Below are 57,671 nucleotides of genomic sequence, written 5' to 3' on the forward strand. Positions count from 1 at the left end.
GTTGTAAATTGTTTTTGCAAAAAAAATAATTTAATAATTCAAATTTTAGGTTTTTTTATGAATGATCCCAATCCATTTCCTAAGCCTATTAGTTCTTCTCAAAGCTTTGTTTCTGAAAATAATTTTGAGTCAAAAGAATTAAATAAAGAACATCCAGTTGGAGGGCGGTCATACCAGACATTAACAGCCACTCATACTAATGAAACTAATCCAGTCGAGTTAACGGCTACTAAAACAATCAATGCAGCTGAAGATTTAAGTAAAATATCTTTTTGTTCGCAAGTGACTTCAAGCATTCGTGTTGGAAACCCAGATACTTGTCCACCTATTGAAAGCTTAGATAGACGGATTGAACAAATAGAAATAAATACTTTTGGCATTCAGGAATCTCAATCTAATCAATTTTCACATTTTATTGACCTACCGCTAGCAAATAAACGAACAAGAAAATCAAATGAAGATAAGTCTGAATTTGAACAACAAAAAAAATCAGTAAAAACGAGTTCAGATGCGGAAGAGGATCAGCAAGTTAAACTATCGTTAAAACAAATCGTTTCAAATTCAACAACTTTAGAAATTTTAGAAAATTTGTGTGAAAGAGCAGCTAAACATTTTAATATCTCAAATGAAAAGTTACAAATGTTTATTTCAGCCAAAGGAGATTTAAATGCAGTTCATTTACTGGCTGTTTGTAATGAGCGTTTAAATGCAAAATTTAGGGAAGCCGTTCCAATTACAAAACAGGAAATTAATGATGCACATTCCCTATTATTTTCTCCCTTACTTTCTCATTTAAGTGAACAAGAATTAACCCGGCCTATAAATGTTATTAATCCAGCTCCTGCTTTTATATGTAAAAGTTTATTGAATTGTTTGGAATCTATTGAAAATAGAGGGGGATATGCTTCCTCAATAGAGGAAGTAAAAAAGTTTGGTTTGAGTGAACCAAAACCTGAAGGAGCTGTGAAAGCCATTATAGCTAATAACACAGAAGAAGCAATACCAGCTTTTTTAGAAATGCTAAGGGGTATGGGAGAAAATGGGGTTAGTGCTGCCGCTGCTTATGAAAAATATGTAGATGATAAGGTTCAGTATCGAACGCAGCTGCAAAAATTTCCTATCATTGAGTCATCTCAGCTTTTTGGAGGTGGCAATGTAAATGAGGTTTATACTTTAACGGATGAAGGAAAACCTCAATGGATATTTAAACCACTAAATAATTTTAAAAATAATTCTACAATATGCAAGAATGAACAAATGGCATCATGTATAAATTATCACAACCAATTTCAAGTCCCCTTAACAGTATTAATCGATTTGGGAGAAGGCAATGTAGGATCAGCACAATTGTTTGTCCCTGATTGTGTAAAATATGGAAACGTACAAGAAAACGAAAACTTTGGGTTAGATCGTATTGATTTACTAGATTTACAAAAAATGGTTATTTTAGACCTTTTAATTGGAAATACAGATCGCAACGAAGGTAATTTGCTTTTTCAGCGGGAAAATGATCTTTACCATCTTTTTGCAATTGACCATGATCAATGCTTTGCATCCTCACTTAGTCGACCTTTACAACTTTGTTATGACAATCTACCTCAATTAGAAAGAAATTTTTTACCTGAAATAAAAAATTTAATATCTCCAGAAGCAGAAAAAATATATAAGCAGAAAATGGAATCTTTAAATGCATATGAAGAGGACTCATACTTTGAAGAGCAAGAGGAAATAGGAGATGAAAACGAGCAGGAAATGGCTCCTTGTCATGCAATAGAATGGATGGAGTTTGTAATAAAAAAATCCCGTTTGGCTTTCAAAGAAGGCAAGACTCCTATCCAACTTATTCGAACTATTAAGAGTGAATGGGAAAATAGGCTTAGCTTTTATTAAAATATCGAATAAAATAAAATTTGAATAATTAAAGGAGAGAATTTTATGTTTGTTTTAGTAAATCCTAGTTACAGACCGGTAGCCAAGTTAATTCCTGATCAAGAGATTGAAATCTTAGATCCAAAAATGAAAGAGCGGCTAGAATTATCAGGTATTACAGTGGATAAATCTTTTAAAAATAAATATCAAACTAATTGGCAGGTTTATCCAAAAGATGGCAAAGCTGTTTTTGCAAAAGCGTTTAAATTATTTTATTTCGTGCATGGCCTGCAGCAACAAAACTATCGGTGGGAAGGGCCTGAGGCTCTCGAAAGACTAGCATTAGAAAAACTCGATTCAAAAGAATTGGCTCTACATATCATCGATATTCATATGAAAACTCAAAGATCAAAAGATAAAATTTATGATTTAAGGGAAGCCCATCTTAAAAATTGCGAGCTGACCTATGACTAAGTAAATAAAAATTAATTGAATCTAGCCTCAATTTTTTTAATTATTTATAAAAATGAAAAAAGTAGAGCTTTTCAGGGCTCTACTTGAATCAGAGTTGAATCAGAGTTACAAGAATGCGGCAAAACTCTCTAAATAAACTTTAATTTTGACCTCATCAAGTAGATTAATGATGATATTTTTATGTTTTCCTATTACCATTTTTTCTATTCAATCATTTATGCCTTGTTTAAAGCCTATGTCAATATGGATTTTCTTTATTTCTTTTTTGAACTCTGGGGTAGTGCTAAATAGGTAAGGCTCCCAATTGTCTATTGAATAGTCCTAAACATGTCATGTCAACTAAAAAATTTTATTTTTCTAATGTAAATGGCTTTCTTATAAGGTTTTCATCATACGAAGATCTAAAAAAACATTAACATGCCCAAGTTGCAGCTCGACGACAATCAAAAAAAGTGGCCATATTCATAACGGAAAGTAGAATCATCCATCTCTTGACTTTCGACGCTAGTTTGTCATAGTTTCTCAAAATAAAATGATTAATGAAGAGAGTCGCTAAGTAACATGTAAATTTTAATTTAAAATACTATATTTCATCGTAAATGAAATGATGCGGTCAACAAATGAAGTGTGTGTTAGTGTTTAAATTAATTTTTTAAATGAATAACTATTTTAACAAAACTCTATGACATCTGAATGTTTACTTTGTCAAAGCCCTATTAATCTTGTCTTCTATAAAGATGGAGAAAAAACATTTTGCTGCGCGGGGTGTCAAACTGTGCATCAAATTCTTGCCACTCAACAAGCGTTAAATAATGTTAGTGAACACCCTTTGTTTAAGCAAGCTTTGAAATCAGGTTTGATCGCCAATCCACGCCTTTTGGAAGAAATTAATAGTCAGAAAATAGGAGAGAAAGAGACGCTTGAAAAGCTACATTTAGAAATTCACGATATGTGGTGTCCATCTTGTGCAGAAGTTATCAAGCTGACTCTTTTGAAAGAATGGGGGATTACTTATTGCTACGTTGATTATACAACAGATTTAGCTACGATCGAATATGCTCCTGTTCATACCACAAAAGAAAGAATTTTAAAACTCATCTCAAATTTGGGATATCGTCCAAATTTTTTGCAGGATCCTCGCCAACAAGTGTTGAGTCGAACTTTATCCCTTCGTTTTGTTATCGCAGCATTTTTCTCAATGAATATTATGATGTTTGCTTATCCAATTTATGTCAGTTTTTTTAATGAACAAGCAGAAGGATATGCCCAATTATTTGCTTGGCTTTCTTTGATAGGGGCACTACCCGTTTTAACCTATAGTGCTTGGCCAATATGGAAGAGATTTTATACTGGTGCGAAAGTAGGGTTATGGGGAATGGAGGCTTTAGTTATTTTGGGTGTAGCTGCAGCGACAGGACTATCTATTTATGAAATGTGGAGGGGGAGTTCGTATGTTTATTTTGATTCGATGACAGTTATCATTGTTTTCGTCTTGTTAGGAAAAATGATTGAGTCAAAAGCTAAATTTTCTGCTAAAGATTCACTTGTTCAATTGACAAGAGCGCTACCAAGACGCGGAAGAAAAAAAATCTCTGCAACAAAAAATGAGTTTGTCTCTTTAAAAGAGATCCACATAGGAGATTTTCTGGTTGTTTTGAGTGGTGAGAAAATTGTACTGGACGGAATTGTTGAAGAAGGAGAGGGGATTTGCAATGAATCTATAATGACAGGAGAGGCTTTACCCGTTCCTAAAAATGTTGGGGTGAATGTTTTAGCTGGAACGATTTTGCAACAGGGATTTTTGGTTATTAAAGTGACTGCTACTTCTGAACAAACTGCCCTCTTTCAAATTGTTGAAATGGTAGAGCAAGATATTGGTCATAAAGCTCAGTATGTACGAACCATTGACTCGATTGTCAAATGGTTTGTTCCGTTTGTTTTATGTTTAGCGATTGGGGTTTTTGTTTACTGCTTACTATTTAACCAACAAGATTTTGATCAAACCTCTTTACAATCCGGAATTATTCGTGCTGTATCTGTTTTACTGATTTCATGTCCATGTGCTATTGGAATTGCTGTTCCTTTAGTAGAATCTCAATTACTAAATGCATTTGCTAAGCTCGGAGTGATTATTCGCAATCGAGCTTGTTTAGCTTTACTCGGTAAAGAAACAACCTTAGTTTGTGATAAAACAGGAACTGTTACAGAAGGAAAATATACTATTTTAAGTGGCTATGAAAAGCTTTCTTTAGAAGAAAAAAGTGTTTTAAAAGCGTTAGTTTCTCATTCGAATCATCCCATCGCTCGATCAGTTGATCAAGCTATTATTAATTTTGAAGAGAGCCACATTGAAAAAATCGAAGAGATTATCGGAAGAGGAATTAGGGGGTATCAAGGAACAACCCCCTATTATTTTGGGTCAGCCATTTTTTTACAACAACAGGGGATATCAACTCCTTTAGTTCATTTGAGAAAAAATATGGAGGCTCAAACGACAGTCTTTTTTGCTAAGCAAAATATTTGTTTAGCTGCTATTCATTTGGGAGATCGTATTCAGCCAGAAGTACAAACGTTGATTCAATCTTTAAAAGGGATAAAAACATTGCTATTGTCAGGAGACTCTTCACTAGCTGTTGAAGCCGTTGCTCGATTGTGCGGATTTCAAGAATGGTTTGCAGAGTATCACCCACTTCAAAAAAGAGAATTGATAGAAAAGCTAAAAAAACAGGGAGAAATTGTGATGATGATTGGGGATGGAATCAATGACGCTCCGGCTTTGACAGCTTCTCATGTAGGCGTTGCCGTTATGTCGGCGACTGATATTTCGATTCAGGTTTCTGATATTCTTTTAACAACCAATCGTTTACAAATATTACAAAAAATGCATCACTTGGCTAAAAAAGGACATAAAATTATTAAGCAAAATTTATTTTGGGCTTTTTTTTACAATTGCATTGGTTTAGGATTAGCTGTTTACGGATCCTTAACTCCACTATTTGCGGCTTTTGCCATGGTGATGAGTAGCTTACTTGTTTTAATTAATTCTAAAAGAGTCTATTTAAATAGATAGATATTCATTAAATTCTTCCATTAAAATGATTGATTCTTATCAATTAAAATTACAAAAGAATTAAATTTAATTGTTTAGGGGGAAATCATGCTCATTTCGTCTTTTTCAGTAAATACGCTCGAAGATTTGCCTAATACAAGAGATGTAGAAAGTCAAAAGCAATGTCCTGAAATTGTCACGAATTTATTTCTTTCATCTGTCGTTGAAGCTGAAAATTTATCTCTTCTACAAAAAAAGAAAATTACCCATATCTTAAATTTGACTGGTACTATAAAAGGGCAAAACGAAGCGCGCTATCCTAATAAATTCATTCAAAGTTTTACTTACAAGCACCTTATGATACCCGATGAAATGGATACAAATATTTCTCAACATTTTGTGGAGCTTCATCAATTTATTAAAGAGGGAACCATTGGTAAACATAAGGTTTTAGTTCATTGTGAGGCTGGTATTTCCCGATCTAGTGCGGTGGTAATTTCTTATTTGATGAAAGAACATAGTTTAAATTTAAAAGATGCTTATATACACGTGAGGAGCAAAAAAGAAAATATAGGGCCTAATCAAAGTTTTTTTCAACAATTAATAAACTACGAAGAGTTTTTATTTAATACGCACTCTTATTCGATGATGGAGTATTTAACCGATCAACTATTGACGGGAGCTGCTGCTGGTTTTTCAAAAAATGCAATTCAGAATGCCCTTAAAAAAGCAAATATGGATATAAACTTAGCTATTGCCAATTTATTTAGTTTTTAATTAACAAAATTAAATTATTGTTAAGCTTGTTAAAAAAATATTATTTTATTTATGAATTAGATAAAAAATTTGTTGGAATTGCTTTGATACAGACAAGTTTTTTAAAAAATTCGCTGTTTTTTCATCCTCTTTTGGACACAATAATTTTTTAATTATTAATAATTATTTTGTAAACTGCATCAAAATTTTATGCAGGGGAAAGGTTAAACCCAATCAAGAATCACTTTGCCTGATTGGCCTGATATCATCACATCAAATCCTTTTTCAAAATTATCAACTGAAAAATGATGGGTAATAATGGGAGCTAAATTTAAGCCAATTTCCAGAAGGTGAACCATCTGATACCAGGTTGAGAAAATTTCTCTTCCATAAATCCCTTTTAAAGTTAACATTTTAAAAATAACTAAATTCCAGTCAATAGAAGTAGCTGGTGGAAGAATACCAAGTAACGCGATGTTTCCTCCATGTCGAATTTTTTCTGTTAAAGTTTTTAGTCCGTCAGGATGGCCAGACATCTCAAGCCCAACTGTAAAGCCATACTTGATTCCTAGAGATTGCATAAAATTATCTAAAGATTCTTGGTTAACATTAATAGCATGCGAGACACCCATAGTTCTTGCAAGGTCTAGACGATAATCGTTCACATCTGTGATAACAATATGTCTTGCACCAGCTTGTTTAGCAATGGCGGCTGCCATGATTCCAATTGGGCCAGCACCTGTAATAAGAACATCTTCACCAATAAGATTAAAGGCGAGCGTAGTATGGACAGCATTTCCGTAAGGATCGAAGATGGCGCCTAAATCATCAGAAATGGAAGGGGGTAGAGAAAAAACATTTTCTGCAGGAAGAACAAAATATTCAGCAAAACAGCCAGAAATATGATAACCTAGCCCTTTCGTGTGCATGCAGACATGCTTACGACCCATGCGGCAATTTGGGCATTGATTACAAACGATATGTCCTTCCCCGCATACTCGTTCTCCAATTTTAAATCCTTTAACATTTTTTCCAAATTCCGCTATTTCACCGATAAATTCATGGCCAATCACCAAAGGCACAGGAACATTTTTCTGCGCCCAAGCATCCCATTTATAAATATGAACATCGGTGCCACAGATGGATGTTTTAATTGTTTTAATCAGAACTTCATCATCTTTCACATGCGACGGTATTGGCAAATTTTCCATCCAAAGACCGGGAGCTGATATTTTCTTGACTAAACCTTTCATAAAAAGACCTTCAATGTGATTTTTTGAGGAGAGACAATTATAGTCAGCATACGAAATGATTACAAATTCATTTCACTTTGCAATCAGAAATTAAAATAATTTACTTGCAAAACGAGGAGGTCAAAAGGAGGATGATAGGATTGGAGTGAAGCAAAAGATATCACTGCTAGAATTGGGATAAAATTCCAAACTCTAGGTTAATGAAATATAGTTTGATTTAGGCTATAGCTTCGGTTATTAAGAAATGATCTTAAGTTCTTTTCCTACTTTTTCAAAAGCTTGAATGGCTTGATCTAAATTTTCTCGCGTATGATTGGCACACATTTGTGTGCGAATACGAGCTTTACCTTGGGGAACAACTGGATAAGCAAACCCAATCACGTAAACTTCTTGTTCTAACATTTTGGCCGCAAAATTTTGGGCAAGTTTAGCATCTCCTAGCATAATAGGAATAATAGGATGAGAGCCAGGAATAAGGTTAAAGCCAAGAGCAGTCATTTTTTCTCGAAAGTAGAGCGCATTAGCCTTTAGTTTTTCTCGTCGATCATCAGACTTTTCAATCAAATCTAATACAGTTAAAGAAGCAGCAGCAATGCTAGGAGCTAGGGTGTTAGAAAATAGGTAAGGTCTCGAGCGCTGTCTTAACCAATCGATTAAAGGTTTGCGGCCCGAAGTATATCCACCAAGTGCTCCTCCAAGAGCTTTTCCAAGGGTTCCTGTGATCAAATCGACGCGACCCATGACATCGCAAAACTCAGGAGTTCCCTTTCCTTTTGCTCCCATGAAGCCAACTGCATGACAGTCATCCACCATGACAAGGGCTTGATATTCATCCGCTAAATCGCAGATGACTCTTAAATTCGCAATTGTTCCATCCATTGAAAAGACACCATCTGTTGCAATCAAACGGAAGCGCGAGTCTTTAGCTACTTTCAGTTGTTGCTCTAAGCTAGTCATGTCATTCGTGTCGTAACGCAAACGTTTTGCTTTGGATAATCGAATTCCATCAATAATACTAGCATGATTTAGAGCATCACTAATGACGGCATCTTCAGCACTAAGGAGTGTTTCGAAAAGACCCCCATTAGCATCAAAACAAGAGCAATAAAGGATTGTATCATCTGTTTCTAAAAATTGAGAAAGACGCCTTTCTAGCTGTTTGTGTACAGTTTGGGTTCCACAGATAAATCTCACAGAGGAGAGCCCAAAGCCATAGTCTGAATAGCTGTTTTCAGCTGCTTGAATAATTTCGGGGTGATTTGCAAGACCTAAATAATTATTAGAACAAAAATTTAAAACCTCTTTTCCGCCAGCAATAGTAATTTTAGCATCTTGAGGTGAAGTAATTTCTTGCTCTTGTTTATATAAACCTTGTGTTTTTAAATCTTCAAGTTGGGTTTCAATATGTGATAAAAAATTTTCATCCATAGCTGTTTTATTTCAGTAGTTTTTTTTTATTAAATTATTAATCATATTTATTTACTAGTTCCTTCATGACTTTGGCTTAAAGTCTGAATAGCATTTAACACGTTCTGATCACTAATTTCATCAGTTCCTTCGAATTTGATGACTTGATTCGTTTTTGTGTTAGTAACAATAATCGTTGGTGTAGCGGAAAGATCATATTTTTTAACAACCTTATCAAAAAATTCCATTCCAGCTTTAACATCTAAGAAACTCAATTCTTTAAAGGGAATGTGATAAGCTTTAACAGCCTTAACAACATCATTGTCATGAGGAGTTTCTGTTTTTTCAGTTAGCTGAGAGAGAACTTCTCTGGCTTTTAAATAATTGGATTTAGCATTTACTAAAAAAGCTAAGTTATAGGGAGTATAATTCATACTTTTATTATGAATTGGGTAATCCACGAAAAATAAGGCAGCTTGATTTTGGATGTCTGGCAAAATTTTTTCTATTTGCGTTTCGATTTTTTTGCATGAGGGGCAAAACCAATCGGTGACAAAATAAACTTCGACAGGGCTTGTTTTAGAGCCAAACATTAAGCGATTTTTCATATCCGCAATAGCATCTTCTGCCGCATCAACTTTTGAGATCCCTACAAATGCCATGAGAAATCCTAAAATGATAAATGATAAAGAGAGTAAACCTTGTTTGATTTTAGTCATAAATTCCCTTTGCTGAATAGCAGAGTAAAAAGTTTTAAAGTAAGGGAGGGCTCTTGCGATGCAAGCGATAGTTACCGTAAGTGCAATGCTCAGGCAAACTGGGCACCAATGTCCTATCTCATATTTTTGAATCAAAATAAACATGATTTCAGCGCCAAATGCAGCAGCTAGAGACCAACTTGTTAATTTTGAAAGACTAGGAAATTTTTTAGAAAAAAAATGAATTGCTAGCATAGCAGGAAAAAAAGCCATTCCTGCTAACGCGAATGGCATTCCAAAAAGTCGATATTCCTGATTAGCAGAACAATGTTCAACGCATAGCTCAAGCCAAGATAAAATAGATAAAATAAGACCGGAAATTAAAGACAAGCTTACAATCCAAAAATTTCGCTGGCTAAATGAATTTGAAGTCGACGTTAATTGTGTATGCATTGCATTAACCTACTAAAAATTAGATTGGTATTTGTATTTCGTATACAGTGATTTTATAATTCTAAACTTAAACTTTATCATTATTAGTAATCACGCAACATCTGTCAAGAATTTTTTTGGAAACAAGTTAATTAGTTTTTTATATAAAATTTAAAAAAAAAACAAATTTTGTTTAATATTGATATCGTAAAAAGGCTTGTTAAACAATTATTTTAATGCTATAATTACTTATTAATTTTTAAAAAGGGGAGTTAACATGTCAATTCCTGCCAATTTAAGCATCGTTCCTACTGGAAATGGCACACGACTATTAGAAAATAGTGAAATACATACAGAAGCACAGCAAACATCTGATGTGCAAGTTCCTTATGTATTAAGGATTCCTTTAAATTTAGCTAAGGGTGGTGTAGCTGGCTTTTTGGCGTACGGAATGGAGCGCATTCTCGTCTGGATTAAATTTGTTGAATATAGTCAACCTGTGACTTGTTTTCCTTATGTGTTATCTGGAATAGCAAGCGCTGCCATTATTGAATCTGCATACTTAACACATCTCGTTGCTTTAAAATTAATTGGAGAGCGTTCAATTTATGAAAATTTGCCTGAAAGGAAATCTAACCTTGTAGATAAATTAAGAAAGGGTTCGTGGTCAGTTGTTCGTTTTGGAGAAGACATAGAAAAAAAAGTAGACGCAGTTTTTTCTTATACGTTAAAAATTCGGACGAAGCAACAAATTTTGGATTGCCACATAAAAGATAACGATTTAGTTTTTTTAGAAATTTTTCGCCGCGTATTGATTGAACAAGTTAAAGAATCTTTCGTTACCTCAATTCCTCAAGAGTTGGGAATAGGATTAGTAAAAAAATGTGGCTATATTTTTGTCGGTGGCGAACTCATTTTAAGTATGCACATTTTACAATTTATCAATGGCTTAGTAGATAAATTTACGGCTGTTCATAACAAAATACGAGCAGAGGAAGAAGAACTGGCTAAACAAGCATCTCAGACTAATGGGCAATCCGACTCTACAAAAGAACAAGCCATAGTAGCGAACATTCAGCACATAGAACTAGAGCAAGCTGTTTAGCTTATTGTTTAAAATTTTATATCAATCGCTAGATTCATAGATTAAACTTTTTAGCTAATTTATAGTGCTCAAAAATCTTATTGTAAAATTTTTCTTGAATAAAAAATTCTAAGATTGCAAAAAAAAATATTCTCAAGTAAGTTAACAGCACAAAAAATTTTAGTAAAAAAATCATTTATGATTGATTCTATTAATCGTGTTATTACAACTCCTAGTTATTTATATAACCAAGTCGAATCTGTCGGGTTAGCCGCCGTGGCTGGAGGGACGTATGGTTTAGTTGGTCGGAAGATTTTCCCTAAAACTGGAATTAATCCTATTAATTACGCTGTCTGGTTTATTGTTGCTTTTCAGATAAAAAAAGTCTTTGAACAATGGGAATTACAAGCATTTCAAACTTTAAATGCTAAATTTTCGCCAGAGATACTTGAAAGCAATTTTATTAAACAAACCCGTTATTATTATCAAATTGGAAATTACCTTAAAGATATTGTGTTGAGCAAAATCGATTTATGCTTTTCCTATGTTTTTGCTATTCGATGTTGTCATTTAGTAACACAAGAAAATGTACAGGATGCTTCCTTTCTTGAGATGTGTCGTTTTCGTATCTGGAATGTATTTAAATCTACGATAATTGATAATGCAAGTTTTGCTATTGCAAGAATTGTGACGCATCATTTAGGATTCGCTTTGCCAATGCATACATCGATTCCTATTTTTTTAGCTATTGAAACGATTATTCAGAATATTATTCTCGTTCCTTTAATCTATAAATATATGGATTTTTGTAACCATCTTGATTTAGATGTAAATTTATTTTCCACGGCTTCTGAAAGAGCCATCATTTTCAAACGCCAATTACCGGCGATATAAGCGACCGTTAATAAGCTCATATTGAGACGAACAAAGTTTGGCTAATTCTAGATCATGAGTAACTAAAACAAGAGCTTTTTGTTGCCCGTGAATAAATTTTAGTAAAATATCATGCATGAGATGAGCAGTTTGTCTGTCGAGATTACCTGAAGGTTCATCTGCAAAGATTAATTTAGGATCATTGCACATAGCTCTAGCTAATGCAATTCGTTGTTTTTCACCGCCAGACAAAAGTTTTGTATGAAAATGAGCACGTTCTTGAAGTCCAACTTGATGAAGAAGTTCCATCCCTCGTTGTTCTGTCAAACTTCCTTTTGCGACAGATTTTCTTCCAATGCGTGCAGGCATCAAAACATTTTCTAAGGCTGTATAATCTTCAAGTAAGTGAAACGATTGAAAAACAAATCCAATTAATTCGTTTCTTATTTGAGATTTATTTGAAGAGGAAATTACCTGATTATCGATTGTTAAAGTTCCTGAACAAGGTTGTTCGAGTGTACCTAAAATTTGTAATAATGTACTTTTTCCTTCTCCCGATCTTCCTACAATCGCCACCGATTCTCCCATTCGAACTTGAAGAGAAACGCTTTGTAGAATTTTTACTCGCACAGGATGATAGAAGTTCTTTTGAATATCATGAGCTTCAAGAATTAAGGTTGAATGAGAATCCATTTAACTCCCAGATCTTAGAATTTGAGAGGGTTTTAAAAGACAAGCCTTGGCAGCAGGTACAATACCTGCTAGTAAAGAAATCATACAAGTCGCCCCTAAAACAAAAAATAATGCTTCATAACTAATTTCATATGTTAACATTTGTCCATAAAAAGAAGCGTTAAGCATATCATGTCCTTGCAAACGACTTAAAAAGGCAATGAGAGTGCTTAAATAACTTAAAGTCAGTATAGCAGCTCCAATTCCAATTAAACTTCCTAGGATACCAATTACTCCACCTGCAAATCCAAATATAAGGGCAATACTTTTTGAAGAAGCTCCCATTGAACGAAGAATTCCGATCTCAACTTTTTTATCATTTACTAAAATAACGAGCATAGAAATGATATTAGAACAGGCCACGAGAATAATAACCACGGCAATCAACATAAAAATATTTTTTTGACTCTGAAGCTCTTGAATAATTTCTTTTGTAAATTCGTATTCTTTATAAGTTTGTATATCCCAGTAACGATTGATCCCATTCTTTTGAAAAGCCTTTAATAAAGCGCCTTTCACTTCATCTGCTTGGCTTAAATGATCGAAACGAACGTTAATTCCATTCGTTAAACTAGATTTATCATCTTGATTATGAGATGCTCGAATAATGGAGGTGATTTCTGGGTTGGCTAAAACAAATTTATTACCAATTGGAATAATCCCTGGATCATAAAATCCTGCAACATAAATTGGAAGACGCTGTTCTTGCAAAAGGCTTGCAGTCGCAGCAAAATAGCTTAAGTGTCCTCGATCGCCAATCAAAACTCCAGCTTCTCTGAAACTTTTAGGTAAAATCACCCCTCCGCCTATATCCGAATCCGAGGGAAGAATAAAATTTGAATTTGCGGATGATTGATAAATCCAGAAGGGGTTGCCAAAGTTTTTATTGGTAGGTTTTAACTCCGCAGAGGCAATTTCTAGTCCTCGATAAGGGGCATTTCCTTTTAAAATATCACCTTGAATAGGCACGGTTATCTCAAAAGTAAGATCATCTAATCGTTTGGCTCGTTCGATTGAAGAGGAGATTAAATGAGCTTCAAAAGAATTCCCACTAGCGTAAGTGATAGGAATTTTTGTTAGATCATTAAAAACAGTTTGATTTTTTCCATAAAATATTGCTTTTCCTTCATTGAGATGCAATTGTCCCAGAATCGTTTCTAAACCTTGGTCTTCAAGAGACTTTTGAATTTGCATGCATTTTTCAGATTGGGCAGGAACAACAATTCGTAAAATATGATTCTCTTTAGTAACAGCACATCCTTGCCAATGGGCTTTTAAAGGAAACAAAGATTTCGGAATTGTCCAACCAAATGATTTAGCTTGTAGTTGATTGATCACGACATGATCAAAAAAATTTCTTAATCTTTTTTGCAGTATCGTTTGAGGAAAAGGAGTTTTTTCATCTGGATTATCTTCATGATTCTCTGCAAAAGGAATCAATTGTAAATAATTATTAAGGTCTTTTGATTCGATAGGTAAAAAAGTTTGGCCAATTTTGGAGTTATTTGCTTCAAAGTTACCTAAGTAGGTTGGATAAGCTAAATACGATTGCGTTGCACCTCCATAAAAGTTGTGTGCATGCAAAACGGACATGTCTCTTTGAAGGCGAAGTTTAATATGGCTAGCTGTTAATTCAAAGTCTTGAGCATATAAGCCAGGTATTTTCTTCAGATCCTGAATCGAATTGAAAGCTAATTTAACAAGGTCTTTTAGGGAGCCATCAGATTGGCGATCTGGAGTCTGCCAGTGAGAAGGAATTTCTTCATCATAATCTTTATCGTAAGGATCTGTGAACTGTGATTCGTTCTTTTCCCGTATTGTTTTGTGACTATAACCGGAATTTTCGCTTAAACTATCAATTTGATAATAGTAAGAGTGGTAATAAGCATCGGTAGGAGTAATTCGAACAGGTGCGGTTAAAGTAGTGAGTTTATAAATCCAATTTTTTTCTAGGCCATTGGTAACGGAGAAAAAAACAATGATTAACCAGACTACTAGGCTAATGACTAAAATAGAGATGATACTTATAATGGAAACAGAGAGCTGTCGCCGGCGGGGAATAAGATATTTGCAGGCGACAGAAAGCTCAAACATGTTTTATGTACCAAAAGTAAAAAAATTACTTTGTTTCTTTAAATTCTACTCTCTCTCGTACGACTGGATCATATTTAACTAATGTTAGACGTCCTGGAGTTGAAGTTTTATTTTTTGATGTGTAGTAATGATAGTGACTTTTCGAACTTTTCATTTTAATGTTTTCACGTTTGCTGGCCATTGATTAGCTCCATCCATGGGGTTTTTCTTAAGATTGTTAATCTTAACTTAATAAATGTTTAAATTCAATAGTCGAAATAAGAATATTTGTAACTTTTCAGTTTGTTTATGCGCAAAATTTATTCTTTTACGGATTGTAAAGGGGTTCGTGTTAATGGTTCTAAATCCATAGAATCACTTTTGTTTTGTAATTGATAACGGTAGTATCCAAGACCTGCGATCATGGCAGCATTATCTAAACTTAAACCGGCAGAAGGCCATATGTAGTTTAAGTTTGAATTGGCCACGGAAAATGATTTTCTTAAGTAACAATTATTCGTTACACCCCCCCCAAATAAGAGAGTATTGACACCATATTGTTTTGCAGCCAATAGAGATTTTTTCACAATATCACTGCAAGCGGCTTCTTGAAAACTTGCTGCGATATCTTGAGTCATTTCGGAGGATAAAAGAACTGTCTCTTTAAGCGCTTTAGGATCTTTGATAGCATAAAGGACTGCTGTTTTTAGTCCGCTGAAAGAAAAATCCAAAGGGCGGTCTTTCACTTGTCCAGCTTTAAAATTAAATTTAACAGAACGACCATGCCTTGCTAAATTCTCTATTTCTGGTCCACCGGGATAGGGTAGATTAAGCATCTTAGCGACTTTATCAAAAGCTTCTCCAACAGCATCATCTACAGTTTGTCCGATAAGTTCGTATTGGCCGATTTGTTTAATTAAAACAAGAGCAGTATGACCGCCAGACAGAACGACGCCTAAACAAGGAAATTGAACATCTTGAGGGTGTGACATAATTGCTGCATATAAATGAGCTTCCACGTGATTAATGCCAATAAAAGGTTTTCGAAGGGCTAAAGCGAGTGCTTTAGCAGTATTTAAACCAATCAGTAAAGCTCCAATTAACCCTGGGCCATTTGCAACCGCAATTAAATCAATTTGTTCAAGTGTTAATTTTGCTTGATTAAGAGCTTGATCAATGACTGGAATGATTAGATCAATATGCCTTCGACAAGCCAGTTCAGGGACAACGCCTCCGTATTCTTTGTGTAAATCAATTTGAGAAGCAACAACGTTTGACAAAATATCTTTTCCATGACGAACGATGGCACACGCTGTTTCATCACAAGTACTTTCTATTCCCAAAACTAACATAAGGTCTAAACTATTTCATTTTTGTGGGTTTTTGTCTTAAGTGTTTACCGTCTTTGAAAAATTTGCAAGAGTTTTTCACCAGCCTCATGATCTAAAATCCATAGAGCTTTATGATGTGTTGTACCAATACGTTGGATGGGAAGATTATCTGGATCATAGCTTTTTGTTAATGCTTGAGCAACCATATTGGTTTTTTTCTTTCCCATGGCGTAAATACAAATCGTTTTAGCCAAATGAATACATTCATAGGTCAAAGACATGCGCCAAGTATGTTTTTGGGGAACGTAATTAGCAATGACTAGACGATCTTTTGCATGTAAGCCTTGCGTATGAGGAAAAAGTGACGCTGTATGACCATCATCTCCCATTCCTAGCATTAATAAATCAAAACTATTAGAAGAGACTTTTTCACGTATGATGGCTTCGTACTTGAGAGCGTTCTCTTCAATGTCACTTTCTGCTTTCATGCGAAAAATATGTTCTCTTTTTAAAGGAAGTTTAGCGAGGCCAGATTCCATAGCCATGGCATAATTGCTTTCTGTGTCTGTCGGAGGAACGTTCCTTTCATCACTCCAAAAACAGAACACTTTAGTCCAGTCCAATTGTTTTAAATAGTCTTGTTGACTCAATTTTTTAAAAATAGCATTAGGGGTTTGTCCTCCTGATAAAGCCACTGTAAACAACCCTCGCTTTTCAATTGCCTCTTGCGCGATTTCTATGAATTGTTTTACGCAAAATTGAATTGTTTCTTCTGCATTTCCGACAACGATAAAATCACGCCTTTCATCGAACGATCGAATAGATGTTTTCCAATGAGCTGTTTGCATATCATAAACTCCAATTAGCTTGACTGATCAAATGTAGCATATCTAAATAGTGATGACTAACTTTCTGGTAAAAAATTTCTTGCATAAAACTACGGCCTGTACGGATGGTTGGTAGCCATAATGTAAAAGGAAGTTCGCATTGATATTGATTGCAGGCTTGAACAGATACTTGGTTATTTCCTTGTCTTTTTAGGTGACACACATAATCAATGTCATCGGATACATCAATAGCAATAATATCTTCTGGAGATAATTCTTTATCTGTAACGCCAATCAGTTGGATTTTAACAGTTTCTTTATTCCCTTTATAATAAAGGATGTGAACGGCTTGTTCGATCTTTCGTTTAATAAATTTCCATCCAAGTCTTGAAGCTAACCAGGCTTGTAAATAAATGGCTTGTGTATCAGGATGGGTAAAAAACGGAGAAGGTAAATTATTGTAAGTGATTTTAACCGATTTGGCAGTGGCTAATTGTCCAAATCTTTCTTTACTATCAAAAGTTTGTGCTACAATTTCTCTCCAGCCTCCAATACGAGCCCAATTCATGTCCACAATTTGAATAGAGGACGATTGAATTTTTTGCTGCATGGTTTGACTAAAATGTTGAAGATCCTTTGTGCATTCAGAATCAAAAATCAACCTTGTGGCAAATTTTTGTAGATGAGGAAGAATCGTATTTTCTGTTGTTGGGTCTTCCCCCCAAACTAGGTAAATGGGCAAACTTGGAACGAATACAGGTAAAATCAAAAAAGGAACTTTAGAAAGTTCTTTACCTGCCGCTTCGATAAGAATTTGATCACAGGTAAACCCTTTAATCTCTTTTCCGATCTCAGTCGAAACATTTACTCGCAGATAAGAATCTTTTGTTGTTCGATCACCTTGAACAAAAATAATTCGACATGGAAATTGCTTGGCAATCATTTTTACCATACTGGTAAAGTAATCTGAACGGGATTTTTCTTGAGTATAAATAATAAGATTAAATAAACAGGCTTTTGTTTTTGATTGTTGGGTATTAGCTAATTTATTAAATTCTGTTTGTAGATCAGGAACAATTTCTTTTTTTTCTACTTCCATATCAAATAATCCATTTTATATTTTTACCTGAATTTGAAGGATTTTTATTTAAGTTTCAGATACTTGGTAGATAAATTTTTTCTAATTATCAATTAAAGCCTCTGATTATCAGAAAGAAAAGTTCAGAATTCAGGCTATACCAAATATCAAAAATAAACACATAAATTTAAGTCAATTCACAAAATTATGCTTTATCGATGGTTTATAAATTACCTTTTGTTATTTGATATGGTTAAATAAGTCTCCAATGACGTCCTTGGCGTTTTAGCATTTCTTCGGCTCGGTCTGGCCCCCAAGTTCCTGCGGCATAATTTGGAAAATCTGTCGGGGATGTTTCTTGCCAATGTTCTAAAATAGGTGTGAGCAACTTCCAAGACATAATGACTTCGTCATCTCTTGCAAATAAAGTATTATCCCCGGCCATGCAATCACAAATTAACCTTTCATAAGCTTCGGGAGGAATGGCACCAAAGTAAGATCCGTAACGAAAATCCATTTTCACCGGTTGAATGACTGTGTTTAATGCAGGGACTTTGCAATTAATTCTCAATGAAATTCCTTCATCCGGTTGAATACGAATCACTAAAACGTTTGAGTCAATCAAAGCTGAAGTTCCTTCAAATAGATACCCGGGGGCTTTTTTGAAAGTAATCGCAATTTCAGTAGCCCGTTTGGGTAGGCGTTTACCAGCACGTAAATAGAAGGGAACTCCAGCCCAACGCCAGTTATCGATAGAAAGTTGCAAGGCAACGTAGGTTTCAACAAAAGATTTAGAGTCTACATTTTCCTCGTCTCGATATCCTTTAACGGGTTCCCCGTTAATGAATCCAGATCCATATTGGCCCCGGATGACGCATTGTTCCATTGAATCGAAGGGGATAGGTCTAATAGCTTCAATGACTTTAACTTTTTCGCCGCGGACTGAGTTGGCTTGGAGACTCGTCGGGGGTTCCATCGCAACAAGAGAAAGAAGTTGCATCACATGGTTTTGGACAATATCTCGCAACATTCCGGCTTCTTCCCAAAATCGACCGCGAGAACCAATCCCAATTTCTTCACCAACAGTAATTTGAATATTATCAATATGATGGTTATTCCAAACTGATTCAAAGATGGGATTACCAAATCTAAAAACTAATAAATTTTGTACAGTTTCTTTTCCCAAATAATGATCAATTCGATAAATTTGACTTTCATCTAGGTGTTGTACAAGATCTTGTTGAAGTTGTTTTGCTGATTCAATATCTCTTCCAAAAGGCTTTTCTATAATGACACGACTCCATTTGTCTTTGACTTGTTTAACTGGATATGTCAATTGGTGTTGGCTAAGCTTTTCAACAACGAGAGGAAAATAGCTAGGCTGGATAGATAAATAAAAAACTCGGTTACCTTTAGTTCCCATTTGTGTATCGAGTTTTTCTAAAAATTGATTTAAGCTTTTATACCCTTCATCATCATCAAATTCGGATTGATGATAAAACAATTGTTCACGAAAGCGTTTCCAGAGTTCTTGTTCAACTGGTTTCGATCTTGAAAATTTGTTAACTGCTTCTAACATTTCTTCCCGAAACTCATCATGTGTTTTTGCCCTTCTAGCAAAGCCTACACAGGCAAAATGACCAGGAAGTTGGCCGTCTCTCGCCAAGTTATATAAAGCTGGAATTAGTTTACGAGCTGTTAAATCACCGGTCGCTCCAAAAATGACTAAAATACAAGATTCTGGAATTTTTATGGGCCGATTCGGTTCGTTCAAAGGATTAACAAAATAATGCGAGTTATGCATAGTTAAAACCACCTAATAATTTAATCGCGCAGCATAGCGAATTAGCATTTCCGTCGCTACGTGATTTGTAAATTGATTAGGCTTATTTAAGAAATTTTCGTCAACATTCAGATAAATTTTTTTTGAATTTGACTTTTTCATTAAATTTATATTTATTTTATTTTTAGTGCATTAATTGTTCTGTTTGTTAAGTTTTTATTTGTTTTATTTGAGAAAAATTTATAAATAATTTCATTCCTTTTTAAAAAATGTAAAATGAAAAAAGCTCTTTAAAGCTTTATTCTAGACGATTGCGTTAATGCAATCATCATCCACAATTTTTATTTTCCGCTTAACGTATATGATGTAAACAAAGGAAATTATTTTGACTTTTCGTAAGGTATGAATCATAGGAATTTATTTCCTAATCTCAACTTTCTATCAGAGAATTTGCATTTTCGTGATAGATGTAAGTAAAATTACATGAATAATAAGAAAAGCTTTGAAATTATTTTAAATCCTTTTCTTTTGGAGGGTAACTGCTGCAAAAAACAAATGTAGGAGTGAGAGAAAATGATTAATGATCCACATTTAAATTATTTGTGAAGTTTATAATTATAGCGAAAAATTTATATAACATTATTGCTAAAGCGAAAACGCATGACGTTAACAGGACGCACCATTTTTGCGGAAACTTTTATTCCTCTAAAAAAAATTTAGCTGGCAATCTTAACTTTTATAGAATGAAAAATCAATCAGCTATATAAAATTTTTTTATTGCTTTTAATAAATTTATATCTCAATTAAAATAAAAATGTTATTTTAAATCTAAATAATTTTTAAGAGTAGGAATGAACTTTTAAAAATTGCCCACTATCCAGACGCACTATTTAGTATCTTTAAAAACTGATATCATATTTCTTTTTAGGCATTTTTTATAACCCTTTACTTTTTGCAGTTCATTCTTTTTTATAAATAGCCCTGTGTTCTTGATTAAAAATTTAGATTAAACTAGTATTGATTGGATGAGAATAAATTTTATCACGTTAAATTAATAACTCATAATTGATTGATTTACCGATTTTTAATTTGAAAAAGAAATTATTGAAATACAAGTGAGTAGAAGAATAAAAACCCAAAAATTCGGGTAAAAGAATTAAAGGTAAGTTTTTAATAAAAATTTTCTCCATTTGTAATGTTTCAAAAATGAAAGAAAATTTTTTCAAAAATCACCTCTATTCGATTAAAAAAGGAAGGCGCTTATGAGTTATACAGTGGGTCAAACAACATCTTTTCAACCCTCACTGGCTGATCAAGTAACAATTGAGCAAAGGCCTAAATTTGGAACATTTTTTGGAATTTATGTTCCCAGCATTCTGATGATGTTTGGAGTCATCATTTTTCTTCGATTGGGATGGATTGTAGGAAGCGCTGGACTTTATTCAACTCTTTTTATTATCACTTTAGCGAGTGTTATCACCCTAATTACAATTCTTTCCATGTCTGCCGCCGCTACCAATATTAAAGTCGGAAAAGGGGGAGCTTACTATATTATCTCGCGAGCGCTTGGCTTAGAAGTTGGTAGTTCAATCGGCATCCCTTTATTCCTTAAGCAAAGCATTAGCGTATCATTTTGCATTGTAGGCTTTACAGAATCTTTTCAGTCTCTTTTTCCGCAATTTTCTGGGGTAGCCATTGGAATTGCAACTCTTTGTGTTTTAACTTTATTAGCTTATGTATCCACGAATTTTGCTTTAAAAATTCAGCTGGTTATTTTTGTCATTATTATAGCTTCCCTATACTCTCTTTTTACAGGGAATCCAGCAAATTTAGATTTATATTCCTATACTCCTTTAAATGATTCTTCTCCCTCCTCTTTTTGGGCTATTTTTGCTATCTTCTTTCCTGCCTTAACAGGAATTGAATCCAGTGCTTCTTTATCGGGAGATTTAAAAGATCCCAGCCGTTCTTTACCTTTAGGAACAATTACAGCAGTATTAACAGCATATGTTATTTATATTGGAATTTCTCTTTTTCTTTTTGAAATGGTTCCTTTAGACAGGCTTGTTATGGATCCTTTAGTAATTCAACATGTTGCCAAGTTTGAGTCTCTGATCATTTTAGGTATTTGGGGGGCAACTCTTTCTAGTGCCATTGGTGGTCTATTAGGTGCGCCACGTACATTGCAAGCTTTAGCGGAAGATGGAATTGTTCCACGCATATTTGCTAGGGAATATGGACCTTACTGCGAACCTCGTATAGCCACCGCATTGACCGTTGCGATTGCTCTAATTGGAATTTGTTTTGGAAGTATTAACGTAATTGCTCCTCTCTTAACGATGATTTGCTTAATTTGCTATGCAGTTTTGAATTTAGCGACAGGTTTAGAAGATTTAATGTCTAATCCAAGTTGGCGCCCTACTTTTCCCTTACCATGGATTATTTCCTTAACAGGGACACTACTTTGCGTTATAGCGATGTTAATGATCAACTCAGGAGCAGCAATTTTAGCTTTAGGGCTAGTATTTGTTATCTATCTGGCTTTAAAAAGGCAAAGAATTAACACTGCTTGGGACGATATCCGTTATGGAATTTTTATGTTTTTTTCCCGAGCCGTTATTTATCGCTTAGCAAACGAAATGCCATCCTCTCGTTCTTGGAGACCAAATTTTTTAGTGTTTACCGGTAAACCTTCTTTAGTTTCTGATCAGCTTTTAAGCTTTTCAAATGCGATTGCTCATTCTAAAGGCTTTTTAACCATGGCTTCATTCTTCTCCCCAGAACAAGCTAGCCAGGCTCAAATTACCCAGCTAGATCAAAGAATTAAGATTTTATTAAAACACCATGATATTCAAGCTTTAGTCACTCTTCATCAAGCAAAAAGCGTGTCTTCTGGAATGAAGCAGATGATTGCACATTATGGAATTGGTCCTCTGACACCTAATACAATTGTTTGCGGTGGAACTTCTCAGGAGGAAACATTAATTAGTTATCTTGAAGTCATTAAATTGGCTCACAAGCGAGGAAAAAATGTAGTTATTCTGAACGATGAACAAAAATCTTTTGAGTTTCCTTTCAAGAAACCTATTATCAAAGGAGATATCCACATTTGGTGGGATGATGATTCGCAACGCAATTGTGAATTAATGATGGTGTTTGCTTACATGCTCCGAAAAAATCCTTCTTGGAAAAAAACTCGTATTTGCTTAGTTAGCTTAGTTTCTGATGAACAAATCCGTCAGCAGAGAATGCAAGAGTTTCAGGAGTTAATTAAGAAGAATCGATTAAATATTGAAACAACTGTTTTAGTGGCTTCCAATCCTGAACAAGAAAAAATTCAAGTCATGCGGTTTTTTTCTACACAAGCGGCGATGGTTTTTATGGGCATGCGCGCTCCCGCAGAAGGGGAGACATTAGAGGAATATGGAGCTTATTTCCAAGCTCTTCCTCAAAAAGCAACAGATTTTCCTCCTGTCGCCTTAGTTCTAAGTGCTGAACAGACCAATTTAGAAGAAGTTTTAAAGCTTCAATTAGAAGTTCTTGAAGGAGAATTATAAATATCTGGTCGATGCTGAATCAACTATTCAGCATCGACTATCTAGATAGCTTTGAAGGATGATGGAAGCGCTGACAATATCAACAACTTTTGATCGTTTTTTACGTGTTAATTGGCTTTCTCGCAAGGAGCGTTCGGCTTGCACCGTAGTTAAACGTTCATCCCATAAACGAATAGGAATGGGTGTCAATTGTTGAAGAAGTTGAGCAAAATGTTTAACTTCATCTGCTAAAAATCCAGTTCTACCACTCATCATTAAAGGAAGCCCAATCACAATTTCTTCAATTTCACATTTTTGAGTTTCGCACAACTGTGAAATGGTTTCTAATAATTTAATAACTGTTTGTTCTGATTTTTTTTCAGTATGTACAGTGATAAGAGGCATAGCTATAATCTTTCTTTCGTCGGATTGAGCCAAACCTATTCGGCTCATCCCAAAATCGATGCCTAAAATTCTACTGGGTTTTGGCTTATTTTCCATGCTGACTCTTATGGTAAATAATCATCGCTTGAATAAAGTCACGGAAAAGTGGATGAGGGTCTGTTGGTTTTGATTTAAACTCAGGATGGAATTGAACTCCAATCATCCAAGGGTGATCTTTGACTTCAGCTATTTCGCAAAGATTCTCGCCTTTTAACGTTCCTGCAACTACAAAACCAGCTTTTTCCATTTGTTCTTTGTAAGTATTATTAAATTCATAACGATGACGATGTCGTTCGCTGATTTGTGAACTTTTATAAGCTTGATAAGCTTTTGTGTGAAGTTTCAAATCACAAATATAAGCTCCAAGACGCATTGTACCTCCCAGGTCTTGTAAACCTCTTTGCTCACTTAATAAAGAAATCACAGGATGTATAGTATCAGGATCAAACTCTGTTGAATTAGCTTCACTGAGTCCGACCACATGTCTAGCGAATTCGACTGCCATGACCTGCATTCCTAAGCAGATTCCAAAGTAAGGAATTTTTTTCTCCCTACATAATTTAGCTGTGTGAATTTTGCCAAGCCACCCTCTTTCTCCAAATCCTCCAGGAACTAAATAACCATCACAACCTTCAATTGTTTTAGCTAATTGGTTATCATCTAACGGAAGTTTATCTGCTTCAAATCGTTTAATTTGAAGTTTATATCCTGCAGCTAATGCTCCATGCGTCAAAGATTCGAACACCGATTTATAAGCATCTTGATGTTGAACATATTTTCCAACGATGCCAACAGTTATGGTTCCTTTAGGATTTTTTATCGTTTCAAGAATTTTTTCCCATTCTGATAAATTGATTGAGGGATTAGGAAGATGTAAAAGTTCACAAATTAAAGCATCAATTCCTTGCTTATGCAAATCTAAAGGAACTTCATAAATACTATGTTCGACATCTTTTTCTTCGATAACAGCACGTCTGTTGACATTACAAAAAAGGCTAATTTTATCTTTAACTTCATCAGATAAATTCACTTCGCAACGGCAAACAATAATATCTGGAAAAATCCCAATTCCTCTTAAAACTTGTACGGAATGCTGTGAAGGTTTAGTTTTTACCTCTCCTGCTGCTTTCAAATAAGGAACATATGTCAAGTGGATATTTAAACAGTTATTGCGATGATCGTAAGTAAACTGGCGAATGGCTTCTAAAAAGGGGAGTGATTCAATATCTCCGGCAGTTCCTCCTATTTCGACCAAAACAACATCAATATTTTCTTGTTGTTTTCCACAGTTCACAATGCGTTGTTTAATCTCATTCGTAATATGAGGAATAACTTGAACCGTTTTTCCTAGATAGTCGCCATGTCGCTCTCTTTTAATCACTGTATTGTAGATTTGGCCAGAAGTAGCGTTGGAAGCTTTTGATAAAAAAGAATTTGTATAACGGTAGTAGTGACCTAAATCTAAATCTGTTTCTGCGCCATCATCTGTCACATAAACCTCGCCATGTTGAAAGGGGCTCATCGTACCTGGATCAACATTCAAGTAAGGATCTAATTTAAGCATTGACACTCTTAACCCTTTTTTTTCGAGTAATAACCCAATTGCTGCAGAAGTGAGTCCTTTTCCCAAAGAGGAACAGACACCGCCTGTTATAAAAATGTATTTTGTTTGCATAGCCATTCCTCAACTTTGTGGATATCCTCAGGAGTGTCAACTCCAATATTTGCCTGTTCAACGATCGCAACTTTGATTCGATATCCGTGTTCTAAAACTTTTAATTGTTCTAAATCTTCTTCTAACTGTAGGGGTGTAGAAGGTAATTTCTGATAGTCTATGATAAATGATGGTCTATAGACATAGAGTCCTAAATGACGAAAATAAATAGCTCCATTTTTAAAAGAGTTGGTTTTGTTGGAAGGGATTAAAGCACGGCTAAAATAAAGTGCGTTTCCCTGTTGATCCATCACACACTTGACAATAGAAGAATTTTTAGCTTCTTCTTCATTCAATAAGGGAGTCACAATAGTAGATACTTGTCCTTGAGGATCATTAACAAGTGCTTGAACAGCTAAATTAATGGTTAAAGGGTTTAAACAAGGTTCATCTCCTTGAATGTTAACAATAGCAGTTGCATGCATCCATTCTGGGTAGAGTGAAAGGACTTCTGCTAAGCGATCCGTTCCAGTGGGGCATTGTTCAGAAGTCATCACGACTTTGCCATTAAAGGAGCGAACATGTTCAAAAATACGTTCATCATCTGTGGCAACAATAAGATCGCTGAGAGCGCTAGCCCTTAAGCTATTTTCATAAGTTCTTTGAAGAAGAGTCTTACCGAGAATTGAGGCGAGGGGTTTACCTGGAAAACGAGTGCTACCATAACGGGCTGGTATAATTCCGATAATTTGTCCAGTCATCTCTGCATGTTTCAAAAGTAAATTAATATCGCAAAGATACTAAAAGATTTAATTATTAATAACAAGTGATTGTATATACAAATTGATTTTAGAGTTTTTTTATGGAGTAATAAAAGAGAAACATGTGCTCTGGGTTGCGCAATAAATTTTAGACCGTTATTCTATTTTGTAAATTTCTTTTTTATTTTGTTTATTTGATTTCTAATCCCTTAAAAGAAATCTATTAAATTAGGAAAAATCATGCCTTCAAATCATTTTGATGGGAATTATTATTTTAATCCTTTCAATTTTTCTACCCATTCATTTTGGCAGGTCCTCAAATGGATGATAACAAGAAAACCTGTTAAGTGGCCAGAATCAGTTTCTATCAATCAGCAAAAAAATTTAAAAGAACGCGTTTCCTTTGATGAGCTAGAGGTCACTTATGTTACCCATTCAACAGTGCTTATTCAGATTGATGGGAAAAATATTTTAACAGACCCGATTTGGTCTGAAAGAGCGAGTCCTTTCTCTTGTATTGGGCCTAAAAGAGTTTCTTTACCAGGTATTCAATTTAAGGATCTTCCTCCAATAGACTTTGTGCTTATTAGCCATAACCATTATGACCATATGGACATGCCTACACTTCAAAAATTGCAGGTAGATTATTCTCCTGTTTTTTATGTCCCCATGGGAAATCAAAAGTTTTTGCGTAGTAAGGGGTTAAAAAAAGTTTTAGAAATGGATTGGTGGGATGAAGTTTCTCTCTATTCGTCTAATCAGCTCATTTTTGTTCCTGCTCAACATTTTTCGGCGCGGGGCCTATTTGATCGTAATCGAACTCTCTGGGGTGGTTTTATGATTAAAACACCTAATCAAAGTGTTTACTTTGCCGGAGATTCTGGCTATGGACCACATTTTAAGGCAATAAGATCACGGTTAGGAGCTCCGACATTAGCTTGTTTACCTATTGGGGCTTATGAGCCAAGGTGGATAATGCAATCAATCCATTTATCTCCAGCCGAAGCTCTTCAGGCTCATCTAGATTTAAACGCCAAGCAAAGTTTAGCGATTCACTTTGGAACCTTTCAATTAACAGACGAGGGAATTAAAGAGCCCGTTAAAGCACTTCGCCAAGAGATGCAAACGAAGCAAATCCCATTCGAACAATTTTGGGTATTAAATCCTGGGGAATCTAAGCAAATTTATTAATTTTAAACTTTTGAGATCAGAGTGAACCGTCTTTTCTTTCTCCTATATGAAATGTCATTATGGCTATTAGCTATTTTAGCAACTCCCAAAATGCTTTATTATTTTTTTATTCACGGGAAATACCGACACAGCTTGTGGTATCGATTAGGATTTAAGGGGTTTGAAATCAGTCAAGAACATCCTTTGATTTGGATTCATGCTGTATCTCTTGGAGAGACGAAAGCCGTTATCGCTTTAGCGCGAGAATTAAAACTTACTTATCCTCATCATCGCTTACTTATTTCTTCGGTGACAGAAACTGGTCATACTGAAGCAAAAAGGAGTTTGCCTTTTGCCAATTATCATGTTTATTTACCCTTCGATTTTTATTTCATTATAAAAAAAATCGTCCGAAGAACGGCCCCTCAGCTCGTGATTATTTGTGAATCCGACTTTTGGTTGAATTTTATGAGACTGACTAAGCAAGAGGGAGCTGCACTTGTTTTAGTTAATGGTAAGTTATCTCAAAAATCTGTGGCACGTTTTAAATTATTTAATTTTTTCTCTAAAAAACTTTTTAGTTTGTTCGATCTTCTATGTGTTCAAAATTCTTTATATAAAGAACGTTTTGTTGATATTGGTGTGCAGGAAGAAAAATTACATGTGACTGGAAACCTTAAATTAGATGATGAGTATCCACAACTGACAAAAGAAGGGGTGTACGCATGGAGAGAAAAATTGGGAATTTCTCCGGAGCAACCCGTCTTAACAATTGGTTCTTCACATTATCCAGAAGAACAAATGCTTATTCGCATGCTTAAAGAACTCTGGAAACAAATTCCTGATTTAAAGGCTATTTTAGTGCCTCGTCATCCTGAAAGATTTAAGGAAGTGGTTGCTTTTTTAGAAAAGGAACGACTCAAGTGGATTAATTTTACAGATATCAATAGGAGAACTGGAAAAGAGCAAGTTATTCTTATTGATGCGATGGGAATGCTTCGCATGTGTTACCAACTTTCGGATATTGCAATTGTTGGGGGAAGTTTTACATTAAAGGTAGGTGGACATAATATCTTAGAGCCTTGTTGGTATGGTAAACCTGTTATTTTTGGACTTTCTATGTATTCGCAATTAGAACTTGTTGACCTTATTAAACAAGCTGAAGCTGGGATTCAAGTTTCCGAGCAAGAATTACAAAAAGTTTTAGAAATTTTATTAATTGACAGTTCTATTCGAGAAGAAATTGGTCAGAACGGATTAGCACTTGTCCAAAGTTTGACAGGGTCAACAAAACGAACACTGCAAACTATCACAGCTCTTTTCCAAAAATTTAAATTCCCTTCGACAGATACATTAAAGGCTTAGTAAAGCTTTTTTTTGTAAATAATAGAAAATATAGTTGTTTGAAAATAACGTATTTGCTATAGTCAATGTTTCTTTAGCAAACTAAAACCCAGTTTGCATCTGACGCGGGGTGGAGCAGGGGTTAGCTCGTTGGGCTCATAACCCAAAGGTCGGAGGTTCGAATCCTTCCCCCGCTAATTTTTCTTTACGGCGGTATAGCTCAGTTGGTAGAGCAACGGAATCATAATCCGTGTGTCGTCGGTTCAAGTCCGGCTGCCGCTACATCGGTTCTCTTATCCTTTGATATTTTTAGTATTTATAATCTGATTAAAAATAATTTTTCTTACGATGTGGAAGCATTAATCGAGCGCGTGCTTTTAAGCACCTTTTATAAGCTTATACTAACAATATAGTATTATTATTCAAATTATTAAAGAAGAGATAAATAATTCTATATTTTGCCAAAAGATATTATTTTAGCAAAAACATTTGCTAGATTAACTAATTTAGAATGTTTAGTAAGAATGATAAAAATTTCTTTTAAAATTAACTTAAATTAAATTTTTGTAACCATAATTTATGTGCAGCAAATTTTTTCTTAGATAATTCGACAGATTTTTTCTCTTTTTCGCTTAACCATCTTTCTTTTCTTGTAACAATGTATGTTTGACGGTCTGTCGGCGTACATTCAAATATTGAGTCTTGGTATTCTTCTAATTCACTACATAATGTATCGAGCCGAATGCGAAGTTTACCGGTTTGCGATGATGATAGTTCTTCAGGCTTATTAAAATCTAGCATTGGATAATCAAAAGCAGTTGTAGAATCAATGAGTTCAAATTCCAGATGTTTCGCGTGTATTGTTTTATACACGGTTATCTCATATTTATTTTCTATAATCTTCTTTTGGTCATTTAGTTGAGGAAGTGACACAGTATGTAGATATGCGGAGAGTTTTTCCGGGCTTTGCCATTCTAAACACTCATTTTTCACTCTGCTTTCAAATTCTTGAAATGAACAAAATTCTTTCTGTCTAGATATCATATAATATGGCACTTTAACCTTCATAGGTGCAATACGCTGCATAACTTCTATTAAAGACTGCATTTCCATGACGATTTGTTTTTCTTCAGAGGTAAGGAGATCTTTTCTATTTGCCTGCTTAGCTTCATAGATAAATTGATTTAATTCTCTAATCCATTCTCCGCCATATCCTCTTGCTCCTATTGTGTATTCCTTTTGCCTAAAAGGATCCGCAGTAAACGAAACAGCAATTCGTTGTTTTAGACGTGCGTCATCGTATCTTCTTTCGAAGTTTTTGAAATAGTCTGAACGTGGTAGAATATCGTATTCATGATTTTTCCAAACCGCTCTAACTTTAGTGATCATGTCATGGAGAGCTGGGGGATAGGTTGAACTTATTCCATATTCTGTGAAATGTTTAAGAAGTAAGGAAGTTGTTCCATGGCAGACTTTAAAGGAGGCAATATGTTCTTCCCAGAATGATTCGATAATTTGCTTTTGCTTGACTGATAATAATTCTTGATTGTCAATTGGTGTTTCTGGATTGACAAGGTAAAATTTATAAGTAGACCTCAAAATCATTTTGGCGGCTAGCATGATTGCTGGAATTAGAATGGTGCAGTACGAAGCCACTTTTAGGCTAGTAATTAAGTGGGGAGAAGAACTATTTATAAATCTTACACCTTCGACATTACCTTTAGTATGTTCTGGAATAACTAACGCTTTTTTGCCTCCTAGATAGAAATATGCGTCGACCTTTTCGAGCAGACGCTTTCCAATAAATTCTGGATTTTTATCATAACAAATAGTTGTAAAAAAAGGTAATTCATTCATAATATTAGCCTAATATATTATATTAATAAAATTGGAAAATTTATACATAAATTATAATTTTTTTTGCAATATATAAAAAAATTAAATACAATTTTAATCTATAATTAGCTATAGTTTAATTAAATTAATTTCTTCAATTAATTTGCAGAATTTTTAGCACATTTTGAAATTCTCATACTTTTTAGTTAACAAATTTATTCAATTCTCTTCAATGAATAATTTTATTAAAGTAATAATAATATAAAATTTAAAACGCTTAATTAATAAAATGAATTTATTTAAGGAAAGAATATTAAAAATTCGATTAATTTTCTTTTTTATATAGATAAAATAAATATTTTACAAAATTTATTCTTTTTTGTAAATTCATCTTTTATTTTCAACATAATCTTATTTACATAGATTTAATTTTATTAGCATGCATGTTATTTTAAGGAAAGATTTTATTTATTAATAATTTTTATTTATATATAATCAGCTAAAACTTTAAAAAAAAGGCCGAAAGATGTTTCCTACTGTTTATCAAACTGTTCAGACTAGATCACCTTATGATCATTTAAACCAAATTAAGGATAGTCTATCTTTTAAGATTAAGGATAATCTATCTTTTAAGAAGTTTACAAATTTACAAAGACTTTTTGGGTTAAATAGAAGCGATTCAGTTCTTATTCCTATTATTGATCGAGTGGTTACTGATCGATTAGAAGTAAGCGAATTGAATATGTGTAGTCTCGAAACTCAACGGCTACTACAAATTCAAGACGAAATCATCTTAACGAGGCCCCTCAAAGAATTGACTTCACATATTAAGCAACTCAAAATGCCTCGATTTGAATTAATTGGACGCGTTATTCGAACACTAGTCCTGAGTGTTTTTAGATGGCACTTATGCGGTGAATGTCTATTAAAACAAGGAGTTCAAATTACTCATAGCCTTACAGGCCGACTATCAAATGTCAACTGCCAAGTTTTACAAGAAAAATATCCTTATTTATTGGAAAATGTTTATACGTTGACCATTAAAGACCAAATTCAAAAGAAAAACGAAGAAGTATTTATTAGTAAAAAAGTCTCTCCAGATTCTCTTAGAAACTACTTTTTTGTTAGTTATGAAATTGAAATTACGGATAAATCTCAAGGTAATTCAATTTATGATCTTTTAAAATCCTCAGTCCTTAGTTTTAAAAACTTTACCTAGTTAATAAGGATTTTATTTTTCTTAAAAGGTTAAATTTTTATTATATTTAGCAAGACAAAATCAGCCGATGATGAAAGATTAGAAATATTTTTCAAAGAAAAAGATATGAGCCATGCCATAAAAATTAGAGAAATTTTAAAGATTTTATATCATAAAAGAATCATTTCTAGGAATTTTAGGCAGCTTGAAAAGGCTTTTTTTGCTAAGAAACAAGACATTCCTGCCATCAAATAAAACTATCATTTGAGTTCAAGTGAGGCGAGTATGTAGCCTTTATTGGACCAAATGGTGTAGGGAAATCTACTATAATTAAAATGCTGACAGGTATTTTGCATCCTTTTTCAGGACATATAGATGTGTTAGGAAGAATTCCTTGGAAAAATAGGCATATTTTAGGTTATCAGATAGGAAAGGCTTTTGGACAGACAACCCAAATATGAAAATTAATAAAGCCAAAAGGCTTTGCCTTTTACAGACAAAATTAAAAAGCTAAATCATATTTGAAGATTTAGCTATCTGGTATTCTTCTTTAGTCATGAAAGGAAATTGCTCTGCCTGCGCAAATTTTTTCATAAAGTCAAATATTGCTTCTTTTGTTAGCACTTGAATACCTAATATGGTTAAAGCCACACTTAACTCTAATTGTAAAGGTGGGAATTGCTTGCTTTTATAAGACGCTAACTGGATAGCTAATAAAGTTAGTTGTGTTTCATTAATTTCAGCTGTAGAGGGGCAGTTATAATGAAGGCATTCTACTTCTACCTTTTTATCGCCTTCAATAAGCTCATGTAAAGCGGCCATTGATTTACAATGTTCTAGGCTATCATCAGCAAATTTAACAACTATCTCTTTAACTTCTTCCCAACCGGAGCGACTTTTAAGCCATTCATAGAAATTTTGTTTTTTTTTACTCCCGAAGCCGGCTTAAGAATGAGATTTTCTTTTATAAAGGGCAATCCAGCTTGTTGGGGATATGTTGTAATGTAACATGTTCCATATCTTTTTTGCGTGTAGTTAAAATAACTACAGCCCAATGTCTTTCTTTAAGCTTTTCTATTAATTTTGCAATTTTAAAAAAATTTTCATGTCACGTTTTTTCAATATGATCGGTTTATCCAAATTGCTAATCAACGAACTTTTTCTTTTTTAAATAATGCAAAAATTCTTCTCAATAAAATAGAGCCCCTGATATTAGAGATTTCGCACACAGTTGAAGAAGAATATAAAATTGATGGGCTTTTAAAAGAGTTCAAAAGCAGTAAATCTCATTGGATTCTTCGTCACTTACATTATTTCGGGACCAGCAAGAAAGGTTTGAAATTGCAGCTCCACATGTCGACAAGGGGGATTTTACTCTCCAACTTTTGAAAGTAATGAGGGATTACAATATTACTGTTTAAAAGAGCTGGAATGGAAAGCCATGCCTATTGATGAAAAACAGACAGTAATCATTCCAGCCGTGCAACTTCAATTATGGTCAAAAGGAGATTTAAAAGCTTTGTATCATCGCGTGGTTGCAACAGAAAAAACAGCCAAACTCGGTCGCTTTTCAATGGTTTGTTTTATATCGTTTCAAAGTACTCCGATGTATAATAAAAAAAACTACGGGAGTGTGCAAACACATGATGTAGGATTTAATTATGCTTTATCACATCAAGAGTTTTCCAAATATTTTTCACCTCGTTCTTAAGGCTTATCCTTAAAATCTAATTTGCGATTAAGAAAAATGTCATTATTTAGAATTTTATTAGTTAGTTAATGGGATATTTTTTAAATTTATTTAGTCAGGAGTTGATGACAACGTTTTAATCATGTAACAAAATTTTTGTGGGCAGCCAGTAATGCTCAAAGCATTGAAGTTGATACTAATTCCTAAAGTAGGGCGCTTCTTTATCGTGCTGTTAAAAAGATAAAGTTGTTGAGCTAGTCGTATCATATTGGGCTCAATAAGGGAATTTTTTTAATTGCGAAGACAATCATATTTTACATTTAGAAATTGAAAATTATATTTTGAGTTATTGAATTAATTTTATGCTATATTTTCTTATGCAATTCTAATTTCTTTACTGAAATACGTACATGTTGTCTGAAAGTGGTTTTAAATTTTCTACATATTTTAAATAGCTTTTTTGAGGCAATGCTCATAAAATAGTTACTTTAAGAAAAAACATTCAATTTTAGTTTACAATTTGAAAACGAAAATTTGATTTAAGGGCTTTTCTTTATAAGACATGCCAAAGGAATATAAAGTGATAAAAAGACAAAAGGAGCATTTAAAAGAATTCGATCTCTCACAACTTCAAATACTTTTTAAACATCTTACCTTAGGTCAAGATCATTTAAAATCGCTATTAACGACTCGTCAATTAGAAGATTTATTTAACTGGGGAGAACTTCGAGAGGAACATAAAAAGCAAATTTTAGCAACAAGAGTCGAAAAATTTGGAAATATGTCACTGATTATCAATACTATTCTAACAAGTACTTTTGGTGCTTGGATGGGTTTATCAGGATGCATCGGATGCGGGTTAGGATCCTATAAAGTTTTGACAACAATTTCCCTCTTGGCTTTTTTTGTCAGTGGATTGATTGGATTTATCAGTTTAAATATGACACAGAGACAAGCATCTTTAGCGATTGATAAACAACGATTGCTAAATTTACAGCTGCGTGTTCTTCAAGCAATTATTGATAAAATTACTGAAAAAGCAAATGCCCAAATTCATTATTTAAATTCAGCCATTTTTATTTTGAAAACAGCCAAAGATTCTGATGAAGAAAAGCCAATTTTTAAATTTATAAAAATTAATGAATTTTATGAATGGTTTGAAAACTTAGAAGCGACGCTTAAACAACGTATGGATGAGGTTCAAGATTCTTCCGCTTATGAATTTTATCAAACACAGATTCAACAAAATTGTTATCTCATCAAGAAAACTTTTGCTAAACACGTCAAATATTTAGAAAATCTCTCTCTCACAAAGCAAAAATTCGATAGGCAAATCCAAATTATGCCTAGTTTACCTTTTCTTAAAGTATTAACGAATCCTGCTTATGGGATTCCTAGATATCGATCCATGAATTCTTTGCCTTGGATAAAAAGAAATTTTGATCAATTGTTATTAGGTCTTACTCCCACAATTTGGGGGGGATTCGCTTCCATGTTTGTATTTGTAGGGGGGATTCCCAATATTGCTAGGGAATTAGGTTTTGTTGAAGTAGCCAATTTTTTAATTCAGCCAAAATCACGAATCATTGAGGTAACCATTGCTCTGTTAGTTACATCATATTTTGCCTTTTCATTTATTTATTCTTCTAAAAAAAACTGGCAGCGTCAAAATTTATTAGAACAAACTCAAAAAAAACTTTCAGATTTAGAAACAATCTCACTCGAAAGTACGCATAAATTGAATATACTTTATAAAGTTAAGAACTATACGCAAAAAATCATTAGCATTTTCAATGCTCTCAAGCATCGAGAAAATTAGAGAAACAGCGATTTTTTGAATTATTTATTTGATAGCTTTTTTGGATGGCTTTATTTGTCAGTTTGAAATCCACATGCCCTGTAAAATCAAATCCTCATCCCGTCAGTTTTTGCACTTAGTTCCGAAAAATATTTTGATAGTTCGATGATTATATATGTTTAGCAGTTTCTTTGTATCGAAATGGCAAATATAATAATTATTATAATGACGATGGATACTCAACTGAGACGTTTGAGGGCTAAAATCACATTTATCAGGCTATATAATAGCTGACGGAAGTCTTTTTTATAGGTTATTTATTATTATGAGTAATATATTAACAGATGGTTTTATCTTTATTATTACTTTGTAGGCTTATATATGTCATTGATTCAAACTATTAGCACATGTACACATTTGATTTGTTTTCCTTGGAAATATCAAAAAAATAATTCTAGAAAAATAGCTGCCTGGGCAGCTTTTTTCTTTATTGGCTGGCTCTATCATCCTTTTAAAGCGGCAAATAGATACTACGAGAAACTTACAGATCAAGGAAAAACTTATTTTATTGGTAAAAAAATCCTTTTAAAAAAAAACATATCCGAAAAACTTGCCAGCTTCAATAACTCTCATGTGCAGGGGCAAATTTATGGCATCTATATCACGACTAATGAAACTAATTTAGCAGCAACTTATCAACGGCTAAGAGAGGCACCTCAAGCAAATGAGAAGCAAACAATCCACATCGGATGTGCGACCTGGCATAATTTTGATATGATATGTGAAAGAAAGTCTACCTATGGATTGATTGTCGATTTTAATCCGAAAAATGCTGACTTCATAAAAAAAACGATTGATATCATAAATGCTTCTAATACTAGAAAAGTTTTTAAGCAGAGCATGATTGATTATCTCAATTCTTTACAGGAAGAAGAGAAAAATTTATTTTTTCATACGGATCAGCAAGGCTTACCGACAAATAAAATTGAGCAAGAATTATCTCGAGAAGGGAGTTGGCTACAAAGCGAGGAATCATATCTTTTCATTAGAAAGCTAGTTTCTGAGGGACATCTTATTGCTATTACCGAAGACATCACGAATTTTGAAAAGTTTGCTGGTATTAGAAAATTTCTAGATCACAATAACATTGCCATCGACACTCTTTATTTGAGCAATATCTGTAATTTTATGCATACGGATAATGATAAATATGCATTCACAAAATCCATTAAATCTATGCTGCAAGACGAGACAATACTAATTAATTGTCCCAAACTTCGGCAGCTTAATACTGAATACCTTACAATATTGCATCAAAAAACAATATTAGGCAGAGAAGTTCTGGCAAGCACTTTTGATAATGAAGAGTTATTTGAAGTTGTGATTTAAAAATGCTGAGTATAAAGAATTGGGATATTTTAGCATTAAAGACAACTTTTTCTGAAATTAGATCGAACTTTTAAGAATTTTTTAAAAATTGTTCAACAAAGGCTTTAAAGCCTGCCTAGTAATGCAATAGACTCAATCATCAAATACTTTAGCCCTTTGCACAAGGTAGATAAAATTTGAAGATCTAAACATACGAAAGTTATATTTTTTCTAGAGAAGAAAAGCGCTTGTATTTGATTGAAAAAAATCAAAGAGTAGTGAAAATCGCAAAAATTATTATTTCAATAATTGCAATTAGAACTTTGCCAACTTTTTTGGAAGAAAATGGGGAAGTAGCCAGAATTGTAAAAACCAAACTAGAAAATTCGGTTCTTTAGTTAAATAAATAAAAATTTATATCCCATATAATATTTATTCAAATTTTTATTTTAATTACTAAAATTCTTGATCTTAAAATCAAAAATGAACAGTCTTGGTTTAGGTCTTTATTGAAATGTTGGCGATAATTAGAAAAAATTTAAGGAGATTAATATGCAATCGCCTCAAAAAGTTGTACAATTTAAATCTTTTAATTTTATAGCTCTTTATTTATCTACTGTTTTTTTAACGGGAATTATTTGGTTAATATTTATTGGTCTGAACTATGCAGGACTTCCTTTTCCACAGATAGAAATGGAGAAATTTTTTGATTTGGGTTTTTTTTCCATATCTATCTTTGGTATCATTGTCTTTTTAACAATGGTCCCTTTTCAAACAGTCGAGGCAAAACTATCTCCCGGATTTTATTCCCGAATTTTTAATACTCCTCTAGCTCATTTTGGTATTTATGTTTTAATGTCATGTTCTATTTTTTGTTTCCTAATCATTGCTCTTCAGCACATGTTGGATAAAAATATATATTTAAGCCAATTGTTTATCGCGATGGTGACAGCTATTATTTTTGCTATTTTATTTCACCGTTTCTGGGTTTTACGCTGTCTTTACCAGCCCTATATCGTTAATAAATACATTAACAAGCTCGCACGTGAAGAAACTGATAAAGAAATATGGATAGAGTTATTTGAATGTACATATAAGGCCATTAAACAATATCGAGTAAGCGACGCTAGAAATTTTATCGATTTAATGTTCCACGTTTATCAAAAATGCTCAGCCGAAGAAAAAACTTCTCTCTTGAATGAAGATCTTATGAGCTTGTATGCCACTGCTCAAGAATCAAGGCCTATTGCTCGATTTATAGAAGAAAAATGGCCTTTTTTACTTTTAAAATTTAGCAACCATAAAACTTAAACACGTTTTATTTACTATTGTTCAAATATGGCGGATTTAAAGTAAGACATTAAAATTTTATGAAAATGTCCCTGAACGAAGGGAAGTTCGTGGCAAATAAGCTTCCCGAAAGCGCATAGGAAAATATTTTATTACCAATTTTTTCATCTAATAGTGATCATTTTAAATTGAGATATTTAATTTATAAATGCGAATCCATTTAATATAAATGGAATAAAAAGAGAGGTTAATATGACAACAAATAAGGAACATAAAAACAAAAAAAACGAAATTTTTCAAAAAAATTTATCAATACCAGAAAATGAACAAGTTGAAAAAACTAAGAAGAAACAACTCGAAAAACCTTTTTTACCTTTTGATAAAATGATTTACCAAGAAAAAAAAGAAAATGAGAATGATATCCATGAATACGAGATGGATGCTGATCAAGAGTTAAATTTGGGTGAAAGCGGACCACGGCTAAAAAGACGCTCTTTAAGAGATGAGAGAGGAGCTGGTCATGAACCCTAAATCCCGTGGCTGTTCATGGGAAAAAAAATGTCTTTTAGCTGGAAAAATTCTTTCCGTTAAGAGCTGGAGGAAAAAATAGTTGATTACGCGAGTTTCTAAACTTAATAAAGAGCAAAATTAATTGTAGCTGAAGTCAATCCATTTAGCTTGTGATGAGAAATCAGATCAAAAATTTTATATAACTGACTAACATATTTGTAAGCTTGGCGGTTCATACTAGGAAAATTTTTGGAGTTATAAACTAGAAGAAAAGCATCGACTTTTGAAGTTTATATTTTAAAACTTAAAATTAAACAGCAAAGTTTTTTTATGATATTAGTGCAAACGATTTTGACATTATAAATTATAAGAAATGCCAAAAAGAATGGGGCCAGCTGGGCGATTTCAGAACTTTTGATTGGTCTAAATTTAATATTCATCTACCATTTATCTTAATGAAAAACTAGAAAGAGGAAGAAAAATGTCCTTAATTCGATGCATTTTTTTTTGTTTTTTTATTTTGATATCACAAAGCTCATTTGGGTGTAATTTTCACGATTTTGACTCTTACCAATCGAGATTAACAGCTAAAGAAATCGAATGGAAAATAAAAACTTACTTAGAAAAAAATGAAGCGATTAAAAGATTTTATCGCCTTACTCCTCAAGTTCTTTATATTGGTGATTTAGATCATCAACAAATAGACTACATTTTAAAATTAAATACGAATTCACCGATTCTTCCTAATAAGCATAGCACATACAATGGTCTGAAGAATATACGGATCGCAATAGATCCAGGGCATTTTGGAGGGTCGCTTGCTGAGTTGGAAGAACGCTATGTAGCTATTCCTGCAGAGATGACAAAAAACAATCAGCCTATTCGTTTTCATGAAGGAGACCTCACCTATTTGACGGCTCTTGAGCTACAACGCTTGCTGGAGAACGAGGGCGCTGTGGTTCTACTTACGCGTTCTGGGATAGGGCAGGGAGCAATCAAAAAAGACTTTTTTGAATGGATAAAAACGCATTCTGATCTTATCCAGAATGTTTCCTCCCTATCTCAAGTTTTTCGTAATTATTATAACAGAGAAGACTTGGAAGAGCGTGCTAAAATAATCAATGAATTTTCTCCCGATGTTACAATTGTTATTCATTATAATTCTCATTTAACTGATGAGAAAAAAAAGAAGAAAAGTCTTCTTACTAAAACTAACTACAATCTAGCATTTATTCCAGGTGCTTTTGGCGCAGATGAGTTAAATACCATTAGAGATCGTTATGAGTTTTTGCGCTTAATTGTTACCAATCAAATTAATGAATCGCTTAAATTAAGCGAGTATGTTACTGGACAGTTTATCAGACAGTTGGGTATCCCTCTCATCTCTGAATATGAAAAAACATCCTATATAGATAGCGCATGTTTAATTCAAAAACCAGGTATTTATAGTCGTAATCTAGCTTTAACACGCCTTGTCCATAGCCCTGTGTGTTATGGTGAAACACTCGTCCAAAATAACCAAGATGAAATTTATAAACTGTCAGAAGCTGACACTTCTGTTGAGAATATCCCTTGTCCCAAAAGGGTTAAAGCGGTTGCTCAGGCTTATTATGAAGGAATCAAGGAGTATTTTAAAAACAGATAATACAATCTGCTCTGGATTTAATTAAGTAAAAAAATTATGAAAGATGTAAGCGAATTGCTTGCCAAGCGTCTAAAAAGGCTAGAGGTAACTTTTTCTCGTGATTGGATCGCTGATTTCTCTAGCTTTATAGAGTTTATCCGAACCAATCCTCCAACTATACAAATTTTTGATTCGATAAATGAGCAAAAGGAAGCTGCTCATGCTCCTTTAATTCAAAATCTAAAAAAGTTGTTTAGAAAAGGAGCAAAATGTCTCAAAAGAATTCAAAAAATGATTGGTAGAAAGCACAAGGCAAGTTATTCAATTGATGAATTACTAAAAACTAAACTTGATCGCGAAAAAATAAAAAATCCATTTTTTGAATTAGAATCACTCTACAGTAAGTACTATACAGGTTTCGTTGCTATTTTACGAATTCTCGCTCAAGGAAGATATAAATGTCTTCATCTCAAAGTATTGCATTTTCAGTTGCATGAAGTTACAAGAGACTGTTCATTTAAATATCGTCCTCACTTTTTCTACTTATCTCCAAAAATGTAAACAAGATATTGAAATTCTTTCAGGGCAACGAGCTACCTCCATTTGGGGCAATTGGGATGTTTTATTAAAATGGGCTGAATGGGACAAAAAATGGCATTTCACCAACTAATGATGCATTCACTAACCAAAGCATCATAAGGAAAAATAGATGAGAGTGTAGAACTTGTCATATCGGCTCTTCAAGCAAAAACAATCAACTCTTTTTCAATGTTTTTAATCTCATCCATAAGGCGATCATTATTTGTAAGTATAATAAGAGTTATATTGTTTTCTAAGTATCTGGAGTAAAGACTAGAAAATCCCTCGATTTGCCCTCTATGCCAGATATGCTTTATGGGATGATTATGGTATGAGAGCCATTCGACATTTAATCCATATCCATAACCCATCGTCTGCTCTGCGTTAGTAAAACAATGCAAATGATACATTTTATTTAGACTTTCGGGCGTTAGCAATTGGTGTTTAAACAGATTTTGGTCCCATAACAAAAGGTCTTCCACGGTTGAATAAATTCCTCCGGCAGCATAGGCAAAAGAATGATGATGAAAGGAAGCCTGAATTTTCTCTTTTTGTTCAGTGAGAGAATATCCTTTAATTCTCTTTTTTTTGATAGGAACGCCATACTGCGTTGAAAGCATATGAAGGGGATTAAAAACATACTTCTTTAAAAAAGTGCTTAAAGAAAGCTTAGAGACTTGTTCGATAATAGATCCCAAAAGGATGTAACCTGAATTGCTATAGGAATACTGGCTTCCAGGTAAAAATTTGAGCGGCTTTTTGATAAAAGTCTTAATTAATTCTGTTGGTGATATCTCCTTTGCTCGGAGAGACCTAATTTCTTCGCAATCCGTATAGTTTATCATTCCAGAAGTGTGGGATAAAAGATGATGAATCGTAATTTTTCTGGCTTGAGGATATTCAGGAAAATAGGGTTCAATAAAATCGCCTGTACACAATTGCTTTTGCTCTTCCAATAGTAGAATAGCGCACGCAGTAAACATCTTTGTGAGAGAGCCAATGCAAAAAACCGCTTCAGTGGGTTTTTGCGTGCTGGTACTACAATTTCTTATTCTGTATTCTTTTTTAAACAAAATGCGATTGTTCTGTTTTAAAGCGATGATACCACTGAAATACGAAGGGATCGAGATATTGGATCGAAACATATTGCACCATAGAGGAGTTCGAAAATGCTTGGCATTAAGATAGGAGAAAAATGAAAAAAGTCCAAGAATTTTATCCTAAAGCAGCTAATAGTGAGGCCTTTTTGATTAAATTGATTTAGGAAATCAAATAAAGAGGAAATTGTCTAGAATTTTTTCAAAAAAGGAGCTTTGGGATATGTTCGCAAATCGCAAACAGTTACTTTGTGAAATTGCTAGAAGAGAGGGAGAGTTAGGTCTTAGAGAATTCTCTCATAAAGCAGGCCCCCAAATTGAAAAGTATCTAGCTGTTTTTCGACAGCCAATCTATGAAATTTCACAACAGGCTTGTTTTCTTGATCTTACTCAAGGTTATGATTGGTGTTGCGCTTTTGTTTATTGGTGCTGTCAGCAAGCGGGTTATGAAATTCCAATAAGAGCAAGTTTGGATTCGCGTTACACATTAGCAGCTGTTGGTCATTGGATTGAATATGCACGTAATCAAAAAATTTGGAGAGACAGGGAAAAAATTAAATACTTGCCTCAAGCAGGAGATCTCGTTATTTTTGATAAACTTTTATCACAAAATCCTCTCGATCATATTGGAATAGTTCTGAGTTATGATCTAAAGAAAAAATTTATAGAAACAGCTGAAGGAAACGTCAATAAAGCTACTGGGATTTTTAAACGCCCCACTAATGAAACGATCAAAGGCTATATTTGCTTGCCTATTTAGGGAAAAATTATCTATGTGGTACAGCTCCCTACGTCAAAGAATGAGTTATCTAGGGTAACAGAGCCCGTCATTGATGAAATTGGTTCAACTATTCCAGAGAGGCTCAAATATTTCCAGGAAAAATATAACTTAGCATTAAGCCTGTAGCTCTAGCTAAAAAGGCCAATTCTTATTGGGCCAATCATCTCTTATCCAATAAGTGAATTACAACAAAGATCAGTTGAATTTGTAAGGAGGGAAGGTCAAGATTCACTTTATGCGTGAAAGATTCGTGTTGAATCTCAACTCAAGTCTAACTTTGCCGATATCCTTTGTTGGGAAATGGGTGTCATGTTCGTTCGAAGCTACGTTCTTCAATTAAGTGACAAGTCAAGCGCTGCAAAGAGCAAGCGGTAAAAAGCGGAAGTTGGATAGGGCTTATTTCTTTAGGTTATCTCCATATATTAGATGAACTAGGCGAAAAACTATGGTTCCTGATCCAGAAAGAGTACCTTTCATTATTAAGCTATTTGAGCTGTATGCAACCGGTAATTATCCTTTTTAAAACTGGCAGAAGGAGATAAAAAAACTTGGCCTAAAAATCAAAAAAAGGAAAGAAGGTTGTCAAATCTCAAATCGAATCTACTCTCAAAAATCCCTTCTTATGGCAGGGTGTGATGAGAACCAAGTATGACCTAACGAACATCATTATAATCTGCTCATTTTTAAAACTCTGTATCAATAAGCTTAGGATGTATTAGCTAGTTATCATAAAAAACCTTATAAAAAATTTACTGATCCATTCTTTCTTTGCAAAACCTGAATAACATCTATAACTTTAGGATCGACAATATCATATTCCATTTTGGCTAGAACTTTGCTAAAAAAATGTCCCTGATCATATTTCTCTGGGGGAACAATGGTTGAGTTTTCCAATGTTTCTTTTCCATATTGATTCCAATCATCTCTAGCACAGGGCTTTAATTTAGATCCTTGGAAATAATTACTGCCTCATCAACAGCAAATAAAACAAAACTAAGTTTATCAATTGTCTCGATAACTCTTTCAAAAGGTTCTAAATTAGGAGCTTCAAAAATGAGCGCACTGGCTTTTGTCAGAAATAAATATAATGCTATGAATGTTAATATTACTTTTTCTCATCTTAATCCATCTCTTTTGCCTCAGATGCAAGCTGCTGCCATCTAGATTCAAATTCATTTTCTGAAATCATTTTTGATGGATATTTTTGCGCTCCAATAAAATGAATTCCGTGGTACTGAACGGCTCTATTAAGCTTTTCAATAGCTATCTCTACGCTCTTCAGATTATCTTCTCGGTCGTCAATAAAAATAACTTTTTCTGGATAACAATTTGCTTTTTCGAGAAAAGATAATAACGCTTCTCCTTTGGGAATCATAGTACCATTAACAAATAGTATGCCATTAAGGTATGTTGAATAATTTCCTCGATAAGATGCCAAATCATCAAATATAATTGGCGTTGAGTAAGGGGCCGCCTTAGAAAAATCAATTCCCAATCGTTGCAGACTCTCTACGCGCCACTTTTCCATATTTTGAATTGGACCAAATCTACCAGTTAAATTAGCAGTCATTGCCATCGCTGGCACTCCTTTTTGAATAATTTCTTGTAGAAATTGAGGAATACGATCATCAATAAGCACAGGATTTGAACTAATAGTCATCAAACTCAAAAACATCATTTGTTTATCTGTAAACACTTCTTTCATTGCCCGTTTAGAAATTGCGTTGAAGTGCTTCATGTTAGCCATTTGGAATGCAGGATCACTAGGTTGAACTAAAACCATATCGACATCAAAAATAGCTAATGTCTTTGAATCAGCATCTTTCAAATAATTAAAAACCTCTTTCATATCATCTGTTTGTATAATTTGTGCATGACAAGAGAAAATGCAGAGTGCCACCAAAAGTGTTAAACAAAATTTCTTCATATTTCATCCACGTTGGTAATTAAAAAGCTTTTAGACCCCTAAGACTAATATAAAATTAGATTTAGAAAAATTTAATTAAACTGATACTATCTATAAGTAAAACTTATAGCAGGTATTTATGAAGTTTGTGCCAAACCTTGTATTTATTCGTTATTTTTTTAGTGCAGGACAGACAAAAAAGCATTTCAAAGACTGCGAAGGAGAACTTTGTTAGTCAGTCTGCGATTAGCCAAGCAATTCATAAATTAGAGATTACTTTAGGAAAGCATTTGATTAGTCATGAAAAGAACCGCTTTCAGCTTACGATAGTTGGGCTATTACTTTTAGATAACTGTAAACAAATTTTTTACTATATTTTCTGAAATTGAAGGTGCTTTTAATGAGTCAGAAGGGACATTTAAGGGAAGGTTATCGTTTGCTTGCACGCATAGTTTTGCACTTTCTTTACTTCCACCTTATACTCTTTACTTCCACCTTATACTTAGGACAGTTATCTCAAATAGCAAATGAAGTAGAACCTGTCTTAAGATTTGGCCATACAGGCACAATTGTTGAGTTAGATATATGCCCAACATCTTCTATGATTAAAATGCCTTTTACTTGGCATTCAATCAAAATATCAAGCTCTTGAAAATTGATTCTTTAGTCGTGTATTTAGATCCTTTTTTGATTGTTTTATGAAACTTTTGCCATAGCCGACGACCTTTATGAGGTAAGTTTGCTCAACAAATAGTAGCAATTTTCCAACACACTGGTGGGTTTGTTTGGAAGATAAAGAATTTTGATTCGTCAATCAACCAACACATACTCAAATAAAAGAGCTGGACAAAAACAAACTGGGCAAAATACTAATTAGACTGAGGAGTTGAATAACTCTTTGATTATGAAAGGATTGGGGCGGTTGGACGGGTTCAGAACTATTGATTGGTCAAAGTTTATGACAAGCCCATTCATTTATAACTTTCAAAAACATCTAAAAAACTTAGCATCAAGTTTTAGTAAATAGGAAAGTAAAAAAATATTTGTTTTTGGATGAGAATAGAGAATAAGGTCAACCAAGTAAGATTTTTAATGATTTAGTGACTTACTCTTTGCGATTCAATAACAATCTAATTGGTTTAGTAAACTTTTGGATTATCATAACGATCCTGGATCACTTCAATTTACAAAGTTGCCTTTATATAGTGAGCCCAGGCTAGAGTATTATTACCAATATGCATTCCAAAGGGCATATGCAATTCTCCTGAAAATTCTTTGGCAAGACCGAGTATAAGTCCCATGATCGTAGCAGCTACTACTTGAGGAAGGAAAAGAACTGGATTACACCAAAACACAATAGCATTAGTAAAGTGAATAAGCCCAAAGACAATCGATGCAAAAAATATTGATGTTACACGAGCAGCAGTGTTAGCACCTGAATCCGAAAAACCTCGATTCACATAGAAAAAATTGAGTTTATCTTTAAGCATTCCTTGAAGATCCCCTCTAAATATTTTCTCTTCTAAAATAGGTCCTAGAACACATATAAAAGGTGTTAAAAGAATATTACAGCCGAGGCCTAAACCACTAAATGGATCTAGAAGGATTGTAGATACTCCTAAGAATTTGACTATTTTGTCTGTTAACGGCCCATAGATTTTATGAACTCCTACCCCTAATCCAAAACCAATCACTCCCTGGCCAACTGGAGACGTCACAGCATCTTTAATTTTTTGGGTAGTAGTGCAGAAAGCATCTCTTACAGAAACGCCAAAAGAACGTACTCCAGACAAAAATGCATTAGTTGTATATGACGTATTTACGCCAAAGGTTGTAGAACACATAAATTATTCCAAAGTTATTTTATCAAAGGTGAATTATACTTTATCAAAATAATAAAAAGTAATATTAAATTAGCGCTAAATTAATTTATATTATAAATAAAAACATTAACACTTTATCTTTGTTTTTATTAAATCAATATCTCTTGTATTAATTCGGAGATTAGAAAATATGATCTAAATTAAAAAACGGAAAAACTGAATTAAAAATTGAAAGTCTAAATTTTTGATCCTGCTGTCTTGAACAACTTCTTATTCATTAAATTTCCAATCTACAATCAAAGGATCTTCTCCATAACTAAGGGAATTTGGGAAATTATCTTGGTGAATTACGTTCTAAGTAACCTCTCAATCTCTCCAATACAATTTGCATGAATCCCTAATCAAGGAAGCCCTGACAAAATTTTGGAAAATTTTTTTAGATATCTTTCTTAAAAACGATTTCCATAAATATGAACAGGTACTGCTTCTATTTAAGGAGCATACCCCCATTTGAATTTAGTGTTTCACAACTTAAAATTAGGCGGTAAAAAACTATCTATAGATAGTTTTGAACTATTTACTAGCTTAGTGGACTATAAGAAATGCCAAAAAGAATGGGGGCGGTTGGACTCGAACCAACGGAGACCGAAGTCGAGGGATTTACAGTCCCTTGCAATTGCCACTATGCGACACCCCCAATAATGGGAAAATGCTGGCAGTAGGAATTGAACCCACAACCGTCCGATTACAAGTCGGGTGCTCTACCAATTGAGCTATGCCAGCGAACGAAGGCATATTTATAGCAAAAACAGTTTTTTATCGACAATGTTTTTTTAATGAAAAAGTAAAATCGGCCTCAAAAAGGTTTTTGAAGCCGATGTATAGTTAATTTGTAGGGGAATTCGAATCAGATTTTTTGATCAAATATTGATCGAAATTCGAAGGAACAGGGGGGGGTTCTTCGTTATGAATGGCATTACCAAAAGAGCGTTCCATTAATGTTGAATAATCTATAGCTGCTTTTTGCTGCTCTTGTGGTTGCTCTACACTTTTTTGTGTTCCTCCACTGCTGAGAACTTTAGCAGTAAATTTACGTTTTCCTAATGAAGTGAGTTGAGTACGGTTTTTTTGTTGTTCTTTTTGCATACAACAGTTTTTATATTTTTTGCCTAATCCACATGGACAGGGATCATTTCTTCCAGCTTTCTCTGATGACATATATCCTCTTTTTTCGAAGCCTAAATTATACACAAGAGAATTAAACAATTATGTATAATAGTATAAAATTTGCTTTCACATTTTTTTATTAAATCATGATTGTAAACTTTACGTTATCTAATAAACTAAGTATAATTTAATCATATTTTTTAAAACAATTACAAAAATGACTATTATGACTGTTCCAATTGCTCAATCCCCTTGGACCTCTTTAGGAAAAAAATTAGAAAGTACTTTTCGAAAGGCTTTATTTGACTATGAGATGCTCAAAGATGTTTCTAAAATAGCTGTTGCATTAAGTGGGGGGAAAGACAGTTTAACGCTTCTTTATTTATTAAAAGCTATTTCTGGAAGAGGATTTCCAAATTTAGAAATTCATGCAATTCATGTATCTGGAGAATTTTCATGTGGGGCTGGAGTCAATGAAGATCATTTACGAGCAATATGTCAAGAAATCGGAGTTCAATTAACGACCCGAATTTCAACTCAAAAATTAGAAACATTAGAATGCTACAGTTGTTCGAGAGAACGACGACGGCTTTTATTTGAAGCTGCCAAAAATTTGGGGATTACGACGATTGCTTTTGGTCATCATCGTGATGACCATACACAGACTGTTCTGATGAATTTATTGCATAAAGCTGAATTTGCTGGTAATCTTCCAAAAATTCACATGCAAGAATATGGTGTGACAATTATTCGACCGTTGATTTACATAGCAGAGAAAAATATTCGAACTTTTGCACAACAGCAGGGTTTTGCAAGAATTATGTGTCGTTGTCCCGTCGGGCAAAATTCGATGCGTAAACAAGTGGAACAATTATTAATCGAAATCGAAACTCTTTTTCCTCATGCTCGTGAAAATATTGCTAAAGCTGGTCTAATTTACGGTTCTCAAAAAGCCGCCACACCTTGAGAATTATAAGATCAAATTTTTTATCATTTACCTAATTAATTATAGGATTAAAAATGGCATATTCTCTTCCAAGCGAGCATGAAAGCAGCGTACAAATTCAAGGAGTTGAAATTTTTTTAGGATTTCCTGATGAGTTTAAGTTTGAATGGATTGGTCAAAGAGATGTTATGGAACAGTTACTTGCTGCTTGGCTAGTGATTGATATAAATGATATTCCACTTAATCCCCGTTTGATTGGTAAACCAGGGGTTGGTAAAACAACTTTGGCATATGCTGCAGCAAAAAAAATCAACAGGCCTGTTTATATTTTCCAATGTACAATGGACACACGTCCAGAAGATTTATTAATTACTCCTGTTGTTGATCAAGGTGGGGGGATAAGATATGTAGCTTCGGCTCTTGTAACAGCCATGATTCGAGGAGGTGTTTGTATTCTAGACGAGGCGAATCGAATGAGTGAAAAGTCATGGGCTTCTTTAGCCCCTCTTTTAGATACACGCCGCTATATCGAGTCCATAGTTGCCGGTTTAAAGGTTTCAGCTCATCCAGAATTTCGTATTTGCGTGACAATGAACGATGATGCTTCAACATTTGAAATTCCAGAATATATCCATAGCCGCCTTCAACCACAAATCTATCTCGATTTTCCTGAAGCAGAAGAAGAACGCCGGATACTTCGAGAAAATCTTCCCTTCGTTGATGAATACATCATGGAATACGTGGTCAATTTCCTACAAAAAGCTCATACAAGCCGCGAAAATTATACGATCCGAGACGGAATTAACATTGCTCGTTATGCTGCTAAACGAATTAAAAGCTTAAATGGTAATAGTGGGAATATTGAAAATTTATTGCGGGAGGCTATTTTAATGACTCTGGGAGATGAAGCTTTAATATACGTGCTTTAGAGGTCTTATGCTCACAAACGATTTATTTTATCTTCAAAAAGGGCATATTTACGCTGTTCCTATTATTCATTATAATATGGAAATGGCTACGCAAGTTAAATGGGCTTTTGATACGCTTAAACCAGATTGCGTCGCTGTTGAATTACCTGAGACAATGCAAGTTAAAATGTTACACGCAGCTTCTCGATTACCAGACATTAGCGTTGTCTTAACCTATAACCAAGATCATGACCCTGTTTATTTTATGGCAGAGCCATGCGACCCTATTTTTGAAGCGCTGCGAAGCTCAATGGAGCATCAAGTTCCCGCCTATTGTATCGATTTAGACGTTGATCACTACCCTGATATTCACGAAAAAGTTCCCGATCCGTATGCAATTCATCGAATAGGTTTAAAAGCTTACTATAATATTTATGAGCAAGCACGAAAAGAAAATCGACAGCCATTTAATCATTTAGATCAGGAAAGAGAAATCTATATGGCTCGTCGTTTAAAAGAACTATCTCTTAGATATGATCGTATTTTGTTTGTAGGGGGAATGGCGCATCTTTCTCAAGTGTTGAAATTAGTGGATAATCGTTCTTTCCCGGAAGTTTATCATGCAGATCGAGGCATTATTGAACTTTGTACGCTTACACCGGAATCTGCAAGAGACATCTTATTTGAATGGGGGTATCTTTCTTATAAATATGAAACCATGAGAGAAAACTTTCTCTATGGAAAATTCGTTGATCGGCAAAATGTTATTTTGCAGCTTTATAAAGAGGCCTCTGAAAAATATGTGGAAAACACAGGTAATTTTTTTGCTGGTTATCACTTACGCAATATTATGAAGTTTGTGCGTAACTATGCATTAGTCGGAGGGCAGTTAATGCCTGATCTTTATAAAATTTTATCTTCTGCTAAAGGATGTGTTGATAATAACTATGCTTATGAAGTTTGGGAATTAGCAACTTTTTATCCTTTTCTTAAAAATATTGATAACCTTCCTGAATTAGATCTTTCTATTGAGGATGTTTGGGGTTATAGCAAACAAATTCGTTTTTATCTCAAAGAGAAAGGGCGAAAAAATTCTATTCCAAAAGTTCGTAAAGATCGGTCCTCTTTTCGTTTTACCCCACCGAATCCTTTTAGTATTTGTTCATATCCTCCAGAAGATATTGCTATTGAAAAATTTGGGGATTTTTTGAAAAAGAAAGGTTGTCAAATTTTAGCTGAAGAAGGGGCTCGCACGATTCCTTTTTCTTCTAGTATTGAAGATGGAATAGATACCAAAGAAACAATTCGTCATTGGCATGAAAGAAAATTATTTGTGAAAACAAAGGGAAAACCTCCGGCGGGAGTGGGCTCAATTTGTTTGATTTTTGATGAAGATAAGGCTGAAGAGGGTAAACCTTATCAAGAAAAATATCCTTGGCGAACGACATGGATTGGAGAACATCAACAAGAATCAGACATGTCTTTTTATGCAACCTCTCTTTCTCATCATGTTGTAGGGCCCGGAATAAGTCGCTGTGAGTATGGAGGATTTATGATGTCCTATCCTCCAAGAAGAATGCGCAATATTTGGTTTGACCCAGATTATTTTGATTGCCGCTTCAAATCGGAAGTTCTTTTAATGGCAGCAATAGATTACGCGGTTAAGCCTATTATTGTCTATGTGGCGAGTACGCCACCTAGAAGCCAATTAAAAAGTTTTGCGCGTCGGTTTGGTAAAAAAATTGTTTATATTCCGATCGGACAGCTTTCTCCAATCACACTTAATAAATTAAGAGCTTTTCATGTCCTTGACGGGCATGATAAAAGAGAAATAGCGGATGAATATATTTATTAATAATTCATTCATTCCTTTTTAAAACTTCTGAAAGCGTTGCTTCAATAGTTGCGAATAGTGTTTCTAAGCGATCTCTCGTAGGAATGGGTAATTTTAAAGAGTCGAATTGTTCTAAATGATCTCTAAGTCCTTCTAAACGAACTTCAGTAAAATAAAATTCTTTTTCATCATGTTTATCAAGCTTGGGTAATAGTTCATGTATATGCTTGAGTTCTTGGGCGACAAAATGCATCTCATTTTCAACTTCTTTTAAATCTTCAGAACTAATTTCAGCTTCTGGTAAAACGACTTCTTTTACAACAGAGTCAATTTTCATTAACAATTGGTCGAAACAATTTTCTCTTTGAGAATCAAGCTTTTCAATCCACTCAGAAGCTTGTTGCATTGACTCTGCATTTTTCACATGTGTTTTCAGTTCAACGAGATGTTTAAGGGGTTCTTCAATTGCTTTAGCAAGTCGATTTTCTAAGTTTATCAGATCGGGGTCTTCTTCTTCCATTTTTGATAAATATTGAATTTGATACTCTTTAATGAGTTTTAAGTCTTTATCAATCAAATGTTCAGTTCGATCGGAAACGAGTTTTAAAATTTTTTTATTAAGTTCTTTATGATCGCTCCACTGGTGGTAAAGGGTTAACCAAGAATTGGCATGTTTATCCCAGTCGATTGTGTCAATTTTTCTTAAATTAAGAAGAGTTTCATCTAGTTCATTTTTTAATAACTGAGCTTGTTTAATAAATTCGTCTAATACCTCGCTAGCAAGTGGTGCTAGCCAATTATCAAAACGAGTTAAAATCGTTTGTTTCTGTTCATTAAAATGCATGATACAGGCTTTTGTGCGTTCAGTTAAATTTTGAAGATGATCTAGTAAAATGCGATCACTTTCCAGGGCTTGCTTAATAAGAAAAGGAGTAGACTGAATTTGTCTTGATAATTGTTCAATATTAAATGATGAGTTTAATAGTGGTTCTTTACGTTTATTTGTATCGGGATTGGGTTCTGCTATAAATTGAGACATAAAACCTCATCATTGACCAAAGGGGAAAATAAACCAAATTTTGATAAGTTAATCCTTTCTTTTGCAAGAAATAAGTAAAAAATAAATTTTTTAATTAATTTTATTTTAACTATACTTATATTTTAAATGATTTAAATTATTTGTTGTATAAAATAAATTTTGTTATTTTTCTTAATAATTACACATTTTATAATGGAAAAATAAAAATGAGCTCAAAGCCTTTAATTTTAGTAACTAATGATGATGGAGTTCATGCTAAAGGGATTCGCCATTTATGGCAATCGATTCAAGATCTTGCTGATCTCATTATCGTTGCTCCTCAACAAGAACAATCAGCTGTTAGTTTATCTATTACAGTGAGACGTCCGCTACATATTGAAAAAGTAGATTGGTTAAATGCCCAGGCTAATGTTTGGTCTGTGAATGGAACGCCTGCTGACTGCGTTAAATTAGCTTTAAATGTCGTCTTACCAAAGAGACCACAATTAATTGTATCAGGTATCAATCGAGGGACGAATGCTGGGCGAAATGTTTTTTATAGTGGGACTGTTGCAGCTATTATGGAAGGCGTTATGCAGGGAATCCCTGGAATTGCTTTTTCTTACGGCGATTATTTTAATCCCTCTTATCATTTGGTAGAATCTTTTATTCCGGGCATCGTCAACTATGCTTTGCAAAATGCTATGCAAGAAGGAACGTTTTTAAATGTTAATTTCCCTAAAACTGAACATGGCCCTATTAAAGGCATTCGTTTAACGACGCAAGGAAAAGAATATTGGGCTGAAAATCCAGAGAAACGTCAACATCCTGCCGAACAAAATAGCTATTACTGGTTGGGTTCAAAATTGGCTGAGTATGATGAGCGTGAAGATAGCGATATTTTTTTACTAAGAAAAGGGTTTGCTACAGCGGTTCCTTTGCATATCGAAGATTTGACAAATCATTCCCATCTTTTAAAAGAAAAACAGGCATTTGAAACCTTTGTGAATTAGTTTAAAATTCTTAAAATAAAATAATTAAATATTTTTTTTAAAATTTTTGAATGAAGCATGGGTTTCTATTTCCTTCGAAAAATAAAAAAAGAATACAATAAAATTTTTATTTGACTTACGAGGACAAGAGATGTCTGTTAAAATTAATCCTTTTAATACTCTTCAGAAACTGAGCTCAAACTATTATTATTATTCTTTGCCTAAACTTGAGGAACATATTTCGGTTTCTATTCGAAGGCTTCCTATATCTATTCGAATCATGCTGGAATCTATGCTGCGTCATTGTAATGGGCATCTCGTCAAAGAAGAAGATATTTTAAGAGTGGTAAATTGGAATAGCCGGATGACACCTGAAGGAGAAATTCCGTTTATTGTATCTAGAGTCATTTTACAAGATTTTACCGGCGTACCTCTTTTGGTCGATTTAGCGGCCATGAGGGATGCTGTAGCTAAACTCGGCTTAGACGCGAAGATCATAGAGCCTAAAGTTCCTGTGGATTTAGTTGTAGATCATTCAGTGCAAGTGGATCGTGCAGGAACTAATGATGCATTTTTATTCAATCTAAAAATTGAGTTCGAAAGAAATCGAGAAAGGTATTCTTTTTTGAAGTGGGGACAAAAAGCTTATAAAACTTTTCAAGTGATTCCTCCTGGCATTGGAATTGTTCATCAAGTTAATTTAGAACATATCGCTGAGGTTGTGGTTCATAAAAAAGTGGAGGGAATTCATTGGCTTTATCCAGATACTTTAGTGGGAACAGACTCTCACACAACAATGATTAATGGATTGGGAGTTGTTGGGTGGGGAGTAGGAGGAATTGAAGCTGAAGCGGCCATGTTAGGACAACCTCTATTTATTCAAATGCCAGAAGTTATTGGAGTTCATCTGTCCGGAGAGCTGAAAGATGGAGTTACAGCCACAGATCTAACATTGTACATCACAGAACTTTTAAGAAACGAGAAAGTTGTTGGAAAATTTGTCGAGTTTTTCGGTGAAGGAGCTGCTAGTTTAACAGTTGCTGATCGAGCAACAATCGGAAATATGGCTCCTGAATATGGTGCAACAATGGGATTTTTCGCTGTCGATGAACAGACTCTAGAGTATTTACGTATGACGGGTCGAGATGAGCAACACATACAATTAGTTAAAGAATATTTAACTTCGCAGCAAATATTTGGAATTCCGAGAAAAGGGGATATCGATTTTACAAAAATTTTAGAATTAGATTTAACGCAAATTCAACCTTGTGTATCAGGACCGAAAAGACCTCAAGATCGGATTGATTTATTAAACGTTAAAGCTAAGTTTGATCAATTACTAAAAATTCCGATTGCAAATGGAGGTTACGGGAAAGCAGAAGAAAAGCCTCATATTAAAGTACATTCAGGTGGCGTATTTTCCCTAGATCATCGGCACGAATGGGGAGGAACTTCTGTTTTTGGTCGCATGACTAAGGAGCAACCTTGGAGTGAGTCTGAAATGCTCGCTAATAGACCATTAACACTTCCTGTCGCCAATCCGGGTTATGCCAATCATATTGATGAAGAAATCATTTTAACGCATGGTTCGATTGTTATTGCTGCTATTACAAGTTGTACCAATACAAGTAATCCAAATGTGATGTTAGCAGCAGGGCTTTTGGCAAAAAAAGCTGTTGAAAGAGGATTAAAAGTCAATTCGTTGATTAAAACTAGTTTGGCTCCCGGTTCGAGAATTGTCACGGATTATTTAGCTAAATCAAATTTACAGCAGTATTTAGATCAATTAGGATTTCAACTGGTGGCTTATGGTTGCACAACCTGTATTGGAAATAGCGGGCCATTGGATGAAAAAATTGAAAAAGCAATTAAACATTTTGATTTGATCACGGTAAGTGTTTTAAGTGGTAACCGAAACTTTGAGGCACGCATTCACGGCTCAGTTAAAGCAAATTTCCTCATGTCTCCGCCTTTAGTAGTGGCCTATGCTCTTGCTGGGCGGATTGATATCGATTTAGCGAATGAATCCATTGGATATGATCAAAATGGCCAACCTGTTTACTTAAAAGATCTTTGGCCTTCTGAAAATGAAATTAAAAAAACTATTCGACAGGCTATTAAACCGGACATGTTTAAGCTTCGTTATTCAAGTATTTCGCAAGACAATCCAGTTTGGGATAAAATTATCACAAAAGAAGGATCGCAGTATAACTGGGAAAGTGAAAGCACTTATATTAGACAGCCTCCCTACTTTGAAAATTTTTCTCTGGAATTACCCAATTTGAAAAAGCTACAGGACATGCGCCCGCTTGCTTTATTTGGAGATTCTGTTACAACAGATCATATTTCTCCAGCAGGTAGTTTTAAATCTGATTCTCCGGCTGGAAAATATTTAATGTCTTTGGGTATTTCTGAAAAAGAATTTAATAGCTATGGCAGTAGACGAGGAAATCATGAAGTGATGATGCGAGGGACATTCGCGAATGTTCGATTACGTAATAGAATGGTGGAGGATAGAGAAGGGGGTTTGACGACTTTAATGCCGGATGGCATGGAATTGCCCATTTTTGATGCTTGTCAAGCTTACGCAGATAGAGAAGTTCCTTTGATCATTTTTGCAGGTAAAGATTATGGGATGGGAAGTTCTCGCGATTGGGCAGCGAAAGGCATAGCTCTACTTGGCGTTCGCGTTGTTGTTGCTCGAAGTTTTGAACGTATTCACAGAAGTAATCTCATCGGAATGGGAATTTTACCTCTAGAGTTTTTACCCGAGCAAAGTTGGGAAAGCCTAGGAATTATAGGAGAAGAGTTGTTTTCTATTAAAGGATTTGAGGAAGCATTAAAGCCCAATCAAGAATTGATTTTAGAAATTAAGAGCGAAGATAAAATCCAGCTCGTTAATCTCCGAGCTAGATTGGAAACGACTATTGAAGTTGAATATTATAGACACGGAGGAATACTCCCTTATGTACTGCGCTATATTTTAAATCAACGATAAGACATTCGTTATGAAACTTATTTTTTTTATTTGTTTAACAGTTGTATTTCTTCTTTTAGTTGTTGCATTTGTTGTTCGAGCTTATCAAGTCTTTCCTGCGTTGCTTGAAATTGAGATTCTTTTTCAGCAGCTTGCTGATAGGAAATAATGAAATAAACTAAAAAACTGATAAAAAAAGTTAAAAAAATCTTAAATGGTGTGATTTGTTTCATGATGTGTCCTTAATGAAATATTCGTTTTTATTTCTTTTTAAATTTTCTCCCTGCCAAACTGTTTTGAAAAGATAAACAATAAAATAAAAAACAGGTGTTGTCGAAAAATTAAAAAAAGTTTTATAGGCAAATGAAAAGAAAATAATTGGTAAAATATGGGATATTGGCATCCCCAGACCCCAATAAAAATAAAGCATATCAATGACAATTGAGTCAAGCAACTGAGAAATGCAAGCCGCTCCATTACTGCGTAGCCAAAGAAAACGAGAACCTGTGAATTTTTTTATTAAAGCATAAACTTGAATTCCGATAATTTGAGCGATTAGGTAGGCTGTTAAAGAAGAAAAAATTCTCAGACCACTTAACCCAAGGATTTCTTTAAAAGCTCCTTGGTCATTTCCAATAGAAGTGGGTAATAAAAGCACTACTTCGATTAAGCCAAAACTTAGAATATTTATTCCCAATCCAGTATAAATCATCTCTTTTGCTTTTTTAGCGCCAAGCAGCTCTGTAATCAAATCGCTCAATAGAAAAGTCAAAGGATAGGTCAATAATCCTGCCGGGATGTTTAACTGAAAGAGAGGCAGAAAAACCATTTTTGCGGAAAGAATATTGGATAATACAGTGACCAAGCAAAAAACGGCACAAATGGGGGAATAGTAGTCAAAAGAAGTAAGGGGGCTTTGATAGCGCATTAAACTTTTAGTTCGTTGATTATTTATTCATTCATCTTAAAAGTTTAGACTTTTTAAGTCATTTAAAGAAATTTTGTGATCAAAAACGAATTGCTTGAGTAATAAGCGATCTAATGGAGTAATTTGCCTTTGACTTTTGTTGGCAAGTAAAACTATTCCAATGCCTTTTTTCAGTTTAAAGCCAATATAAGTGGGAAAAATCAGGCCCCTTTAATTTTTATCAATGATTAAACCAACCTTTCCATTTTGATGGATAGTTGCTTGGCCAGTTTTATGCATAACTAGTTGTGCAGTTTTTTGGGAAGATGGATACCAGTTAAATGAAAATCTGGATTATTGTTAAGATGATCTGCAGGCTGGATGGATGGTTTGCTTTCCATTTTCCCATTTTTATGGTTATCCATTTCCCCCAACCGATTCATTGTATAAATGTTTTAGAAAAATTGATTCTGGATAATTGTTTACTTACATTTTTCGCCCGAAGAAGTTATTTTTGCACGATCTTGACTTGCTGATGGCCAAGCTAATTGAAAATAGAATTGATTTAGATTTCCTTTCTATGACGTTTTTTTTCTGCAAATGTTGAGAAATTTCTCAAACATATGATAATCTTAGAAAGATTCAGATGGCTTTCAGCATTTTAAAAGATGCTTTCTAATAAAGGTACCAGTGAAATTCGCTCGTAAATGCACTCTAAGTAATTTTATTCAATCAAATCGCGGTCTAAAACATATTCTCCCAACTATATTTGATTGAATTTAATTGTGCACTTA

48 protein-coding genes, 4 tRNA genes and 2 pseudogenes (1 of these 54 running past the window's edge) are annotated in these 57,671 nt (G+C 34.0%); 28 read left to right on the forward strand and 26 right to left on the reverse strand.

The window, feature by feature from the left end:
• The first annotated feature begins 57 nt into the window (after positions 1-57).
• The 4 genes from BU804_RS07055 to BU804_RS07070 all read left to right on the forward strand — a co-directional run bounded on the left by BU804_RS07055 (position 58) and on the right by BU804_RS07070 (position 6,169).
• On the forward strand, positions 58-1,890 hold the full coding sequence (locus tag BU804_RS07055) for a hypothetical protein (RefSeq protein ID WP_143298950.1): 1,833 nt from the start codon (positions 58-60) through the stop codon (positions 1,888-1,890).
• A gap of 45 nt (positions 1,891-1,935) precedes the next feature.
• Positions 1,936-2,343: a hypothetical protein gene (locus BU804_RS14145; protein WP_075883526.1), complete on the forward strand. Its 408-nt coding sequence runs from the start codon at positions 1,936-1,938 to the stop codon at positions 2,341-2,343.
• A 682-nt stretch (positions 2,344-3,025) separates the two neighbouring features.
• Positions 3,026-5,413 carry a heavy metal translocating P-type ATPase gene (locus BU804_RS07065; protein WP_075883527.1) on the forward strand — a complete coding sequence of 796 codons (2,388 nt, stop codon included), beginning with the start codon at positions 3,026-3,028 and terminating at the stop codon, positions 5,411-5,413.
• Between the two features lie 87 nt (positions 5,414-5,500).
• Positions 5,501-6,169, forward strand: coding sequence for a dual specificity protein phosphatase family protein (locus BU804_RS07070; protein WP_075883528.1), 669 nt, complete (start codon positions 5,501-5,503; stop codon positions 6,167-6,169).
• Positions 6,170-6,372: 203 nt separating this feature from the next.
• Here the strand turns inward: BU804_RS07070 and tdh are convergent, their stop codons facing one another.
• From tdh to BU804_RS07085, 3 genes are all read right to left on the reverse strand, one after another.
• Positions 6,373-7,401 (reverse strand): L-threonine 3-dehydrogenase, encoded by a 1,029-nt coding sequence (gene tdh / locus BU804_RS07075; protein WP_075883529.1) that lies wholly within the window; start codon positions 7,399-7,401, stop codon positions 6,373-6,375.
• Positions 7,402-7,638: 237 nt separating this feature from the next.
• On the reverse strand, positions 7,639-8,829 hold the full coding sequence (locus tag BU804_RS07080) for a glycine C-acetyltransferase (protein ID WP_075883530.1): 1,191 nt from the start codon (positions 8,827-8,829) through the stop codon (positions 7,639-7,641).
• Positions 8,830-8,876: 47 nt separating this feature from the next.
• Positions 8,877-9,959, reverse strand: a complete 1,083-nt coding sequence (locus tag BU804_RS07085) for a thioredoxin domain-containing protein (RefSeq protein ID WP_075883531.1) — start codon at positions 9,957-9,959, stop codon at positions 8,877-8,879.
• A gap of 256 nt (positions 9,960-10,215) precedes the next feature.
• Here BU804_RS07085 and BU804_RS07090 point away from each other — a divergent pair, with 256 nt between their 5' ends.
• Positions 10,216-11,043, forward strand: coding sequence for a hypothetical protein (locus BU804_RS07090; RefSeq protein WP_075883532.1), 828 nt, complete (start codon positions 10,216-10,218; stop codon positions 11,041-11,043).
• Positions 11,044-11,220: 177 nt separating this feature from the next.
• The gene (locus tag BU804_RS07095; protein WP_075883533.1) at positions 11,221-11,916 is read left to right on the forward strand and encodes a hypothetical protein; all 696 of its coding nucleotides are present in this window, start codon (positions 11,221-11,223) and stop codon (positions 11,914-11,916) included.
• Here the strand turns inward: BU804_RS07095 and BU804_RS07100 are convergent.
• The 7 genes from BU804_RS07100 to zwf all read right to left on the reverse strand — a co-directional run bounded on the left by BU804_RS07100 (position 11,902) and on the right by zwf (position 19,740).
• The gene (locus tag BU804_RS07100; protein WP_075883534.1) at positions 11,902-12,588 is read right to left on the reverse strand and encodes an ABC transporter ATP-binding protein; all 687 of its coding nucleotides are present in this window, start codon (positions 12,586-12,588) and stop codon (positions 11,902-11,904) included. The two genes, BU804_RS07095 and BU804_RS07100, sit on opposite strands and share 15 nt — an antisense overlap.
• Entirely contained in the window at positions 12,589-14,721 is a 2,133-nt protein-coding gene (locus BU804_RS07105) for an ABC transporter permease (RefSeq protein WP_075883535.1), read from the reverse strand.
• Between the two features lie 25 nt (positions 14,722-14,746).
• On the reverse strand, positions 14,747-14,902 hold the full coding sequence (rpmG, locus tag BU804_RS07110) for a 50S ribosomal protein L33 (RefSeq protein WP_011175367.1): 156 nt from the start codon (positions 14,900-14,902) through the stop codon (positions 14,747-14,749).
• A gap of 118 nt (positions 14,903-15,020) precedes the next feature.
• The gene (gene tsaD / locus BU804_RS07115) at positions 15,021-16,052 is read right to left on the reverse strand and encodes a tRNA (adenosine(37)-N6)-threonylcarbamoyltransferase complex transferase subunit TsaD (RefSeq protein WP_075883536.1); all 1,032 of its coding nucleotides are present in this window, start codon (positions 16,050-16,052) and stop codon (positions 15,021-15,023) included.
• A 44-nt stretch (positions 16,053-16,096) separates the two neighbouring features.
• A complete protein-coding gene (gene pgl / locus BU804_RS07120; RefSeq protein ID WP_075883537.1) occupies positions 16,097-16,879 on the reverse strand; it encodes a 6-phosphogluconolactonase in 783 nt (260 codons plus the stop codon).
• A 1-nt stretch (position 16,880) separates the two neighbouring features.
• On the reverse strand, positions 16,881-17,957 hold the full coding sequence (locus BU804_RS07125) for a glucose-6-phosphate dehydrogenase assembly protein OpcA (RefSeq protein ID WP_075883538.1): 1,077 nt from the start codon (positions 17,955-17,957) through the stop codon (positions 16,881-16,883).
• Between the two features lie 232 nt (positions 17,958-18,189).
• The gene (gene zwf, locus BU804_RS07130; RefSeq protein WP_079988651.1) at positions 18,190-19,740 is read right to left on the reverse strand and encodes a glucose-6-phosphate dehydrogenase; all 1,551 of its coding nucleotides are present in this window, start codon (positions 19,738-19,740) and stop codon (positions 18,190-18,192) included.
• 1,241 nt (positions 19,741-20,981) lie between these two features.
• On the opposite strand from zwf, the gene BU804_RS07140 reads away from it, so the two are divergent.
• A complete protein-coding gene (locus tag BU804_RS07140) occupies positions 20,982-23,276 on the forward strand; it encodes an amino acid permease (RefSeq protein ID WP_075883540.1) in 2,295 nt (764 codons plus the stop codon).
• 27 nt (positions 23,277-23,303) lie between these two features.
• On the opposite strand, the gene ruvX is transcribed toward BU804_RS07140, so the two are convergent.
• The 3 genes from ruvX to kdsB are packed head-to-tail and all read right to left on the reverse strand — an operon-like array spanning position 23,304 to position 26,114.
• Complete coding sequence (ruvX, locus tag BU804_RS07145; protein ID WP_039357864.1) at positions 23,304-23,756, reverse strand: Holliday junction resolvase RuvX; 453 nt, start codon at positions 23,754-23,756, stop codon at positions 23,304-23,306.
• Positions 23,746-25,374: a CTP synthase gene (locus tag BU804_RS07150; RefSeq protein ID WP_075883541.1), complete on the reverse strand. Its 1,629-nt coding sequence runs from the start codon at positions 25,372-25,374 to the stop codon at positions 23,746-23,748. Before BU804_RS07150 ends, ruvX begins: the two co-directional genes overlap by 11 nt.
• Complete coding sequence (gene kdsB, locus BU804_RS07155) at positions 25,350-26,114, reverse strand: 3-deoxy-manno-octulosonate cytidylyltransferase (RefSeq protein WP_039357883.1); 765 nt, start codon at positions 26,112-26,114, stop codon at positions 25,350-25,352. Before kdsB ends, BU804_RS07150 begins: the two co-directional genes overlap by 25 nt.
• A 240-nt stretch (positions 26,115-26,354) precedes the next feature.
• Between kdsB and BU804_RS07160 the strand changes: the two genes are divergently transcribed.
• From BU804_RS07160 to BU804_RS07175, 4 genes are all read left to right on the forward strand, one after another.
• Complete coding sequence (locus BU804_RS07160; RefSeq protein WP_075883542.1) at positions 26,355-27,305, forward strand: MBL fold metallo-hydrolase; 951 nt, start codon at positions 26,355-26,357, stop codon at positions 27,303-27,305.
• Positions 27,306-27,326: 21 nt separating this feature from the next.
• On the forward strand, positions 27,327-28,649 hold the full coding sequence (locus BU804_RS07165; protein ID WP_158025037.1) for a 3-deoxy-D-manno-octulosonic acid transferase: 1,323 nt from the start codon (positions 27,327-27,329) through the stop codon (positions 28,647-28,649).
• A gap of 103 nt (positions 28,650-28,752) precedes the next feature.
• A tRNA-Met gene (locus BU804_RS07170) sits at positions 28,753-28,825 on the forward strand.
• A gap of 12 nt (positions 28,826-28,837) precedes the next feature.
• Positions 28,838-28,910 (forward strand) — tRNA-Met (locus BU804_RS07175).
• A 264-nt stretch (positions 28,911-29,174) separates the two neighbouring features.
• On the opposite strand, the gene BU804_RS07180 is transcribed toward BU804_RS07175, so the two are convergent.
• Positions 29,175-30,485 (reverse strand): hypothetical protein, encoded by a 1,311-nt coding sequence (locus BU804_RS07180; RefSeq protein ID WP_075883544.1) that lies wholly within the window; start codon positions 30,483-30,485, stop codon positions 29,175-29,177.
• 505 nt (positions 30,486-30,990) lie between these two features.
• Here BU804_RS07180 and BU804_RS07185 point away from each other — a divergent pair.
• Positions 30,991-31,683 (forward strand): hypothetical protein, encoded by a 693-nt coding sequence (locus tag BU804_RS07185; protein WP_075883545.1) that lies wholly within the window; start codon positions 30,991-30,993, stop codon positions 31,681-31,683.
• 257 nt (positions 31,684-31,940) lie between these two features.
• Positions 31,941-32,120: pseudogene (locus BU804_RS17590) on the forward strand (ATP-binding cassette domain-containing protein); the annotation flags it as partial.
• A gap of 52 nt (positions 32,121-32,172) precedes the next feature.
• Here the strand turns inward: BU804_RS17590 and BU804_RS07195 are convergent.
• Positions 32,173-32,484 carry a hypothetical protein gene (locus tag BU804_RS07195; protein WP_075883546.1) on the reverse strand — a complete coding sequence of 104 codons (312 nt, stop codon included), beginning with the start codon at positions 32,482-32,484 and terminating at the stop codon, positions 32,173-32,175.
• A gap of 580 nt (positions 32,485-33,064) precedes the next feature.
• On the opposite strand from BU804_RS07195, the pseudogene BU804_RS07205 reads away from it, so the two are divergent.
• The 7 genes and pseudogenes from BU804_RS07205 to BU804_RS13860 form a co-directional block, all read left to right on the forward strand.
• A pseudogene (locus BU804_RS07205) lies at positions 33,065-33,373 on the forward strand (2OG-Fe(II) oxygenase family protein); the annotation flags it as partial.
• Positions 33,374-33,932: 559 nt separating this feature from the next.
• Positions 33,933-35,171: a hypothetical protein gene (locus BU804_RS07210; RefSeq protein ID WP_075883549.1), complete on the forward strand. Its 1,239-nt coding sequence runs from the start codon at positions 33,933-33,935 to the stop codon at positions 35,169-35,171.
• Between the two features lie 360 nt (positions 35,172-35,531).
• On the forward strand, positions 35,532-36,539 hold the full coding sequence (locus BU804_RS07215; RefSeq protein WP_075883550.1) for an LIC_10091 family protein: 1,008 nt from the start codon (positions 35,532-35,534) through the stop codon (positions 36,537-36,539).
• A 531-nt stretch (positions 36,540-37,070) separates the two neighbouring features.
• Positions 37,071-37,829 (forward strand): hypothetical protein, encoded by a 759-nt coding sequence (locus tag BU804_RS07220; protein ID WP_075883551.1) that lies wholly within the window; start codon positions 37,071-37,073, stop codon positions 37,827-37,829.
• 231 nt (positions 37,830-38,060) lie between these two features.
• A complete protein-coding gene (locus BU804_RS07225; protein WP_075883552.1) occupies positions 38,061-38,339 on the forward strand; it encodes a hypothetical protein in 279 nt (92 codons plus the stop codon).
• Positions 38,340-38,799: 460 nt separating this feature from the next.
• Positions 38,800-39,963, forward strand: a complete 1,164-nt coding sequence (locus BU804_RS07230) for an N-acetylmuramoyl-L-alanine amidase family protein (RefSeq protein ID WP_075883553.1) — start codon at positions 38,800-38,802, stop codon at positions 39,961-39,963.
• 36 nt (positions 39,964-39,999) lie between these two features.
• Complete coding sequence (locus BU804_RS13860) at positions 40,000-40,503, forward strand: hypothetical protein (protein ID WP_075883554.1); 504 nt, start codon at positions 40,000-40,002, stop codon at positions 40,501-40,503.
• A 179-nt stretch (positions 40,504-40,682) separates the two neighbouring features.
• On the opposite strand, the gene BU804_RS07245 is transcribed toward BU804_RS13860, so the two are convergent.
• On the reverse strand, positions 40,683-41,666 hold the full coding sequence (locus BU804_RS07245) for a serine hydrolase domain-containing protein (RefSeq protein WP_075883555.1): 984 nt from the start codon (positions 41,664-41,666) through the stop codon (positions 40,683-40,685).
• 175 nt (positions 41,667-41,841) lie between these two features.
• On the opposite strand from BU804_RS07245, the gene BU804_RS07250 reads away from it, so the two are divergent.
• Positions 41,842-42,378, forward strand: a complete 537-nt coding sequence (locus BU804_RS07250; RefSeq protein WP_075883556.1) for a CHAP domain-containing protein — start codon at positions 41,842-41,844, stop codon at positions 42,376-42,378.
• Between the two features lie 1,141 nt (positions 42,379-43,519).
• Here BU804_RS07250 and BU804_RS07255 read toward each other — a convergent pair.
• A complete protein-coding gene (locus BU804_RS07255; RefSeq protein ID WP_075883557.1) occupies positions 43,520-44,326 on the reverse strand; it encodes a DUF2608 domain-containing protein in 807 nt (268 codons plus the stop codon).
• A 161-nt stretch (positions 44,327-44,487) separates the two neighbouring features.
• Here BU804_RS07255 and BU804_RS14820 point away from each other — a divergent pair, with 161 nt between their 5' ends.
• Entirely contained in the window at positions 44,488-44,688 is a 201-nt protein-coding gene (locus tag BU804_RS14820; RefSeq protein WP_226996159.1) for a LysR family transcriptional regulator, read from the forward strand.
• A 17-nt stretch (positions 44,689-44,705) separates the two neighbouring features.
• On the forward strand, positions 44,706-44,957 hold the full coding sequence (locus tag BU804_RS14825) for a hypothetical protein (RefSeq protein ID WP_226996157.1): 252 nt from the start codon (positions 44,706-44,708) through the stop codon (positions 44,955-44,957).
• Positions 44,958-45,489: 532 nt separating this feature from the next.
• Here BU804_RS14825 and BU804_RS07265 read toward each other — a convergent pair.
• The 4 genes from BU804_RS07265 to BU804_RS07280 form a co-directional block, all read right to left on the reverse strand.
• Positions 45,490-46,023 carry a CPBP family intramembrane glutamic endopeptidase gene (locus tag BU804_RS07265; protein WP_226996158.1) on the reverse strand — a complete coding sequence of 178 codons (534 nt, stop codon included), beginning with the start codon at positions 46,021-46,023 and terminating at the stop codon, positions 45,490-45,492.
• A gap of 720 nt (positions 46,024-46,743) precedes the next feature.
• Positions 46,744-46,825 (reverse strand) — tRNA-Tyr (locus tag BU804_RS07270).
• Positions 46,826-46,838: 13 nt separating this feature from the next.
• Positions 46,839-46,911, reverse strand: a tRNA-Thr gene (locus BU804_RS07275).
• 102 nt (positions 46,912-47,013) lie between these two features.
• The gene (locus tag BU804_RS07280; protein ID WP_075883559.1) at positions 47,014-47,346 is read right to left on the reverse strand and encodes an SEC-C metal-binding domain-containing protein; all 333 of its coding nucleotides are present in this window, start codon (positions 47,344-47,346) and stop codon (positions 47,014-47,016) included.
• A gap of 175 nt (positions 47,347-47,521) precedes the next feature.
• On the opposite strand from BU804_RS07280, the gene BU804_RS07285 reads away from it, so the two are divergent.
• Genes BU804_RS07285 through BU804_RS07295 form a run of 3 tightly spaced genes read left to right on the forward strand, consistent with a single transcriptional unit; the run spans position 47,522 to position 51,004 of the window.
• Entirely contained in the window at positions 47,522-48,262 is a 741-nt protein-coding gene (locus BU804_RS07285; RefSeq protein ID WP_075883560.1) for a tRNA 2-thiocytidine biosynthesis TtcA family protein, read from the forward strand.
• 53 nt (positions 48,263-48,315) lie between these two features.
• Entirely contained in the window at positions 48,316-49,170 is an 855-nt protein-coding gene (locus tag BU804_RS07290) for an AAA family ATPase (RefSeq protein WP_075883561.1), read from the forward strand.
• A 7-nt stretch (positions 49,171-49,177) separates the two neighbouring features.
• Positions 49,178-51,004, forward strand: coding sequence for a hypothetical protein (locus BU804_RS07295; protein WP_075883562.1), 1,827 nt, complete (start codon positions 49,178-49,180; stop codon positions 51,002-51,004).
• Between the two features lie 4 nt (positions 51,005-51,008).
• Here BU804_RS07295 and BU804_RS07300 read toward each other — a convergent pair whose 3' ends face one another.
• Positions 51,009-52,022: a hypothetical protein gene (locus tag BU804_RS07300; protein ID WP_075883563.1), complete on the reverse strand. Its 1,014-nt coding sequence runs from the start codon at positions 52,020-52,022 to the stop codon at positions 51,009-51,011.
• Between the two features lie 206 nt (positions 52,023-52,228).
• Here BU804_RS07300 and surE point away from each other — a divergent pair, with 206 nt between their 5' ends.
• Together surE and BU804_RS07310 are read left to right on the forward strand one after the other, a co-directional pair.
• Positions 52,229-53,014 (forward strand): 5'/3'-nucleotidase SurE, encoded by a 786-nt coding sequence (gene surE / locus BU804_RS07305; protein ID WP_075883564.1) that lies wholly within the window; start codon positions 52,229-52,231, stop codon positions 53,012-53,014.
• A 130-nt stretch (positions 53,015-53,144) separates the two neighbouring features.
• Positions 53,145-55,991 (forward strand): aconitate hydratase, encoded by a 2,847-nt coding sequence (locus tag BU804_RS07310; RefSeq protein ID WP_075883565.1) that lies wholly within the window; start codon positions 53,145-53,147, stop codon positions 55,989-55,991.
• Positions 55,992-56,017: 26 nt separating this feature from the next.
• Here the strand turns inward: BU804_RS07310 and BU804_RS07315 are convergent, their stop codons facing one another.
• From BU804_RS07315 to BU804_RS07325, 4 genes are all read right to left on the reverse strand, one after another.
• Entirely contained in the window at positions 56,018-56,203 is a 186-nt protein-coding gene (locus BU804_RS07315) for a hypothetical protein (protein WP_011175416.1), read from the reverse strand.
• Positions 56,200-56,898 carry a queuosine precursor transporter gene (locus BU804_RS07320; protein WP_075883566.1) on the reverse strand — a complete coding sequence of 233 codons (699 nt, stop codon included), beginning with the start codon at positions 56,896-56,898 and terminating at the stop codon, positions 56,200-56,202. The genes BU804_RS07315 and BU804_RS07320 overlap by 4 nt, the downstream gene beginning before the upstream one ends.
• A 281-nt stretch (positions 56,899-57,179) precedes the next feature.
• Positions 57,180-57,302, reverse strand: coding sequence for a hypothetical protein (locus BU804_RS15370; protein ID WP_255371573.1), 123 nt, complete (start codon positions 57,300-57,302; stop codon positions 57,180-57,182).
• 366 nt (positions 57,303-57,668) lie between these two features.
• Positions 57,669-57,671 carry the 3' end of a transposase gene (locus tag BU804_RS07325; protein WP_075883567.1) on the reverse strand. 261 nt of this gene lie beyond the right edge of the window, so only the last 3 of its 264 coding nucleotides appear in the window; its start codon lies off the right edge, out of view — the gene reads right to left on this strand; the stop codon is at positions 57,669-57,671.

It is taken from the genome of Candidatus Protochlamydia sp. W-9, from assembly GCF_001950615.1.
Lineage (GTDB): Bacteria > Chlamydiota > Chlamydiia > Chlamydiales > Parachlamydiaceae > Protochlamydia > Protochlamydia amoebophila.

Bases quoted from the DNA above. Each gene is read 5' to 3' on its own strand.
- BU804_RS07285 (WP_075883560.1), top strand. From the start codon at position 47,522: ATGACTGTTCCAATTGCTCAATCCCCTTGGACCTCTTTAGGAAAAAAA.
- rpmG (WP_011175367.1), bottom strand. From the start codon at position 14,902: ATGGCCAGCAAACGTGAAAACATTAAAATGAAAAGTTCGAAAAGTCAC.
- BU804_RS07280 (WP_075883559.1), bottom strand. From the start codon at position 47,346: ATGTCATCAGAGAAAGCTGGAAGAAATGATCCCTGTCCATGTGGATTA.
- BU804_RS07315 (WP_011175416.1), bottom strand. From the start codon at position 56,203: ATGAAACAAATCACACCATTTAAGATTTTTTTAACTTTTTTTATCAGT.
- BU804_RS07290 (WP_075883561.1), top strand. From the start codon at position 48,316: ATGGCATATTCTCTTCCAAGCGAGCATGAAAGCAGCGTACAAATTCAA.
- BU804_RS13860 (WP_075883554.1), top strand. From the start codon at position 40,000: ATGAAAGATGTAAGCGAATTGCTTGCCAAGCGTCTAAAAAGGCTAGAG.
- BU804_RS07085 (WP_075883531.1), bottom strand. From the start codon at position 9,959: ATGCATACACAATTAACGTCGACTTCAAATTCATTTAGCCAGCGAAAT.
- BU804_RS07090 (WP_075883532.1), top strand. From the start codon at position 10,216: ATGTCAATTCCTGCCAATTTAAGCATCGTTCCTACTGGAAATGGCACA.
- BU804_RS07195 (WP_075883546.1), bottom strand. From the start codon at position 32,484: ATGGCCGCTTTACATGAGCTTATTGAAGGCGATAAAAAGGTAGAAGTA.
- BU804_RS07180 (WP_075883544.1), bottom strand. From the start codon at position 30,485: ATGAATGAATTACCTTTTTTTACAACTATTTGTTATGATAAAAATCCA.
- zwf (WP_079988651.1), bottom strand. From the start codon at position 19,740: ATGCATAACTCGCATTATTTTGTTAATCCTTTGAACGAACCGAATCGG.
- BU804_RS07125 (WP_075883538.1), bottom strand. From the start codon at position 17,957: ATGGAAGTAGAAAAAAAAGAAATTGTTCCTGATCTACAAACAGAATTT.
- BU804_RS07185 (WP_075883545.1), top strand. From the start codon at position 30,991: ATGTTTCCTACTGTTTATCAAACTGTTCAGACTAGATCACCTTATGAT.
- BU804_RS07225 (WP_075883552.1), top strand. From the start codon at position 38,061: ATGACAACAAATAAGGAACATAAAAACAAAAAAAACGAAATTTTTCAA.
- surE (WP_075883564.1), top strand. From the start codon at position 52,229: ATGAGCTCAAAGCCTTTAATTTTAGTAACTAATGATGATGGAGTTCAT.
- BU804_RS07300 (WP_075883563.1), bottom strand. From the start codon at position 52,022: ATGTCTCAATTTATAGCAGAACCCAATCCCGATACAAATAAACGTAAA.
- BU804_RS07095 (WP_075883533.1), top strand. From the start codon at position 11,221: ATGATTGATTCTATTAATCGTGTTATTACAACTCCTAGTTATTTATAT.
- BU804_RS07105 (WP_075883535.1), bottom strand. From the start codon at position 14,721: ATGTTTGAGCTTTCTGTCGCCTGCAAATATCTTATTCCCCGCCGGCGA.
- BU804_RS07255 (WP_075883557.1), bottom strand. From the start codon at position 44,326: ATGAAGAAATTTTGTTTAACACTTTTGGTGGCACTCTGCATTTTCTCT.
- kdsB (WP_039357883.1), bottom strand. From the start codon at position 26,114: ATGACTGGACAAATTATCGGAATTATACCAGCCCGTTATGGTAGCACT.
- ruvX (WP_039357864.1), bottom strand. From the start codon at position 23,756: ATGGAAAATAAGCCAAAACCCAGTAGAATTTTAGGCATCGATTTTGGG.
- BU804_RS07310 (WP_075883565.1), top strand. From the start codon at position 53,145: ATGTCTGTTAAAATTAATCCTTTTAATACTCTTCAGAAACTGAGCTCA.
- BU804_RS07250 (WP_075883556.1), top strand. From the start codon at position 41,842: ATGTTCGCAAATCGCAAACAGTTACTTTGTGAAATTGCTAGAAGAGAG.
- BU804_RS07150 (WP_075883541.1), bottom strand. From the start codon at position 25,374: ATGCAAACAAAATACATTTTTATAACAGGCGGTGTCTGTTCCTCTTTG.
- BU804_RS07055 (WP_143298950.1), top strand. From the start codon at position 58: ATGAATGATCCCAATCCATTTCCTAAGCCTATTAGTTCTTCTCAAAGC.
- tsaD (WP_075883536.1), bottom strand. From the start codon at position 16,052: ATGTTAGTTTTGGGAATAGAAAGTACTTGTGATGAAACAGCGTGTGCC.
- BU804_RS15370 (WP_255371573.1), bottom strand. From the start codon at position 57,302: ATGGATAACCATAAAAATGGGAAAATGGAAAGCAAACCATCCATCCAG.
- BU804_RS07230 (WP_075883553.1), top strand. From the start codon at position 38,800: ATGTCCTTAATTCGATGCATTTTTTTTTGTTTTTTTATTTTGATATCA.
- BU804_RS07320 (WP_075883566.1), bottom strand. From the start codon at position 56,898: ATGCGCTATCAAAGCCCCCTTACTTCTTTTGACTACTATTCCCCCATT.
- BU804_RS07070 (WP_075883528.1), top strand. From the start codon at position 5,501: ATGCTCATTTCGTCTTTTTCAGTAAATACGCTCGAAGATTTGCCTAAT.
- BU804_RS07215 (WP_075883550.1), top strand. From the start codon at position 35,532: ATGTCATTGATTCAAACTATTAGCACATGTACACATTTGATTTGTTTT.
- BU804_RS07295 (WP_075883562.1), top strand. From the start codon at position 49,178: ATGCTCACAAACGATTTATTTTATCTTCAAAAAGGGCATATTTACGCT.
- pgl (WP_075883537.1), bottom strand. From the start codon at position 16,879: ATGCAAACAGCTCATTGGAAAACATCTATTCGATCGTTCGATGAAAGG.
- BU804_RS14145 (WP_075883526.1), top strand. From the start codon at position 1,936: ATGTTTGTTTTAGTAAATCCTAGTTACAGACCGGTAGCCAAGTTAATT.
- BU804_RS07160 (WP_075883542.1), top strand. From the start codon at position 26,355: ATGCCTTCAAATCATTTTGATGGGAATTATTATTTTAATCCTTTCAAT.
- BU804_RS07100 (WP_075883534.1), bottom strand. From the start codon at position 12,588: ATGGATTCTCATTCAACCTTAATTCTTGAAGCTCATGATATTCAAAAG.
- BU804_RS07245 (WP_075883555.1), bottom strand. From the start codon at position 41,666: ATGTTTCGATCCAATATCTCGATCCCTTCGTATTTCAGTGGTATCATC.
- BU804_RS07080 (WP_075883530.1), bottom strand. From the start codon at position 8,829: ATGGATGAAAATTTTTTATCACATATTGAAACCCAACTTGAAGATTTA.
- BU804_RS14825 (WP_226996157.1), top strand. From the start codon at position 44,706: ATGAGTCAGAAGGGACATTTAAGGGAAGGTTATCGTTTGCTTGCACGC.
- tdh (WP_075883529.1), bottom strand. From the start codon at position 7,401: ATGAAAGGTTTAGTCAAGAAAATATCAGCTCCCGGTCTTTGGATGGAA.
- BU804_RS07140 (WP_075883540.1), top strand. From the start codon at position 20,982: ATGAGTTATACAGTGGGTCAAACAACATCTTTTCAACCCTCACTGGCT.
- BU804_RS07220 (WP_075883551.1), top strand. From the start codon at position 37,071: ATGCAATCGCCTCAAAAAGTTGTACAATTTAAATCTTTTAATTTTATA.
- BU804_RS07065 (WP_075883527.1), top strand. From the start codon at position 3,026: ATGACATCTGAATGTTTACTTTGTCAAAGCCCTATTAATCTTGTCTTC.